Here is a 45,622-nt window from a genome sequence, read left to right on the forward strand (position 1 = left end):
GCACGTTCAGGCCGTGGGCGAAGGCAATCGCGGCGCCTTCCTTCAGGTTGTCATGCACGTATTTCTTGTAGGTCTCGGCCTGCAGTTCGTCGGGCATGGTGAACATGATCAGGTCGCACCAGGCGGCCGCTTCGGCGATGCCCATGACGGTCAGGCCCTCGGCTTCGGCCTTCTTGGCCGATGCGGAGCCCTCGCGCAGGGCGACGACGAGGTTCTTGGCGCCCGAGTCGCGCAGGTTCAGGGCGTGGGCGTGGCCTTGCGAGCCGTAGCCCAGGATGGCGACCTTCTTGTCCTTGATCAGGTTGATGTCGCAGTCACGATCGTAATAGACGCGCATTTCGCAGTCCTCCTCTTGGTGTATCCGTTGGGCACTGAATACGCCTGTGTCGCGCCGATTGCGATTGCGGGATTTGTGAGTATTTGCGAAAGAGAAGAAGAATTATTCTCTGAACCGGGCATTCGTGAAATGATCATGCTTGATGACGTGGACCGGCGGATCCTGCGCCATTACCAGGCCGAACCGACGCTGGCGATGCCCGAGCTGGCCGAGCGCGCCGGGGTGACCTCGGCCACCTGCTGGCGGCGGGTGGAGCGGATGCGCGGCGAGGGCGTGATCGAGGGCGTGGAGGCGGTGATCGACTGGCGCGCGCTGGGCTATGCGGTGGAGGTGTCGCTGCGGGTGACGCTGGACAAGTCGCAGCCGCGCGCCTTTGACGAGTTCCTGGCCGCCGCGCGGGAGGTGCCGGAGGTGCTGGAGATGCAGACCTTCATCGGGCGGACCGATGTGCGCCTCTCGGTGATCGCGCGCGACCTTGAACACTACCAGGGGCTCTACCGGGACCGCATCCTGACGCTGCCGCATATCGCCGACCTCGAGGCGCTGATGCACATTGCCAAGATCAAGTGGGACGAGGGGCTGCCGGTATGATCGAGCTGGACGAGACCGACCGCCACCTGCTGCGGGCGCTGGCGCGGGACGCGACGCAGAGCGCGGGGGCGCTGGGCCGGCAGGTGGGCCTGTCGCAGCCCGCCACGTGGCGACGGATCAGGCGGTTGGAGGAGGCCGGGGCGATCCGGGGGCGGCGGCTGCGGCTGAACGCCGAGGCGCTGGGTTATGGGGTGACCGTGTTCCTTGGCATCAAGCTGGGGCGCAAGGGGCAGGCGAGCCTTGCCGACTTCGAACGCGCGGTGAGCGCGATCCCGGAGGTGCAGACGGTGGAGCACGTGCTGGGCATGTACGACTTCCGCCTGCGGGTCGTCGCGCGCGACCTTGCCGACTTCGAGCGGCTGCTGCGGCGGCGGATCATGACCCTGCCGGGGGCGGGGGAGGTGGAGGCCAATGTGCTGCTGAGCGAGGAGCGGCGGCCGGGGCCCATCGGCTGACGTTTGCCATTGGTGGGGCAAAGGGAGTAAGGCTCGGGCAACCCAAGTTGAGGAGAGGCCCCATGCCCGCATTGCTCGGTACCGTCGACCCGGACGGTCTGGAAGAATTCTCGGTCGTTTTCACCGACCGTTCGCTGAACCACATGTCGCAGAAGTTCCAGCAGGTGATGCGCGACATATCGGCGATGCTGCGTGAGGTCTACAATGCCGAGGCGGTTGCGGTGGTGCCCGGCGGCGGTACCTACGCGATGGAGGCGGTGGCGCGGCAGTTCGCGCGGGACAAGCGGGCGCTGGTGGTGCGCAACGGCTGGTTCAGCTACCGCTGGAGCCAGATCATGGAAACCGGCGGGCTGACCTCGGAGGCCACGGTGATGAAGGCGCGCCGGACCGGCAACGCGGCGCAGTCGCCCTTTGCCCCGGCCCCGATCGAGGACGTGGTGGCGGCGATCCGCGACCAGAAGCCCGAGATCGTCTTTGCCCCGCATGTGGAGACGGCGGCGGGGGTGATCCTGCCCGATGACTACGTGACCGCGCTGGCTTCGGCGGCGCATGAGGTCGGGGCGCTGATGGTGCTGGACTGCATCGCCTCGGGCTGTGCCTGGGTCGACATGAAGGCGACCGGTGTCGACGTGCTGATCAGCGCGCCGCAGAAGGGTTGGAGCGCCTCGCCGAGCGCGGGGCTGGTGATGCTCTCGGAGCGGGGCGCGGCGCGGCTGGAGGAGACCCAGTCGGACAGTTTCGCCATCGACCTGAAGAAGTGGCGGCAGATCATGGTGGCCTACGAGAGCGGCGGCCACGCCTATCATGCGACGATGCCCACGGATGCGCTGCTGGCGTTCCGCGACACCATGGCCGAGACGCGGGAGTACGGTTTCGCGCGGCTGAAGGAGGCGCAGTGGCAGCTGGGCAACGGCGTGCGGGCGATGCTGAAGGACAAGGGCATCGTCTCGGTCGCCGCCGACGGGTTCGGCGCGCCGGGCGTGGTGGTGAGCTATACGACCGACCCCGAGATCCAGACCGGCCGGGCGTTTGCGGCCAAGGGTATGCAGATCGCGGCCGGGGTGCCGTTGCAGTGCGACGAACCCGAGGGTTTCATGACCTTCCGCCTTGGCCTGTTCGGGCTCGACAAGCTCTATGACGTGGAGGCGACTCTGGCGCGGCTCAAGCGGGTCGTCGACCAGGTGCTGTAAGGCGCCCTAGCTGACCCCGAGGCCCATCCGCATCAGCGTATGGCGCACCGGGGGCAGCGCGTAGAGCGCGTTGAGACCGGCGGCGCGGGCGTCGCGCAGGGGCTGCGCCTCGGCCATCGAGGCGCGGTTCAGCAGGTCGATGCCCTGCACCCGCAGGTGGATGTCGCGCTGGCGCGCGCGGGCGTAGGCGTCGAGCATCGGCTGGTCTCCGAGACCGTCGGGCCGGGCGGTGGCGAGATCGAGCAGGCAGCCGAGATCGGCCAGCGACATGTTGAGGCCCTGTGCGCCGATGGGCGGCACCACATGGGCGGCCTCGGCCATCAGCACGAGGCGTTCGCCGGTGACCGCCTCGGCCTCCTGCGCGATGATCGGCCAGAGGCTGCGGCGCGAGGCGAGCGTGAGGGGACCGAAGAGGGCGCAGGAGCGTTCGGCCAGCGCCGCCTCGAACGCGGGCACGGGCAGCGCGGCGAGCTGCCGGGCGCGGGGGCCGCGTTCCATCCAGACGATGGCGGAGGAGGGCTTGCCCTCGTAATCGGGCAGCGGGACCAGCGTGAAAGGACCGCCGCTGCGGTGGATCTCGGTCGAGACGTTGTTGTGCGGGACCGGGTGGGTGACGGCGAAGGCCAGTGCCTTCTGCCCGTAGCGCAGGGTGCGCACGCCGATGCCTGCGGCCTCGCGCATGGGGGAATTGCGCCCGTCGCAGGCGATGACGAGGCGGGCGCGCAGGCGGGTGCCGTCGCTGAGGCCCACGCGGGCCTCGCCGGTGCGGGTGAAGAGCGAGTTGGTGGCGGTTCCGGGGCGGAACTCGACGTTCGGCAGGGTTGCCAGATGCGCGAGCCCCTCGCGGCGCAGGAGCCAGTTGGGGAAGTTCCAGCCGAAGGGCTGTTCCGAGATCTCGGCGGCGCGGAATTCGCGCACGACGCGGGGTGTCGGCTCGGTGCCACCGGCGTCGACGATCCGCATGACCTCGAGCGCGGCGGCGTGGGGCGCGAGCCTGTCCCACAGGCCGCAGCTTTCCAGCAAGGTCCGCGCCGGTTGCAGCAGGGCGGTCGAGCGCAGGTCGGATCCTTCGGCGTCGCGTTCGGTGACCGGCGGGGCCGGGTCGAGGCAGACGACGGAGAAGCCCGCGGCGCCGAAGGCCGCGGCGGCGGTGAGGCCCGCGAGGCCGCCGCCGGAGATCACGATATCGCAGCTGTCAGTCATGCCGGGGGTCTCCGGTCCGGGGCGTCGGTTCGTGCGGACCATGCGGGAAATGCGCCGGGACATGCAAGCCCCGGCCGCGTCAGTCGCCCAGCGTCAGCAGGATCAGGATCACGAACATGACCGGGACCAGCGCCAGCGCGGTCAGGCCGAGCGCGACGAGGCCCCATGTCTTGACCGCGAGGATCAGCAGGGTGACGAGCACGAAGAGGGCATAGCCGATGTTGCCCATGAAGTCCCTCTCGAGGTCGCGGGCCAGCCATCCGAAGACGGGGATGTGGTGATAGGCGCGGCGCGGGTGGGGGATATCTGTCATCTCTGGTCCTTTCCGGGGGTGCAGAGGTGCAGATGGGGGCGCCGGGGACCCCGGGCAAAGCGACATTCTGTCCCGCGCTGGGCGCGGGCCCGGCCGGGTCAGAGCAGGCGGCCGAGGAAGCCCGCGAGGTCGTCGGTGTGGTGGTGGATGTGATCGGCGGGATGGGCCGTGGGTGCGACATGGACGGTCTGCATGCCCATCGCGTGGGGCGCCGCGAGATTGCGCGGGTCGTCCTCGAACATGGCGGCGCGTTTCGGGTCAAGCCCGTCGATGCCGAAGACGGTCTCGAACGCCTCGCGCTCGGGCTTGGGGCGGAACTCGGCGTGCTCGACGCCGTAGATCGCGTCGAAGAGACCGGAGAGACCGCGCGCCTGCAGCACATTCCGGGCGTAGGGGGCGCTGCCGTTGGTATAGACGATGCGGCGGCCGGGCAGGGCCTCGATATTGGCGCGCAGCGAGGCGTCTTCGGCCAGCACGCCGAAGTCGATGTCGTGGACGGTGGTCAGGTAGGGGGCCGGGTCCACGTCGTGTTCGCGCATCAGACCGGCCAGCGTGGTGCCGTAGGTCAGCCAGTAGTGGCGGCGCAGCTTGTCGGCCTTGTCGCGGTCGACGCCGAGAGACTCCATGACGTACTGGGTCATCCGCACCTCGATCTGATCGAACAGGCGGGCCTCTGGCGGGTAGAGGGTGTTGTCGAGGTCGAAAACCCAGGTTTCGACGTGGCGGAACGCTTCTTTGACCATGCCTCCGGCTCTACTCCAGCGGGGAGGCGACGGCAAGCTTGGGCGGAACTGCCAGTGGACACGGCGCGATTGCGGGTTAATGTGCGCGCATGAAAGAAAACCGGTCCTCGCAGACAGACGTCTACAGCATGATCCTCGACGCCATCGATTCCGGCGTCTACCGGCCGGGCGACCGGCTGGTCGAGAGCGACCTTGCAGAGCGGCTTGGCGTGTCGCGGACCCCGGTGCGCGAGGCGCTGCAACGGCTCGAGACGCAGTCGTTGCTGGCAAGGGACGGGCGGTCGCTGATCGTGGCCTCGCTGGATCACAACCAGATGGCCGAGCTTTACGAGGTGCGGCGCGAGCTGGAGGGGCTGGCGGCCCGGCTGGCCGCGCGCCATGCCAGCCAGGAGGAGATCACGGTGCTGACCGAGATGGTCGACGCCGATGACGCGCTGGTGAACGACCCGCGCGCGCTGGCCCGGGCCAACCGCCGGTTCCACGCGCAGATCCATCTGGCCTCGCACAACCGGTTCCTCGTGCAGCAGCTGGACCTCGTGCACCGGTCGATGGCGCTGATGGCGACGACGTCGCTGGCGGCGGAGGGGCGGGGCGAGATGGCGCAGGCCGAGCACAAGGCCATCGTGGCGGCCATTGCCCGCCGCGACGAGGCGGCGGCCGAGAAGGCGCTGCAGGATCATATCTCGATCGCCTTCAAGACGCGGCTCAAGCTGGATGCGGACCAGCGCGAACGGCTGGCCTGAGCCGCCCTAGACCTCGCCCAGTTTCTGATCGACGGCGGCGACGCCGTGTTCGGTCTTGTCCCAGAAATGCGGGGCAAGGACGAGTTCCAGCAGGGCCTTGTAGGCGGCGATGGTGGCCAGCGGGAAATAGAACAGCATCGAAGGCGTCCAGATCATCAGGAACCTGCGTTCGGCGCGGGTGACGGCCATCATGCCGATGGTCAGGCTGAGCAGTTCGAACAGCAGGAACATGGCGCTGGCGGCATAGAGACCCGAGGTGCCGAGCAGGTCGCGCGCGGGATGGGGCAGGCCCAGCAGCAGGAGCCAGAAGGACCAGAGCACGGGGGCGAGGAGGAACTGGCCGACGGTGCCGAGGAAGAAGGCCTGAAAGCTGAGGAACCGCCAGGCGCCGAGATCGCGAAGCAGCGCACGGGGCGCGCGCATGTGCACGAGGTAGGTGACGAGGAAGCCCTTGAGCCAGCGCGAGCGCTGCTTGATCCAGGGCCAGGGGCGGCAATTGGCCTCTTCGTAGGTGACGGTCGGGATCATCTCTGTCCGGTAGCCCATGCGGCAGAGGCGGATCCCGAGGTCGGCGTCCTCGGTCACGTTGTGGGCATCCCAGCCGCCCAGTTCCTCGAGCGTGTCGCGGCGGAAGAACAGTGTGGTTCCCCCCAGCGGCACCACCATGCCGAGGCGCGCCATGCCGGGCAGGATCACCCGGAACCATGCGGCGTACTCGATGGTGAAGCAGCGGGCGATCCAGTTGGTGCGGGGATTGTAGTAGTCGAGCACCCCCTGCAGGCAGGCCACGTCCTTGTCGCAGCGGGCGAAATGGTCTGCCACCCGTTCGAGCTGGTCGCTGGCGGGGGCATCCTCGGCATCCCAGACGCCGATGATGGTGCCCCGGCAGAAATCCAGCGCGTAGTTCATGGCGCGCGGCTTGGTCCGGGGCGGGCCGACATCGGGCACCTCGACCACGCGGATCCAGTGCGGCAGGCGGACCTCGGAGAGGGCGCGGCGGGTGATCTCGTCCTTCTCCTCCAGCACGAGGAGCACTTCGAGCAGGGATTTGGGGTAGGTGAGGCGCGAGAGGCGCTGCAGCAGGGCGGCGGCGATCTCCTTCTCGCGGTAGAGCGGGACGATGACCGAGATGCGCGGCTGCTGCGCAGCGCGGGGGCGCAAATGGGCGCGGGTCGGCGGGCGCAGCAGGTTGCCGAGCAGGGCGACGAGGCGGAGCCCGGTGAAGAGCATCAGCGTGGTGAGGGCCAACGCGCCCAGCACCACGATGCCGGTGCCGGGGACCAGCAGGAACAGGGTGAGCGCGGCGAGGATCAGCAGCACGGGGGCGAGGGGCAGGGCCCAGTGCCAGGACCGGCAGCTATAGCGGGCCGGAACCCGGCAGCCTGCGCCCCGGGCAAGGCGCGGACCGATGCAGGCGGTGATGGCCTGATTGAGCTCGGCGCCCGAAACCTGAACGGGTGCCACGGGGCCGAAGCTGTCCGCAAGGCGCGGGCGCAGATCCTCGAAGAGGTCCGGCCGTTCAGTCGCGATCAGGGTGGTGCCGCCCGCGTGGGTCCAGGGCAGGCACCTGTGGCGCAGCCAGAAGGCCGGGGTCAGCCGCGCGGCGAGGGCCGGGTCGGGGCGCAGGCCGGCAAAGTCGGCGCGGGGGATCGAGAACTGCGCCGCCAGCGCGGACTGGATCTGGTCGCCGCTGGCCCAGCCCTGCGCCACGAGGATCTCGCCCAGCGGGGCGGAGAGCCGCTGCTGGAGGTGCAGTGCCATGAGCAGTTGGGCGGGGGTGATCACACCGCCCTCGACCAGGCAGTGGCCGAGCGGGACGCGTCCGTTTGCATAGGATTGCGCCGGATCGGGGAGGTCCGGGCGCATGGTCAATGTCGTCATCCTGCCCCGCCACGCTGAGAAGCCTTGGCGGGGAGGATGTCAGAGACTGGTTAATCCAGTGTTAAGGCGCGATCACGCCTCGACGCGCGCGGCCATCGCCTCGGCGAAACGCTCGAACAGGTAGTAGCTGTCCTGCGGGCCGGGGCTGGCCTCGGGGTGGTACTGCACCGACCAGACCGGGCGATCGGTCATGCGTATGCCGCAGTTCGACCCGTCGAACAGCGACCGGTGGGTTTCGATCACGCCGCCGGGCAGGGTCTGGGCATCGACCGCGAAGCCGTGGTTCATCGAGGTGATCTCGACCTTGCCGGTCTCGAGGTCCTTGACCGGGTGGTTGGCGCCGTGGTGGCCGTGGTTCATCTTGACCGTCTTGGCGCCGAGCGCCAGCGCCAGCATCTGGTGACCGAGGCAGATGCCGAAGACCGGGATATCGGTCTTGTCCATCACGTCCTTGATCATCGGCACGGCGTAGACGCCGGTTGCCGCCGGGTCGCCGGGGCCGTTCGAGAGGAACAGGCCGTCGGGGTTGTGCGCCAGCACCTCCTCGGCAGTGGCCGAGGCCGGGAGAACGGTCACGTCGCAGCCGACCGAGGCGAGGCAGCGCAGGATGTTGCGCTTGGCGCCGTAGTCGACGGCGACGACCTTGAACTTGGCGTCGGTCTGATCGGTGTAGCCCTCGGGCCAGGCCCACCGCATTTCGCTCCAGCGGTAGGATTGGGCGCAGGTCACGTCCTTGGCGAGGTCCATGCCCTCCAGCCCGCGGAAGGCGCGGGCGGCGGCGACCAGCGCGGCCACGTCGAAGTTGCCCTCGGGGTCATGCGCGAGCGCCACGTGCGGCGCGCCCTGCTGGCGGATCGCGCGGGTCAGGCGGCGGGTGTCGATTCCGCCGATGGCGATACGGCCGCGCCGCGCCAGCCAGGTCTTGAGCTCTTCGGCGCTGCGCCAGTTCGAGGGCAGGGTCGGGTCCCACTTGACCACCATGCCGGCGGCGACCGGGTCGCCGGTCTCGTCGTCATCGGGGTTGACGCCGACGTTGCCGACGTGGGGGAAGGTGAAGGTGACGATCTGACCCGCGTAGGACGGATCGGTCATGATCTCCTGGTAGCCGGTCATCGCGGTGTTGAAGCAGAGTTCCGCCACGGTCTGGCCTGTGGCGCCGAAGCCCTGACCGTAGAACACGGTGCCATCGGCAAGCGCAAGGCAGGCGGTGGGCTTCATGGGGGCTGTATCGACCATGGCGCGAGTCTCCGATGTTGGCAAATTGTCGGATCAATAAGGTCGGGGTCGGGCAGGGTCAACCCGCCGTTTCTGGCGAAAATCGCGATTCCGGCCATTCTGACGTTGCGCAATGTCCTGTTGTATCGACAACGCGCATTGGATAAAGTGCAAGGCTTCACGATCCATGGGGATGGAACGAACAAATGGATTTGCGCTCTCGGGTCAATACGGCCCTGAAGCAGGCCATGCGCGACAAGGCGACCACGCGACTGTCGACGCTGCGGCTGATCAATGCGGCCATCAAGGACCAGGACATCGCGGCCCGCGCCGACGGTGGCGACGGTGGCGAAAACGGCGTCGATGATGGCCAGGTGCTGGCCATTCTCGGCAAGATGACCAAGCAGCGCCAGGAAAGCGCGCGCGCCTACGAAGAGGGCGGGCGGCTGGATCTGGCGGAACGCGAACTCGCCGAGATCGAGGTGATCCAGGAATTTCTGCCGCGCCAGCTGTGCGAGCAGGAAGTGGATGACGCGGTGAGCGGTGTGATCACCAGCACCGGCGCGGATTCGATCCGCGACATGGGCAAGGTCATGGCGGAACTGAAGTCGCGCTATACCGGCCAGATGGACTTTGCCAAGGTCGGTCCGCTGGTCAAGAACAAGCTCTGCTCGGGCTGAACCGGGCAGGGCGGTAACGCCCTCCCACCGGACGGCCCATGAAGACGGTGCCGCGCAGGCGCTTTGCCTACGCGGCGCGTTGCAGCCGGACCAGCAGGTCGCGGTGCAGCGCCTTGCGTTCCTCTTCGGAGAGGAACGCCCCGATCTCGACCTCGCGCCCGCCGCCCGTGAGGGTGACGTAGCAGGGCACCGGCCCGCCCGTCGGGTAGAGATGCGGCTGTGTCCAGTAGCGGTTGTACTCCCACTCGCGTTCCCGCCCGTCGGGATCGCGCCGCAACAGGTGCGCGCGGTCTCTGCTCAGGGTCAGCACCTCGAGCACCTGCTTGTCGCGCCGGTTCCGGTTCAGCGCGAACCAGATGCCGGCGACGGCCACCAGCAGGAAGGGCAGCAGCGCCCAGAGGATCACGGTGCCGAGCACCGCGAAGAGCGGGAAGAGAAACATCACCATCGTCGCCCCGATGAACAGGACAAAGCCGCGCGGCTGCAGCGACTGGTGCGGCCAGAGGCGGAGTTCTTCCGTTTCGCTGTCGGGGTCCGGGTCCGTCCACGCGTAGGGCATGGGGGGAATCTTACCTAAGCGGTCGGACAGGACAACAGGTCATGCGGGGCTGGTTCCGCAGACCCAGTCGAGGGCCTCTTCCAGCCGGTCATCGCCCCAGAACAGCTCGGATCCCGCCATGAAGGAGGGGGAGCCGAAAATGCCGAGCTTGCGCGCCACGTCAGTCTCTGCGGCGAGCAGGGCGATGCCCGCCTCGCCCGAGGCTTCCTGAAGCACCGGGGCAGGGTCCTGCCCGGCGGCGGCGATGCTGGCGGAGAGGTTCGGTTCGCTGCCCGCGGGTTCGCCCTCCTGGAACCAGCGCCGGTAGGTTTCCCGGCTGTAGGCTTCACACCAGCCGTCGCGGGCGGCGATGACCGCCACCTGGTTGGCCAGCGGCAGGTGCACCAGCGGGTAGGGAGCCGGGATGCGCGCGGGCAGCCCGAAGCGGGCCGCGCGCCGTTCGATGTCGCGCCACATGTAGGCTGTCTTGTTCGGCTTGTTGGCGAAGGGGATGTTGTTCTGTTCTAGCATGATCTCGCGGACGTTGTAGGGCCTCCAGCTGACCGCGACCCCGCGCGTGGCCGCGAGGTCCGAGATGCGCATGACCGTGAGATAGGAGTAGGTGCTGCCGATCGAGTACCAGAAATCGAGAGCTGGCATGTGCGTTCCCCCGTTGCGTGCCCGCCCGCGAGGATAGCGCGATTCCCGCCGGGCTCAAAACGCGGCTCCTGCAAAAGCAAAAGGCCCCGCGGGGGCGGGGCCTTTCGATCTTGTCTCACTACGCTCAGTGCGCGTGCTGCTTGTCCCAGTCCTCGCGCTTGGGGAGGATCTCGAAGGTATGCTCCGGCGGCGGGCTGGGCAGGGTCCATTCCAGCGTGTCGGCATACTCGTTCCAGGGGTTCGCCACGGTCACCTTCGCGCCTGCGCGCAGGGTGTAGAAGATCACCCCGAAGAAGAAGAGGAACGAGGCGAAGGAGATGAAGGCCCCGATCGACGACCAGTGGTTCCAGTAGGCGAAGGCCTCCGGGTAGTCGATGTAGCGGCGCGGCATGCCCTGACGGCCCAGGAAGTGCTGGGGGAAGAAGGTCAGGTTGGCACCGATGAACATGGTCCAGAAGTGCAGCTTGCCGGCCCATTCCGGGTACATGCGGCCAGACATCTTGGGCAGGTAGAAGTACACGCCCGCGAAGATGGCGAAGACCGCGCCAAGGCTCATCACGTAGTGGAAGTGCGCCACGACGTAGTAGGTGTCATGGTAGTAGCGGTCCACGGCGGCCTGGCTCAGCACGATGCCGGTGACGCCACCGACGGTGAAGAGGAACAGGAAGCCGAAGGCCCAGAGCATCGGCGTCTTGAACTCGATCGAGCCGCCCCACATCGTCGCGATCCAGCTGAAGACCTTCACGCCGGTCGGCACCGCGATGACCATGGTGGCCAGCATGAAGTAGGCCTGCTGGTTCAGGGTCATGCCCACGGTGTACATGTGGTGCGCCCAGACGACGAAGCCGAGCGCGCCGATGGCGATCAGGGCCCAGACCATCGGCAGGTAGCCGAAGACCGGCTTGCGCGAGAAGGTCGCGATCACGTGGGAGATGATGCCGAAGCCCGGCAGGATGATGATGTAGACCTCGGGGTGACCGAAGAACCAGAGGATGTGCTGGTACAGGATCGGGTCGCCGCCGCCTGCGGGGTCGAAGAAGGTGAAGCCGAAGTTACGGTCCATCAGCAGCATGGTGATCGCGCCGGCCAGAACGGGCAGGGACAGCAGGATCAGCCAGGCGGTGACAAAGACGGCCCATGCGAACAGCGGCACCTTGAACAGGGTCATGCCGGGGGCACGCATGTTCAGGAAGGTGGTGATGATGTTGATGGCGCCGAGGATCGACGAGGCACCGGAGAGGTGCACGGCGAAGATCGCGAGATCCATCGACATGCCGCCTTCCTTGACCGAGAGCGGCGGGTAGAGCACCCAGCCCACGCCCGAGCCCATCTGGTCGTTGCCGCCGGGCGAGAAGACCGAGCAGACCGCCATGGTGGTCCCGGCGACGTAGAGCCAGAACGACAGGTTGTTCATGCGCGGGAAGGCCATGTCCGGCGCACCGATCTGAAGCGGCATGAAGTAGTTGCCGAAACCGCCGAACAGCGCCGGGATCACCACGAAGAACATCATCAGGATGCCGTGGCCGGTGATCAGCACGTTCCAGAGATGCCCGTTCGGGGTACATTCCGCACTGGCGTTGGCAAAGAGGCGCGCCCCTTCGAGGCACATGTGCTGAACGCCCGGTTCCATCAGTTCGAGGCGCATGAACACGGTGAAGATCACCGAGATCAAGCCGATGATGGCCGCGACGACAAGGTACAGAATACCAATGTCCTTGTGGTTGGTGGACATGAACCAGCGGGTGAAGAATCCGCGGCTGTCCTCGTGGTCGTGTCCGTGAATGGCTGCGTCCGCCATTGGGCACCCTCCTGCTGAACTGGCTCGGGGGCAGGACTCCTCCGTCCCGCCCTTTGTATAGGGTTTTTTTAGAGTGCGCGGAGAAGTGCATCAATGGCGGAGTTTGATCTGGATCAAGATAAATTGACGCGCCCCCTTGATCCGCCGGAGGGGGCGGGATTGCGCCTTGACGGGGCGCGGGCGCCCCATAGAAAGGAGGCAGACGCCCAGCCCGCCGGAGGATTTTGCATGGCCGCCTACGATCCCGACAACATCTTCGCCAAGATCCTGCGCGGGGAGATTCCCTCGACCCGGGTCTACGAGGACGAGGCGACGCTGGTGTTCATGGACATCATGCCGCGCGCGCCCGGCCATTGCCTCGTGATCCCGAAGACACCCTGCCGGAACCTGCTGGACGCCAGCGCCGAGCAGCTGTCCGCGGTGATCGCGACGGTGCAGAAGATGAGCCACGCGGTGATGAAGGGCCTTGGTGCCGACGGTGTGACCATCCAGCAGTTCAACGAGGCGCCGGGCGGACAGGAGGTATTCCACCTGCATTTCCACGTGCTGCCGCGCCATGAGGGCGACAAGGTGGGCCCTCCGGGCGTGATGGGCGACATGGCCGAGATCGCCGCCATCGCGGAGAAGATCCGCGCCGCGGTGAGCTGACAGTCCGCGCGCGGGCCCTGACGGCAGCGCCGGTTTGAGTATTTGAACAAGGGAAGAGCATGGGGCGCCATTGCTCTTCTTTCCTTTTCAAATACTCACTTTATCGACGTCTGGCCCGTCGCCGCGCCGGGGTGAGGTCACTCGGGTTCGGCGAAGGCGTGAAGCACCGCGCAGACATGGTCGCCGTGGCCGTCGCCGTGATGGGATTCGCAGGCATTGGCGATGCGGTCCAGTTCGCGTTCGAGCAGCCGCAACCGCGCGATCCGGTCGCGCACCGCGTCGCGCTGGCGGTGGGCGATCTCGTGCGCGGCGTTCAGCGCCTCGCCGCTGGCGCCTTCGAGCGAGATCAGCGCGGCGACATCGGCCAGCGGCAGGCCAAGGTCGCGGGAGTGGCGGATGAACAGCAGCCGCTCCAGCGCGGCGCGGTCATAGCGGCGCTGATTGCCTTCGCTGCGCTCGGGTTCGGGCATCAGCCCCTTCGTCTCGTAGAAACGGATGGTGGGGATCTTGACCCCGGAGCGCTGCGAGAGTTCACCTATGGACAGCATCGCGCTTGGCCTTTCCTGTTGGCTTGGGTCCGAGTCTCGCAAGTCGGGGCGGGAACCGCAAGCAAAGGGGCGGGCCGGGGAACCTTCAGTACCCCGCGTACGTTGTTGATTTTAAAGACGTGAACGGGGGCTTCGTTCGCGAGAGAACGAAAAATGCCGCTCCGATTTCTCGAAGCGGCAGGTGTTTTAATCAATTCGGGACTGCGGATTGGGCAGTCCAGTCAAATGCATTGGTATCAATATGAGTCGCCACTCACGAAAGAAACGACAGGCAGAGGTTAGATTTTCGGCATTTTCTGGTCATGACCCATTTGGGCTAAATCGGATGGCGGAGGGCATCGGGGCGATGCCGGCGCAAGGCGGTGGCCGGCGTGAGTGACGGCCCCTACAACCCAGGCAAGACCGCCCCGGACGGCACTATCCGGGAGCGGGTGATCGCGGCGATCTACGAATCGGTGATTCGACCGGATCTCTACGACGAATTCATGGATGTATGGGGCAGCCACATCAGCCAGATCGTCGAGACGAAGGCGGATGAGGGCGGCGAGGGCGCTGTCGAGGTCGACCCCGATCTGCAGGCGCATTTCGCCCGCGCCTACGAGATTTTCGAGCAGATCGGCCGCAAGACACCCAGCGACCAGATCGGTGAGCGCATCGAGCGGGCTCCGGGGGTGGCGCTGCTGCTGGATGCCCGGGGCGAGCTGATCGCGGCGAGCCCGTCGGCGCGGGACCTGCTGGGCGGCGATCCGGCGCTCGATACCCTGCGGCGGGCGCTCGGGTCGCATTCGGCGGAGTTGCTGGGCCAGATGCTGCGGCAGGCGGATGCGGGCAACAGCACGGCGGCCCCGGTCATCCTGTGGACCGACTGGGCGCCGCGCCACCTGGTGGCGCGGATCGTCCACGCCCCGGTCCATCCGGGCAGCGGCCCGAGCCTGACCGTGGTGATCGAATCCCTCGAGTACCGGTGGAGCGACGAGGCCGAGGCCATGCTGGTCACCTCCTTCGGGCTGTCGCGGGCCGAGGTGGACCTTGTGCGTCAGCTGCTGGGCGGGCGCACGCTGCGCCAGATCGCCGAGGACAGCGGGCGCTCGGAACACACGGTGCGGAACCAGGCCAAGTCGGTTCTGGCCAAGACCGGCGCGCCGGGGCAGGTGGACCTGATCCGCATGGTGGTGTTCCTGATCCGCCCGCGCGGCGCCTCGGATGGCGCCTTTGCCGGGTTCGGGGCCTTTCCCGAGACGCTGATGAGGATGGAATCGACGGGCAAGACCGTGCAGGTCATGCAGTTCGGTCCGCGCGGCGGCCGGCCGGTGATCTTCCTGCACGGCATGATCGACGGGCTGGCGGCGGTGTTCTTCCTGCGCGAGGAATTGGCCGCGGCCAACATCCGGATGATCGTTCCGGTGCGGCCGGGGTTCGGCAAATCGGACCCGGTGGCGCGCGGGGAGGATGCGCTGGACGTGCTGGAGGCCCATGTCCGGGAGGTGATCGAGCGGCTGTCGCTGCGCCGCCCGGTGCTGATGTGCCATCTTGCGGGCAATATCTACGGGCAGGTGATGGTCCGGCGGCTGGGCAAGCTGCTGGCGGGGCTGCTGAGCATCTCGGGCAACCCGCCGGTGACCCGGGTGAGCCAGCTGGCCCGGATGCCGCGCCGCCAGAGGGTGGTGGCCTATACCGCCCGCTTCGCGCCCGCGCTGCTGCCGACCATCCTGCGCGCCGGGATCGCGCAGGTCGACGGGCAGGGGGTGGATCATTTCCGCAAGGCGCTGTTCGCACCCGGCACCCACGACGCCGGGGTGATCGAGCGGCTGGACCTCACGGAGCTGCTGCACGCCGGGTTCCGCTTTTCGGTCGAGCAGGGGATGATCGGCTTTGCCACCGACAGCCACCTGGTGGTCTATGACTGGAGCAGGCACCTTGGCCCGCTGGAGGTGCCGGTGATCATGCTGCATGGCGAGCGCGACCCGGTGGTGCCGCCCGACAGCCTGATCGACGCGATGGAGGGCATCCGGGGCAGCGAGGTCCGGCTGGTGCCCGAGGCGGGGCAGCTGCTGATGTACGAGCACCCGCGCATCGTGCTGGACGCGCTGGAGGAACTGCTGGCGCAGCGCTGAACGGCTAGACCGGCTCGGGGTCGAAGACGAGGTCGAAGCTGCGCATCAACGCGACGTCGAGGTCTTCCATCGTGACCGGCAGCCCGAGATCGACGAGGCTGGTGACGCCATAGTCGGAGATGCCGCAGGGCACGATGCCCCCGAAGTGCGACAGGTCGGGGTCCACGTTGATCGAGATGCCGTGGAAGCTGACCCATTTGCGCAGGCGGATGCCGATGGCGGCGATCTTGTCCTCGGCCTTGCCGCCGTCGGGGCGCAGGGGGCGGTCGTCGCGTTCGATCCAGACGCCGACCCGGCCCTCGCGGATATGGCCGGTGAGGTTGAACTCGGCCAGCGCCGCGATCACCCAGGTTTCAAGCTGCTGGACAAAGCGCCGGACGTCGCGGCCGCGGCGGCCGACGTCGAGCATGACATAGGCCACGCGCTGGCCCGGGCCGTGGTAGGTGTACTGCCCGCCGCGGCGCACCTCGTGGACGGGGAACCGGTCGGGATCGGTCAGGTCCTCGCGCCGGGCACTGGTCCCGGCAGTGTAGAGCGGGGGGTGCTCGAGCAGCCAGATGCATTCCTCGGCCTCGCCCGCGGCGATGGCGCTGGCGCGCGCTTCCATGAAGGCAAGCGCCTCGTCATAGGGGGTGAGCCCGTCGGATGTGATCCATTCCATGGGGCACAGATAGGCGCCCGCGGCGGATTCTGGAAGGGCTCAGGCGGCCTCGGACTGGCAACGCCGCAACAGGCCCGCGTAGGTGTCGGGGCCCTGCGCGCCGGTCACGAGGTAGCGCCCGGCAAAGACCATCGCGGGCACCCCGGAGACGCCCCTCTCGATCCAGAAGCGCTGTTTCGAGCGGGTGCGGCTTGCGTGGCTGCCGCTCTCCAGCACGTCGCGCGCGCGGGCCGGGTCCAGCCCCGCCTCGGCGGCGACCTCGACCAGCACCCCGGGGTCGGAGACGTCGCGCCCCTCGGTGAAATGCGCCGCAAAGAGGGCCTCCTTCAGCGCGGTCTGGTGTCCGTCCTCCTCGGCCCAGTCGAGCAGCTGATGGGCGCGGAAGGTGTTCCACATGCGCATCTCGGGGGTGAACCGGAAATCGAAGCCGAGGTCGGCCCCGAGCGCGGTGATCCGATCCCGCGAGGACTGGCTCTGTTCGGGCGTGGAGCCGTACTTCTGCGCGATATGCTCGCGCATGTCCTGCCCCTCGTCGGGCATGTCGGGATTGAGTTCGAAAGGGTGCCAGCGAATCTCGGCCTCGATCCCGCTCAGTTCCTGCGCCTGAAGCAGTTGCCGGTAACCGATGATGCACCAGGGGCAGACAACGTCCGAAACGATGTCGACCCGGACCGGGGGAGCGCTCTGTGCCATGACAATCTCCGTTTTGCTGATGTGGGAGACCCTAGCACGGCTGCCCGGCAGAGGGGAAATCACGCCGTCGCGGAAATTCCGCGACATATCCGTCGATTTGCCTCTTCACATCCTTTTTCGCCTCGTCTATAGCCCCCTCTACCAAGCCTAGACGTGCGGTCGTGGCGGAATTGGTAGACGCGCAGCGTTGAGGTCGCTGTGGGGTAACACCCGTGGAAGTTCGAGTCTTCTCGACCGCACCATACACTCTCCCGCTGCGGCGTGGCCTTTCCCGAAATATGTGACAGATCAGTGCGATGGCGTTCGCATGGATGGCCGCATGGCCCGCTGGCTCTGGTGTTCCAGATTCGGGCTTCACTCTCCTTCCATCGCTTGCTCGGTTCTCGCTCGGTTTCGGAGAGCGGGATCGGGGTATGGCGCAGGGACTGGGTGATGGGGGAAGGCCGGTCGCCAGCGGCTATGGTCCCGGTACCTCGGGGTGGGGACCCCCGAGAACAGCCGCCCCGTCGGCGCGGTTCATGTGGACGCGGATGCGCCAGAGGTGGTAGGCCGAGCGGTCCAGCCAGCGCAGGGCGTCGAGCTGATCGAGCGCTTCCTGGTCGGTGATGTCGCCCGACACGGCGGCGGCCACGATGGTGTCGCGCGGGCCCTTGCCCTGATCGTGCAGCAGGGTCTGGAGGCGGTCCAGCATGGCCTCGGTGGCGAGCGGGTCCGCCGGGCGTGCCTGCCGGGCGGCGGCGCGGGCGATCAGACCGCGCAGGCGGCGCAGCCTGTGGGTGGTGGCGAGCGTGGCGATGCGGGGGGACTGGTCGCAGCGGTGGAGCAGCCGGGCCGCGTGGTCGAGCGCGTGGAAGGCGCTCCTGATGGCCTCGGCCTGATCGGAACTGCCCGGGGGGACGTGGATGCCGTCGAGGTATGCACGCAGGCTCTCCAGCGCGGACCGGAGATCGTCGCTGTTATGCGGGTCCGCATCCGCGGGCAGAGCCATGCCCAGCCTGCGGCACATGTGATCGCAGGCGGCGGTGTTGAGGCGTGCGAGGCTGTCCAGCGCCACCTGCGTGGCGAAGCCGGGCTCTCTCTGCAGTGCCGGGTCCAGCCCGGAGGTCAGGGTGGAGCCGCGCTGGGGCACCAGCCGTTCGATCAGCCGGGCGAAGGGACGGGCCAGCGGGAGCACCAGCAGCACGCCGATGCCGTTGAAGAAGCTGTGGAAGGCGACGAGGGCGATCTGCCCGGTGCCGTCACCGATGCGGGGCAGGGTGACGGCGGCGAAGGGCCCGAGCAGGAGAAAGGCGATGGCGCCCGTCATCAGGTTGTAGATGACATGGGCGAGCCCGGTGCGCCGCGCCATTGTGCCGCCGCCGATGGTGGCCAGCGCCGCCGTGAAGGTCGTGCCGACATCCATCCCGATCACCAGTGCCGCGGCCTGCTGGAAGTTGATGGTTCCCGCCCCGAGGGCGGCGAGCGCCGTGGCGACCCCGGCGCTGGAGGATTGCGTCACCAGAGTGATGACGAGGCCGATGGCCACGAGCTTCAACCGGCCCACGATGGTGTCGGGGGGGAAGTTGGCGGGCGTCACGGTGCCCTCGAAGGCCGCCATGCCGTCCTTGAGAAAGTCGATGCCGATGAAGAGCAGGCCGAAGCCGGTGAGGGCCTGCCCTGCGGCGACGAGTTTGGGGCGCCCGGTCAGGTGGAGGACGGCGCCGATGAAGACGAGCGGCAGCACGGCCTCGCCGAGGTCGAGCTTGAAGCCGAGGGTGGCGACAAGCCAGCCGGTGAGCGTAGTTCCGATGTTGGCGCCGAAGATGATCCCCAGCGCCTGCGCGAAGGTGAGCATCCCGGAGGCGACGAAACCCACGGCCGCAACGGTGACGGCGCTGGAGGACTGCACCACGGCGGTGGTGAGGGCGCCGGTCACCGCGCCCGTGAGCGGGGTGCTGGTGAAGCGGACCAGCACGGAGCGCATCCGGCTGCCGGCGAGCCCCTTGAGGCCGCCGGTGAGCATCAGCATACCCACGAGGAACATGCCGACGCCGCCAAGCGCGGAAAGAACGTTCCAGATCATGGCATAAGCCATATCACCACGCGCCGGTTCCGGTAAGCTGCGGCGCGTGGCGGGGTATTGCGGGCACGGTGGCTTCGGATCACGTCAGGCGAGGGGTTGTCCCCGGTGCCCCGGGACTGATCCGTGACAGATTGCGCGAGGGGTCAGGTGTTGGGCCTGATCCGGGCGCCGGACTTGTTGGCGAAGGCCTCCAGCCGTTCCCGCGCGGCGGGCTGGGTGTTGACCACGCCCGCGACCACCGCCTCGGCGTAGGCTGCATCCAGCGCCGACATGTTGTTCAGGTGGCTGACCGCCGAGCAGATCGCGAAGTTGGTAAGCGGCAGGTTCGCCGCGGTTTTCTCGGCAAGCTCCAGCGCGAGGGCAAAGCTGTCGTCGCAGATATACTGCGCGAGGCCGAGGTCCACGGCCTGCTGGCCCTGATAGACGCGCCCGGTCAGGACCATGTCGATCATACGCGACTTGCCGATCAGGTCGCTCACGCGGATGGTCGCGCCGCCGCCGGTGAAGATGCCGCGCTGGCCCTCGGGCAGGGCGAAGTAGGTGGTCTGGTCCATCACCCGGATATGGGCGGCAGAGGCGAGTTCGAGCCCGCCACCGACCACGGCGCCCTTGAGCGCGGCGATGACCGGCACCCCGCCGTATTCCATCTTGTTGAAGGCTTCGTGCCAGCGCAGGCAGACATGCATGAAGTCTTCCGGGCTGCGGTCCGCCTTCCAGTGCTCGATCAGGTCGAGACCGGCGCAGAAGTGGTCGCCGGCGCCGGTCAGGACGACCGCGCGCACCCCGTTCCGGCGCGCGTTGCTGAAGTAGGTCACCAGCTCTTCGATGGTTGCGACATCGAGGGCGTTGCGCTTGTCGCCCCGGTTCAGCGTGACGATGTCGACGCCGCTGTCGCGGGTCTCGATGTGAAGGTTGCTGAAGGCCTGTCCGGTCGCGTCGTGCGGCATCTCTTGTCTCTTTCCTGCGAGAGGTGAATTTTCCCGGGGCGACAGGTACAGGGGCAAATCACCGCTCACAATGTCATTGCATGACAGAGTATTTCCCTAAACTGACAACCTCGATAGGGTGGCCGGATGATCTCCGTTTCCGATCAGACCGATCCGACGACCCTGTCCCGCGCGCTGATTGAGGACTGGCTGGAGGCGCTGCGCCACTGTTGCAGCGACCGGCAGGTGGCGTCGTTCCTGCGGCAGTCGGGGCTTGGCGCCAGTGGGCCGGGAAGCGAGAGCCGGGTGACCCTCGATCAGATCGTTTCCCTCTACCAGCTGGCTGCGGTGGAGAGCGGGGACGAGATGATGGGCCTGTGGAGCCGACCCATTCGCGCGCGCGCCCTTCAGCACCTGCTGACCACGGTGCAGGAGGCCGACAGCCTGCCCGCCGCGCTGTTCCGGTTCTCGACGTTCTGGAACCTGTTGCTGGACGACTATCGCCTGGATCAGGACCGGGACGCCGGGACGATGCGGCTGGACCTCGTGCCGCTGGGGGACGGGCCGGTGCAGCGGTTCGGGCATCTGCTGATGCTCAAACTCGCCCACGGGGTGCTGTCATGGCTGGTCGGCGAGGAGATCGCGATCCGCTCCGTCGACTTCGCCTTTGCGCGGCCCGACTTTGCCGAGGACTACGCCGTCATGTTTCCCGCGCCGGTGCGTTTCGACGCCGCGCGTTCGGGGATTGCCTTTGAACGGGTGGAGGCGAGCCCACTGGTGCGGAGCAAGGCGGAACTGGTCGGCTTCGTGACGCAGGCGCCGCGCGACTGGTTGTTCACGCGGCAGCGGGAACACAACCTGACCCTGCGGATCCGCCGGCATATTCACCGCGTCGACTGGGCGGCGGTGCATCTCGACCGGGTGGCGGATGCGTTCGGGATGACGCCAAGGACATTGATCCGCCGGTTGGCGGACGAGGGCACATCGTTTCGCGCGATCCGTGACAGCCTGCGCCGGGACGTGGCGATCCGCGACCTTTCGGAGACCGCGAAGAGCATCGAGCAGATTTCGCATGACCTCGGGTTTTCGTCGGCCGCGAACTTTCACCGGGCGTTCCGGCGCTGGACCGGCGAGACTCCGGGCATGCGGCGTCGGGCCAGTTCGGGGATGGGAATCGCGCAGGGTCTGCCGTCAGGTGGTTGAGCGGGGGCGTGGGTCTGGATGAGGGCACAGCCGCGCAATAGGCTCCGACGCGCGGGGCGCAGGTGGTAGAAGAGCGAGAGGGTGGAGACGAGGGGGGTATGACGATGGGCGGATCATGGATCGACCAGTTCAAGGGGCTGCGCCTGCTGCCGGGTGACGTCCGGGCCGAACTGGAGGCGGGCAGCAAGATCGTGTCGGTGCCGGAGGGCACGCAGGTCTTCGGGCCGGGCCAGTCGGCCGACAATCTTCTGCTGCTTCTCGAAGGGACCGTCCGGGTGCAGCAGCGCTCCGAGACCGGGCGCGAGGTGTTTCTCTACCGGGTTCATGCGGGCGAGAGCTGTGTTCTGACCACCGCCTGCATGCTCGCGTTCGAGAAGTACTCGGCGGACGGGATCGCGGAGACGGACGTGCGGGCGGTCGCCATTCCCCGGGAGACCTTTGACCGCCTCGTCGCGACATCCCCGGTGTTCCGGCAGTTCGTGTTCACCGCCTATTCGCGGCGGATCACCGACCTGTTCTCGCTCATCGACGATATCGTGTTCCAGCGGATGGACGTGCGGCTGGCGTCGCGTTTGCTCGAACTGGCGGACGACGGCGGCGTGGTCCATGCGACCCATGCCTTTCTGGCGACCGAACTGGGAACGGCGCGCGAGGTCATCTCTCGTACGCTTTCGGAGTTCCAGCGGCGCGGCTGGGTCGAGCAGCTTCGGGGCGAGGTGCATCTGATCGGGCGGGCCGGGCTTGAACGGCTGGTGAAGGCGGCCGGGGCACAGGTGTGAGCCTGCTTACTTCGGGTGCTGCGGCGTTTGGTGACCATGTCACCGAGACTTGGGCAGAAGTTATGCCAGATTGGAGCTATCGATTCTCGTTGGAGTGAGAGATGACCAACAACATGGGAAAAATCGACCGGGGCGCCCGCCTGGTCGTTGCTGCCATCCTGATCTTCCTGGCCTTTGGCACCGATGCGCTGGGCTCTGCGGTCATGGTCTGGCTGGCGCTGATCGTGTCGGGCCTGTTCGTGGTGACGTCACTGGTTGGCAATTGCCCGCTCTACGGGCTTCTTGGCATCAAGACCTGCCGGGATTGCTGAGGCGCGGTGCCGACGCGATGCCCATCGCCCGGCCCGGTCGGGGCGACCTGATCGGGGAGAGCCATAGAGCCCTGTTCCGGGGGCTCGGTGGGCTGACCGTCGCATGCCGATGCGGCCCTTGCGATCCGTGATGCGGGCGGCGCCTTCGGTGCCTTGCCCTTTGACTGGCATTGGAGTGCCGATGCCTGAACCGTTCCCCCCTCTGGACTACTGATATGATCGACCAAATTCGCCGCTACGTGCCCATTCTGGACTGGGGGCGCCGCTATGACCGCAAGGCGTTCTCGAACGACATGGTTGCCGCGGTCATCGTGACGATCATGCTGATCCCGCAGTCGCTGGCCTATGCGCTGCTGGCCGGGCTGCCGCCGGAGGCGGGCATCTATGCCTCGATCGTGCCGATCATCCTCTATGCGGTGTTCGGCACCAGCCGGGCCCTTGCGGTCGGGCCGGTCGCGGTGGTTTCTCTCCTCACGGCGTCGGCCATCGGGCAGGTCGCCGAACAGGGGACCGCCGGGTATGCGGTCGCCGCGCTGACCCTTGCGTTCCTCTCCGGCAGCTTCCTGATGCTGATGGGGGTTCTCCGGCTTGGCTTCCTCGCGAATTTTCTCAGTCACCCGGTGATCGCCGGGTTCATCACGGCCTCCGGTATCCTGATCGCCACCAGCCAGCTCAAGCACATCTTCGGCGTGAGCGCGCAGGGGCATACGTTCCCGGAAATGCTCATCTCGCTCGTGGGGCATCTGGGCGAGGCGAACTGGATCACGCTCGCCATCGGTGGCAGCGCGGTCGGCTTTCTCTTCTGGGTCCGCAAGTTTCTCAGGCCAACCCTGCGGCGGTTTGGCGTGCCGCCGACGCTGGCCGACATCCTGACCAAGGCCGGACCGGTGGTTGCCGTCATTGCGACGACCGTCGCGGTCTGGGGGCTCGGGCTGGCAGACAAGGGCGTGAAGATCGTCGGCGAGGTGCCGCAGAGCCTGCCGCCGCTGACCTTGCCGGGGCTCTCGCCGAAGCTTCTGAGCACGCTGCTGGTGCCTGCCATCCTGATCTCGATCATCGGCTTCGTCGAGTCCGTCTCGGTGGCGCAGACGCTGGCCGCGAAGAAGCGGCAGAGGATCGACCCCGATCAGGAGCTGATCGGCCTTGGCGCGGCGAACCTCGGCGCGGCCTTTACGGGGGGCTACCCCGTGACCGGGGGCTTTGCGCGGTCTGTCGTGAACTTTGACGCTGGTGCCGAGACGCCCGCGGCGGGGGCCTTTACGGCTGTCGGTCTGACGATTGCGGCGGTCGCGCTGACGCCGCTTGTCTACTTCCTGCCGAACGCGACCCTCGCGGCGACCATCATTGTCGCCGTTCTGAGCCTCATCGACTTCGATATCCTGAAGAGAACATGGGCTTACAGCCGGACGGATTTCATCGCCGTGGCAACGACGGTTCTGCTGACGCTGGGCCTTGGCGTGGAGGTCGGGGTGGCCTCGGGCGTTGCGGTGTCGGTCCTGCTCCACCTTTACAAGACATCGAAACCGCATGTTGCCGAGGTCGGGCTCGTTCCCGGAACGCAGCACTTTCGCAACATCTGCCGCCACAAGGTCGAGACTGATCCGACGCTGGTGACTTTGCGGGTCGACGAGAGCCTCTATTTCGTGAACGCGCGGTTCCTCGAAGACCTGATACAGAAGCGGGTGACAGAGGGCTGTGCGATCCGGAACGTCGTCCTCATGTTCTCGGCGGTGAACGAGGTGGACTATTCCGCCCTGGAAAGCCTCGAGGCGATCAATCACCGGCTGAAGGACATGGGGGTGGGGCTGCACCTGTCCGAGGTGAAAGGGCCGGTCATGGACAGGCTGCGCCGGTCCAAGCTGCTCGACGACCTGAACGGGGAGATCTTCCTCTCGCAGTACGATGCGTGGAGCCGGTTGAAGAGGTCGCCGGTTCTGAGCGTGGTTCACTAGGGGAGGACGGCCCCCGCCTGCGCTGGCGGGGGGCGATAGGCAGCCTCAGGTCAGGTAGCGGTTGAACCATTCGATTGTGCGCGACCATGCCAGTTCTGCGGCCTCGGGGTCGTAGCGCGGGGTCGAGTCGTTGTGGAAGCCGTGGTTCGCGCCCTCGTAGATATGGGCCTCGTAGGTCTTGCCGGCTGCGTCCAGCGCGGCCTCGTAGGCGGGCCAGCCCGCGTTCACCCGTTCGTCTAGGGCGCCGTAGTGCAGCAGCAGCGGCGCCTCGATCCTGGCGACGTCGGCGGGGTCGGGCTGGCGGCCGTAGAAGGGCACGGCGGCGCCGAGTTCGGGGTAGGCCACCGCTGCGGCGTTCGAGACACCGCCGCCGTAGCAGAAGCCGGTGATGCCGACCTTGCCGGTCACGTCGTCGTGGGCCATCAGGAATTCGATGGCGGCAAAGAAGTCGTTCATCAGCTTGGCGCCATCGACCTGCTGCTGCAGTTCGCGTCCGGCCTCATCGTTGCCGGGGTAGCCGCCCATCGGGGTCAGCCCGTCGGGGGCGAGGGCGATGAAACCGGCCTTGGCCACGCGGCGTGCGACGTCCTGGATGTAAGGGTTCAGGCCCCGGTTCTCGTGCACCACGACCACACCGGGGGCAGTCGTCTTGGCGGTGGGGCGAACCATGTAGGCGCGGATCTCGCCGTGGCCGTTGGGCGAGGGGTAGGTGATCCATTCCGCGCGGATCTCGGGGTCGTTGAAGCTGACCTGCTCGGCCAGCGCGTAGTCGGGGGACATCATGCCCAGCACCGTCGCCGCCGTCAGACCGCCGAGGGCGAGCTTGCCCGCGCGGTCGAGGAACTGGCGCTTGGTGATGATGCCGTGGGCGTAGAAATCGTAGAGTTCCAGCAGTTCGGGGCTGAAGTCGCTGGCCGTCATTCGGGTCTGATGGGTCATCGTCGTGCTCCGTGCCGAGGGTCATCGTGGTGCGCGCCGTTTCCGCGTCGGGGTGGGGCGCAAAGCCGGGGTTCGGACGGAGTAGACAGGGCAAGCCGGTGTCTCGCAAGCCTCGCATGGCGAGATGCGCCTGCCTTGGCGTAAACGTGATGATCTGCCCGACGGAACGCCCCGCCGGGGCCGTTGAAGGGAGAAACACGGGTTCGAGGGGATCGAGATGAAGACCGGGCTGGCGGCCACGCTCACGGCGGCGGCGATATGGGTGGCTTTCGCGCTGCCGGTGCTTGCGGATCGCGATCCTTCACCCGACGGAGACGCGGCGCTGCGGGTGGTGGCGGAGCGGCTCTCGCTGCGGGATATCGAGGTTCATCCGGGCGCGGAAGGTGCGGGTCTGACCGGGCGGCTGCCCGGCGGGGAATGGCTCGACCTCGTGTTCCATCGGGACGGATCGCTGGAAGGGCTGGAGGCTGGAGCGCATCGGCTGGCCCCGGTGTCGGAGGTGACCTCGGTCCTGCCGGGGCCCCTGCTGCGGGCCGAGCGGTTCCCGGCGGACGCCATGTTCGAGAGGATCGGACTGGGCGTGGACGGCTACGCGATAGCTGGCCGCGATCACAATGGCCGCCGGTTCGAAGTGGACTATGACCGCGATGGCCGGGTCAGGCGGTGGAGGTCCGAGTGAGCGTCCCTCTGCCGCAGAGATCAGGCGCGGCGGCGCAGGCCGACGAGCGCGGCCATCGCGAGGCCGAGCAGGTAGAAGGCCGAGGGCAGCGGCACGGCCGGGATCTCGGGCGTTTCCTGCGTCTCGGGCGGGGTATGGGTGTCGGGCACGTCGGTTCCGGTGGTGCCGCCGGTCGGCCAGTACTCCGGCTCGTCATGCCCGGCGACGCGGGTCGACGGGGTCGAGAAGCCGGTGCCGATGGGCGTGGGGTAGTAAGCGACCGGGAAGCTCGGGACCGAGGTGAAGTCGGGCGTTTCGCTCATGCTGGCGACCTGTTCGTCCGGGACGCAGGCGGCGATCAGGTAGCTGCCATCGGACTGGCGGTAGGGGCAGAGCTCCATCGCGGTGCTGCCGATGCAGCCGCTGACGCGGTTGGTTTCTGTCGGCAGGTTCGCGTCCGACGCCTTGCTGACGCGCACCGAGGTTGCACCGTCGCGGAAATCGCCATCGAAGATGCCGGGCACGTAGATCTGCTTGATGCCTCCGTTGTCGTCAAACGACACGAAGACCTTGTCGCTTTGCGCGTAAAAGCCCTGGTTGCTGCTGATGTTGGCGAGGTGCAGCTCTCCCGGAGGGTCGGTCATCCGGCAGGCCTGCAGCTGGGGCAGGGTGGCGAGCGGCGCGGTGCGGGCGTCGGCGTTGAAGCTGAGGCGGATCAGGTTCGACGGCGCGGCGGTTTCGCGGTCGGTGGCGAGCATCGCGGTGCAGTCGGTCAGCGCGGCGAAGTCGGGCGCGTCGATCCGGTCGGTCACGGCGTGGTCGGTATCGCGGGAGGTGGACTCGAGCACCGGGGTCTCGCCATCGGCGAAGGCGGCGGCCATCTCCTCGGCGAGGGCGCCGGTGAACCAGAGGCTGTCGGTGCTGGGTTCAAGCGCCGAGGTCACGTCGTGGCGGGCGCCGCCGAGCGTCAGGAAGATGCCCTTGGCCGGGGCCGGGCTGAACTTCATCTGGATGCGGAAGCCCCGGGTGCCTTCGCCATCGGCGACGGCCTGGATCGAGGTTGCGGGGCTGCGGACGATCTCGTCGAAGGGAACGGCGTCACCGGTCTGGGTGAGGTAGGCGGAGTCCTCGATGCGGATGCGCTGGCTGGCGACGCAGACCTTCTCGTCCCTGGTGGAGACGATGGCGACATCGCGCGCGACAAAGCGTTGCGAAATGGGGTTGCCCAGCTGATCGGGGACTGTCCAGGGAGAGCTGAGGTTGGACGCTCCGGCTGTTCCAACTCCCAGTGAGAGCGTCGCCATGAGGGTCGCCGCGCACAAATTCAAGGCACGCAAGAGTACACCTGACAAAACCGTTGCCATAACAAACCGCCTTACTGGCACTTCTTCAATCGTAAACACATGCGCCGGATACAACGGCGCTGATCGTTATTAAGGCATTCTGAAAATTTATTGAAGCGAAATTCAGAAGTCGCCGGCGCCTCCAGGGGCGCTGGCCGGTTCGGCGTGCGCGCTGGGTTTTTGTAACTCTTTTATTAACAACGGCTTGCGGGCTGTTTTGAGGGCGCCTGACCCGCGTCAATTTCGCGCGATCTCCGCCGAAACAGTCCCGCATACCCATCTGGTAACGGCAACAATGTGGGTCTGGATGTGCCGTTGTCCACCTTTTGGCGCGAAAGTCGTGGAATCAAGGGCTTGCGATGGGCCCGTGCAAGGGCGCACGCATGGTCGCCGCGGCGACCATGCGGGAGCGCCGAGGCGGGCAAGTCTCTATAAAGGCAGGGATATCAGTCGGCGGAGGGGGTGTTGCGGATGTCGCCGTAGGTGAGCACGGGCGCGGCGTCCATGTCCTCGGCGTCGAGCATTGCCGCCACCCGTTCGAGGGAGGACACGAGCTGGGATTGTTCCCAGTCCGCCATCTGCTCGAAGGCGCGCACAAAGCGCTGCTGCAGGGCGTCCGGTGCGTCGCGCAGCGCGGCGCGGCCCTGGGCGGTGATCAGCACGTTGGTCTGGCGGCGGTCGGTTTCCGAGCGCAGGCGCACCACCAGCCGGTCGGCCTCGAGCTTGTCGAGCAGGGCGGTGATGGTGGCCTGGGCCACGCCCATCTGGGTGGCCAGTGCCTTTGGCGTGGCGCCGTCATCGGGTTTTCCGGCGACGATCTGCAGCACCCGCAGCTTGGGCGGGGTCAGCCCCGACGCCTGCGCAAGCGAGCGCTGATAGCCTTCGGCCGCGCGCAGGATACGCCTGAGCGCGATGAGGCTTTCATCGGTGCGGTTCGAGCCTGTCCGTGTCATCGGCAATATGTTGCCTGAAAGCGCGAGATGCTTCAATTGCCTAACCATCCTTTCAAATGACTTCGTTTTTTGAACTATATCACATGGGGTTTCGTTCTGATTTGTTAAGGTTTTGTAACTGTATTTGCGCGATTTTGTGCTGTTTTATGCAAAAAGTGCTTCGGAAGTTGAAACTTTTATCGAGGCATACTAGTTAGGTTCGTGAAGTAAATCACGGGCTGGAGTCCATGCCGAAAGACCTGACACAAGACCGAACCGACGCGCTGACACTGCGCAAGCCGGATGCAACCGACGGAGAGTCGATCTGGGCGCTGATCAAGAGCTGCGCCCCGCTCGACGTGAACTCGATGTACTGCAACCTCGTGCAGGCGGATCACTTCGCCGATACCTGCGTGGTTGCCGAACTCGATGGCGAGATCGTCGGCTGGGTGTCCGGGCACCTGATCCCGGACAGCGATGCGCTGTTCGTGTGGCAGGTGGCGGTGGGCGAGAAGGCCCGCGGTCTGGGGCTTGGCCGGTCCATGCTGACCGAGCTGGTCTCGCGCGATGTCTGCGCGCAGGCGAAGGAACTCAAGACCACCATCACCGAGGACAACGACGCCTCCTGGGCGTTGTTCCGCAGCTTTGCGCGCTCGGTGGGCGGCGAACTGGACGACGAGCCGCATTTCGAGCGCGAGGCGCATTTTGGCGGGCGGCATGACACCGAGCACATGGTGACCATCGCCCTCGTGCCGCGCCGCCGGCTGGCCCGCGTCGCCTGATCCAACCCACATTCCAGAATAGCACTAGAGTGCGAAAGGAGTTTTCATGCCCAAGGACATGACAACCGTATTCGAGCGTCGCGAGAGCGCGGCGCGGTCCTACTGCCGGTCGATGCCGGTGGTGTTCACCAAGGCATCCGGGTCGGAACTCATCGACGAGTCCGGCACGACCTACATCGACTTCCTGGCCGGGTGTTCCTCGCTGAACTATGGCCATAATGACCCCGACATGAAGGCGGCTCTCGTCGATCATATCGCGGGGGACGGGATTGCCCATGGTCTGGACCTGCATACGCAGACCAAGGCCGACTTCCTCGAAGCCTTCGAGAGCCACATCCTCGCCCCGCGCGGGATGGATCACCGGCTGATGTTCACCGGCCCGACCGGCGCCAATGCCGTCGAGGCGGCAATGAAGATCGCGCGCAAGGTGACCGGGCGGACCAATATCATCGCCTTTACCAACGGCTTTCATGGCGTGACCATGGGGGCGCTGGCGGCGACCGGGAACGGCTATCACCGGGGCGGCGCCGCGATGGACACGCAGGGCGTGACCCGGATGCCGTTCGACGGGTATGCCGAGGGTGTCGACAGCGCGGCCCTGCTGGAGCAGATGCTGTCCGATGCCTCGGGTGGGATCGACGCCCCGGCGGCCATCCTGCTGGAGACGGTGCAGGGTGAGGGCGGCCTGAACGCCGCCAGCGCCGGCTGGGTTCGCCGCATTGCCGAGATCGCCAAGGCGCATGGCGCGTTGCTGATCATCGACGACATTCAGGCCGGTTGCGGCCGGACCGGCACCTTCTTCTCTTTCGAGGAGATGGGCGTGACGCCGGATATCGTGACGATGGCCAAGTCGCTCTCGGGCTTCGGTCTGCCGATGGCGCTGGTGCTGGTGCGCCCCGAGCATGACGTTTTCGGCCCGGCCGAGCACAACGGCACCTTCAGGGGCAATACCCATGCCTTTGTCACCGCGCGCGTCGCGATCGAAAAGTTCTGGTCGGACAAGGGGTTCGAGCTGGAACTGGCCGACAAGGCCGCGCTGCTGACCGACGGGCTCGACGGTATCGCCCGGATGGTGCCGGGTGCGCGGCTGAAGGGTCGTGGGCTGATGCAGGGTGTCGACGTCGGCACCGGTGCGCTGGCCTCCGAAATCTGCCGCCTTTGCTTTGACAAGGGCCTGATCATCGAGACCTCGGGCAACGAGGATCAGGTGGTCAAGGTGCTGGCCCCGCTGACCACCCCGGCCGAGACCCTGCGCAAGGGGCTGGAGATCGTCCACGAGGCGACCCGGGAGATCATGGGCACGAAAACGGATATGGCAGCGGAGTAAGCAAGATGATTGTACGCGATTTCAACAAGATCACCGAGAACGAGAAGCACCGCGTGGTGGCCGACGCCAAGTGGACGAGCGTGCGGATGTTGCTGGCCGAGGACGGGATGGGGTTCTCGTTCCACATCACCTTCCTCGACGCCGGGTCGGAGCACACGTTCCACTACAAGAACCACTTCGAGAGCGTCTACTGCATGAAGGGCAAGGGCCGGATCACCGACCTAGCCACCGGGGAGACCCACGAGATCTACCCCGGGGTGATGTACGCCCTTAACGAGCACGACAAGCACACGCTGGTGGCCGACGAGGAACTGGTCATGGCTTGCTGCTTCAACCCGCCGGTGACGGGCACCGAGGTGCACCGTGAAGATGGCTCTTACGCGCCGGCAACCGAGGACGCCTGACATGGCCCATACGGTAGAAAAGATCGGCGGCACGTCGATGAGCCGCCTGAACGAGCTGCGCGACAGCCTGATCATCGGGGATCGTCAGGGCGACGATCTCTACGGGCGCATCTTCGTGGTCTCGGCCTTTGGCGGGATCACCGACCTGCTGCTCGAGCACAAGAAGAGCGGCACGCCGGGTGTGTATGCCGCCTTTGCCCAGGAAGAGCGCGGGCACGGCTGGCAGGACCTGCTGGACAAGGCCGCCGACGCGATGGTGGAGGCCCATTCGAAGGTGCTGGACCACAAGGGCGACATCGACCAGGCCAACAGCTTTGTCGCCGACCGGATCATGGGCGCGCGCAACTGCCTGATCGACCTCCAGCGGCTGTGTTCCTACGGGCACTTCCAGCTGTCCGAGCACATGGCGCAGACACGCGAGCTGCTCTCGGGGCTGGGCGAGGCGCATTCGGCCTACGTGGCCACGCTGATGCTGTCGCGGTCCGGGGTGAACGCGCGGTTCATCGACCTGAGCGGCTGGCGCGACGAGGGCGACGTGACGCTCGACGAGCGCATTCAGTCGGCGATGGACGGTGTCGATCCGGAACGCGAGATGCCGATCGTGACCGGCTATGCGCAATGCGCCGAGGGGCTCATGCGCGAGTTCGACCGGGGCTATTCCGAGGTGACCTTTTCTCGGCTCGCGGCGCTGAGCGGCGCGCGGGAGGCGATCATCCACAAGGAGTTTCACCTGTCTTCTGCCGACCCGAGGCTGGTGGGCGAGGACGCGGTGCAGAAGCTCGGGCGCACCAACTACGACGTGGCCGACCAGCTGTCGAACATGGGGATGGAGGCGATCCACCCCAAGGCGGCAAAGGTGCTGCGCCAGTCGGGCGTGCCGCTGCGGGTGACCAATGCCTTCGAGCCTGGCGATCCGGGCACGCTGATCGACGACCAGCCCGCCAGCACGGCGGCGGTCGAGATCGTGACCGGCCTGCCGCTGTTCGCGCTGGAGCTGTTCGAACAGGACATGGTGGGGGTCAAGGGCTATGACGCGACCATCCTCGAGGTGCTTACGCGCCACCAGGTGCGGATCGTGTCGAAGGTGTCGAACGCCAATACCATCACGCATTACGTCGACAGCTCGCTGAAGGTGCTGCGCCGGGTCGAGCGGGATCTGACGGAGCGCTATCCCTCGGCCAAGATTTCCTATCGCTCGATCGCGATGGCCTCGGTCATTGGGCGCGATCTGAACGGGTTGTCGGTGCTGACGCGCGGCCTGCAGGCCATCGCGGCGGCGGGCATGGAGGCCATCGGCGCGAGCCAGGGGCCGCGCAACGTGGACGTTCAGTTCATCATGGATCGCGACGCGCTGGAGCCCGCCATCGCGGCGCTGCACGGCGCGCTTGTCGAACAGAAGAAGGTGGACCTGAAGCAGGTTGCCTGAGCTTCTCGGTCAGACGGAACACGAAGGGCGCATCGGGGCCCGGATAGCGGCTCCAGTGATGTCCAGATGATGAAGACCTGTCGGTATGGCCTGTTCCAATCCGGAATGGGCCATATCTGCCTTCGCGGGTCGCACCGACGAGTTCAGGTCAGCTCCAGCGGCTGAATGTCGGAAACGTCGACGGTTCGTTCCGCATGCCAGGCATCATAGGCGCCTTGCATGCGCACCCAGGAGATTGAGGAGCCGCCGAACAACCTCGCAAGGCGCACGGCAACGTCCGGGCTTACCGGTTTCTTCTCGCGGATGATGTCATAGAGATGCTGGCGCGATAGGCCCAGCATCCTTGCGATCTCGGCTTTCGGCCTGTCAATGGCAGGCAGAATGTCTTCCCTCAGCAGTGCTCCCGGATGAGACGGGCAGCGGTCCTTGAAGCGCGGCATTTGAGCCTCCTAATGGTATTGCTCGTAGTCTATGACAATTGCGTCGCCATCTTCGAATGCGAAGGTGATGCACCACGGTCCGTTCACGTGGATGGTGCAGCGCATGGGTTTGAACCCCTTGAGTCTGTGGAAGTCAAAACCGGGCAGGTTCATGTCTTCCGGCGCTTCGGCCGCATCAAGACGATCCAGTCGCCTCAGAATGCGGTCGTGCATCTGATGATCGATCTTTGACTCTCCGGTCTCCCACAGCTTCTTCAACTGCTTGTGGCGGAATGACTTGATCATCCACTCGGGCCTCTGTTCCCCTCGCGGTTCGATATGTAAGCAATCTGCTTACATAGTCAAGATTTTTCGGCGACCAATTGGGCGGCGCAGGTGGTCTAGTGCGACCCGAGGATGATCAGCCAGAGCCAGATGGTGAAGACCGAGGCCCCCGTCGCCACCAGCACCGAGGAGGCGGCGACGCGCTTGGCGCGGCCGTAGATGTTGGCGAAGATGTAGACGTTGAAGCCCGGCGCCATGGCGGCGTTGAGGACGGCGGAGCGGAACAGGTCCTGCTTGAGGCTGGTCATGGTGCCGAAGAGGTAGACCAGCGCCGGGTGCATCATGATCGACATGAAGCAGACGAAGAGTATCGTGCGCATGTCGCCTTCGGGCTTGTACTGCACCAGCACGCCGCCGAGCGCGAAGAGGGCGCAGGGCAGGGCGGCGCGGATGATCAGGTCGAGCGCGTCCTCGGCCACCACCGGGATCGGCAGGCCGGACACGTTGACGATGAAGCCGAGGATGATGCCGATGATCAGCACGTTCTTGAACATGGCCTTGAGCACCGAGCCCGCCATGACGAAGGGCGATTTGCCCCGGTTGCGCACGATCTCCATCGCGGTGACGCCCAGCCCGTAGCAGAAGGGCGAGTGGAAGGCGATGATGGCGTAGTTGCCGGTCAGGTTGTCGGGGCCGAAGGCGCGTTCGGTGATGGGCAGGCCCAGCAGCACCGAGTTGGAGAAGAGGCAGCCGAAGGCGATGACCACGCTGTCTTCCCAGTCCCTCTTGAACAGGGTGCGGGCGACCGCGAGGCCGGCGAAGAAGCAGATCGCGGCGCCGCCGTAGAACGAGCCGAGGAGGCGCGGGTCGAAGCTCTCGGCGAGGTCGATATGGGCGATGGCGCGGAACAGCAGGCAGGGGATGGCAAAGCCCTGCGTGAATTTCATGAGCCCGTCGATCTGGGCAAAGTTGAAATAGCCGCCGCGCGTGGTGGCATAGCCCGCCCCGATCACGAGGAAGACGGGGAGGATGACCTCAATAAGGCTTTCGAACATGTAGACGGAACTTGTGGAGGGGAGGAAGGCCCGGGGAGCAGGCCGAGGGAGATGTCCGGGCGCTCACAACGCGACCCGGATCACCATGCCGTCGTAGGCACAGGAGATGTGGTCGGGTGTTTCGGCGGACAGGGTGTCGTAGTCGAGGTCGATGTGCATGTTGGTCAGCACGGCGGTCTTGGGCTGGAGCTGCTCGATCCAGCCAAGCGTCTTTTCGAGGTGGGCATGGGTCGGGTGCGGATCGCGGCGCAGGGCGTCGACGATGAAGCAGTCGAGGTTCTCCAGCGCCGGCCAGGCCTCGTCGTAGATGTCGGCCACGTCCGGCAGGTAGGCGAGGTCGCCGATGCGGAAGCCGAGGCTGTCGATTGAGCCGTGGGCGACCCGGAAGGGCGTGAAGTCGATCGCGCCGCCCGCCCCGGTGATCTCGAAGGGGCCCGAGATGGTCTTCATGTCGAGGATCGGCGGGTAGGGCGAGCCCTCGGGCTGGACGAAGGCATAGCCGAAGCGCGAGAAGAGCGCGTTCTGGGTGTCGCCGTCGGCCCAGACGGGCAGGCGCGCGCGCATGTTGAAGACGATCATGCGCAGGTCGTCGATGCCGTGGACGTGGTCGGCGTGGGAATGGGTGTAGACCACCGCGTCGAGCTTGCCGATGCCGGCGTCAAGCAGCTGCGCGCGCATGTCGGGCGTGGTGTCGATGAGGACGGTGGTGGTGCCCTCGTCGGTCTCGCGCTCGACCAGCATGGAGCAGCGGCGGCGGGTGTTCTTGGGGTTCGCCGGATCGCAGGCGCCCCAGTGGCCGCCGAGGCGGGGCACGCCGCCGGAGGAGCCGCAGCCGAGGATGGTAAAGCGCATCTCTCCCATCAGGCGGCGGCCTCGTAGGCGACGACCTTGGAGAAGAGCCGTTCGAAGTTCTTCTGCGTCTGCGCGGCGAAGGCCGGGTAGTCCATGCCGAAGACCTCGGCGCCCTTTCGGGCGGTGAAGGCGGTATAGGCGGGTTCGTTGCGCTTGCCGCGATGGGGCGGCGGGGCGAGGTAGGGGCTGTCGGTCTCGACCAGGATGCGGTCGACCGGCGCGGCGGCGAAGATGTCGCGCAGCTCCTGGCTTTTGGGGAAGGCGGCGATGCCGGACATGGAGAGATAGAAGCCGAGGTCGATGGCGACCCTGGCCAGTTCCGGGCCCGACGAGAAGCAGTGCAGGACACAGGGGTAGGCGCCGTTGCGGTGGCCCTCGGAGAGGATCTCGATCATGTCCTCGTCGGCGGCACGGGCGTGGATGATCAGCGGCAGGTTTGTCTCGCGCGCGGCGTCGATGTGACGGCGCAGCGAGTCCTTCTGTGCCTCGGCGGTCTCGGCGGTGTAGTGATAGTCGAGCCCGGTCTCGCCGATGCCGACGAACTTGGGGTGTTTCGCCAGTTCCACCAGTTCCTCGGTCGAAACGGGCCGGTGTTCGCCCACACTCATCGGGTGGACCCCGGCGGCGTAGAACACGGCCTCGTAGGTTTCGGCCAGGGCCTGGACCTTGGGCAGGTTGTGGAACTTGGTGCAGATCGTCACCATGCGGGTGACCCCGGCCGCCGCCGCATTGGCGACGATCTCGTCGAGCTGGCCTTCGAAATCGGGGAAATCGAGATGGCAGTGGCTGTCGGTGATCTCGGGTAGGGCGGTCATCTGCCTCGGTGTCTTGCTGCTTTGGCAGGGCGCACGGGGCGGACTCAGCCGCTGGCGGTCTCCTGCATCTTGAAAACCGTATCTAGGACAAGCGCGGCGGGGTCAAGGTTGACCGCCGCGCCGTGGCGGGTGCGCTGGGTGATCCGGGTGGCCGCCTCGGCCCAGGCGCGTCCTTTCTGGGCAGACTGGGCCAGACGGAGCAGGGTTTCGGCCTCTCCCTGCGCCGCTTCGGGCATTGGCGGGGCGCCGGTTGCGCCGGTCACGGCGAGGCGCGACAGCGCGGTGTCGATGAGGGTGAGCAGGAGTTCGAACTTGTCGGTTGCCCCGCGCTGGGCGGCGGCCTCGGCCAGCGCGAGCGCGCGCTGGCGGTCCAGACGGGGCAGGGAGGCGAGGATGGCCACCAGCTCGGCATAGATGTCGAGCCCGCCGAGCGTGATCATCCGCAGGGCGGTGCCGACCGAGCCGGAGGAGAGCGCGGCAAGGTGGTCGGGGTTGGCGGGCAGTTCGGTGCCGCTCTGCTCCAGTGCGGCGGTCATGTCCCCGGGCGCGAGCGGCGAGAGGCGCAGCACGCGGCAGCGCGAGCGGATGGTGGGCAGCAGGCGCGTCGGCTGGTGCGAGATCAGCAGCAGGGTGGTGCGCGCCGGGGGTTCCTCGAGCATCTTCAGGAGGGCGTTTGCGGCCGAGGTGTTCATCTCGTCCGCGGCGTCCACGATCACCACGCGGCGTCCGCCATCGGCGGCGGACAGACCGAAGAACTTGTGCAGGCGGCGGATGTCGTCGACAACGATCTCGTTGCGCAGGCGCTTGGTGTCCTCGTTGACCGTGCGGGTCACGGCGGCGAGGCCCGGCTCGGCGCGGGCGGCCATGCGGCGGGAGACCGGGTGCTCGGGGTCGATGTCGAGCGTGGTCGGTGGTGGCGGGGCACCGAACAGGCCGTCCTCCTCTGCGGGCGGGGTCGCCAGCAGGAAGCGCGCGATGCGCCACGCGAGGGTAGCCTTGCCGACCCCGCGCGGGCCGGTCAGCAGCCAGCCGTGGTGCAGCCGCCCGGAGGTGTAGGCGTCGAGAAAGGCGGCCTCGGCCACGTCCTGACCGAACAGGCGCTGCGTGTCGCGGGGGTGGGGCGCGCCCGGCGCCTGGTCCGGGGCTTCGATCTCTTCGCTCATGCGAGCCTGTCTAGCACGATCCCTTCGACCTCTGCAGCCACGGAATCGAAGTCGCGGTTGCCGTCGATCACGCAGAAGCGGTCGGGAAATTCGCGGGCGAGGCCAAGGAAACCCTGCCGCATCTTGCGTTGCAGCTCGGGGCCGAAGTCCTCGAAGCGTTCCTCGTGGCCTTTGCGGGCGAGGGCGCGGGTGAGCCCGACCTCGGGGTCCATGTCGATCAGCAGGGTCAGGTCGGGTTCGCGCCCGATCATCAGGCTGTGCAGCTGGTCCACCATGCCGCGCAGGTCGCCGCGCGAGAGGCCCTGGTACATGCGGGTGCTGTCGGCGAAGCGGTCGCAAATCACCACGCGCCCGGCCGCGAGGGCGGGGGCGATGGTGCGTTCGAGGTGGTCGCGCCGGGCAGCGGTGAAGAGCAGGATCTCGGTCTCGGCGGACCAGCGGTCCGGGTCGCCTTCCAGCACCAGCGCGCGGATTTCCTCGGCGCCGGGCGAGCCGCCGGGTTCGCGGGTGGGAACGACATCGACACCGCGCGTGCGCAGTGTCTCGGCGAGGCGGCGCGCCTGCGAGGACTTGCCGGAGCCGTCGATGCCTTCGAAGGTGATGAAGAGGCCCTTGCCGGGTCCCTGTCCTGTCGTCACGACGCTTCCGCCGGTCCCTGGACGAACCGTTTCATCAGCAGTTCCGCGGCGGTGCGGACGCGGACCACGAAGCCGCCCTGCGGCACGGCCTTGGCCGCGACCAGCGGCAGGCGCACCTCGGGGAGGTCGGCGGGCGTGATCACGAGGTCGGCCAGTTTCTGACCGGCGAGGATCGGAGCCTGGATCGGGCCGTCGTAGACGACCTCGCCCTGCAAATCTCCCTGCGCGAGCGCGGGCAGCAGGATGGTCAGGTCTTCGGCCGGAACCAGGTCTACCGACTGCTCCCGCCCCATCCATACGTTGGCGCGGGCGACCGGTTCACCCGCGCGGGCGACGGTTTTCTCGGCAAATTGGCGAAACCCCCAGTTAACGATGGCCGCGGCCTCCTCGGTGCGGGCGCGTTCGCTTTCGAGACCCGAGAGCACGAAGAGGATGCGGCGGTCGCCCTGCTTGGCCGAGCCGACGAGGCCATAGCCGGCCTCGACCGTGTGGCCGGTCTTGAGGCCGTCGGCGCCGTTGTCCATGTGCAGGAGCGGGTTGCGGTTGTGCACGTTCGAGGGCGCGCGGCCGTCGAAGTCGAATTCCTTCTCGGCGAAGAGCGGGTAGAACTGGGGGAAATCCTCGATGATGTGCTTGCCCAGCATCGCGAGGTCTCTCACCGACATCATGTGCCCGGCCTGCGGCCAGCCGTTCGAGTTCATGAATGTCGACTGTTCGAGCCCGATCTGCTTGCCGCGCTCGGTCATGTAGCGGGCAAAGCCGGACTCGGTCCCGTCGGGGCTGAGCGCCTCGGCGATGACGGCGCAGGCGTCGTTGCCCGAAAGGACGATGATACCGCGCAGCAGGTCCTCGACCTTGACCTTGTCCTGGGTGTTCAGGAACATGGTCGAGCCGCCATAGCTCATCGCGTGGGTCGAGACCGGCAGTTCCTCGTCGAGCGTGAGGCGGCCGTCACGGATTGCCTCGAAGGCGATGTAGAGCGTCATCAGCTTGGACATCGACGCCGGGGGCAGGGGCTCTTCCGCGTTCTTGTCGAGCAGCACGGTGTGCGTCGTCAGATCCATCACGTAGGCCGCCCTGGCCTTGGTGTCGAAGGCTGCGGCGGGCAGGGCCGCCAGCATCAGGGCGATGGGAAGGGCGACGAGGCGGAGGGCTGGTCTCAACTGTGAGGCTCCTGTCAGTTGGTCACGGCGTAGGCGTCGGTAAAGCCGACCCCCTTGATCTGCTTGATCAGGGCGCTGCGTTCGGACGAGGTCTGGGCCGGTCCGACGACGACGCGCCAGAAGGTCTTGCCGTTGCTGGATTGTTCAAAGACCGTCGGCACCATTCCGGCGCGGCGCATCTGGTCGGCTGTGCTCTCGGCATTGTGCTGTACGCTGAAGATGCCGATCTGGATATAGGGCTTGTCGAGCTTGGAGGTAACCGCGGCGGGCTTTGCCGTGGGCTGGGCGATGGCGGTGGTGGCCACTGCGGGCGCGGCGATAGAGGCCTGGACCGGTTCGACCTCGCCTGCGGCGGGGGCAAGCGCGTTCAGCGGTTCGCCCACGGTCTTGTTCCGCTTGCCGAAGAGCTTGCCGCCGAACAGCGGCTTGCGCGCCTTCGGCTCGGTTGCCGCCTCGGCGACGGTGGCCTCGGCGGCCTCGGCAACGGGCGCCTCGGACGCGCTGGTCTCGAGCGCGGCTGCGGCAGCGGTGGCGATGTCGTCGTTCTGCTGGGCGGCTGCCGCGGGCGCGGGTTTGGGCGTTTCGACCGGCGCGGCGCTGGCGACCTCTGCCGGGGCCTCGGCTGAGAGTTCGGCCACCGGTTCGGCGGGTTCGGCCGGGGTCTCTTCACGGCGCAGCGCGGTCACGTTCAGCTTGATCGGGGCACCGGCCAGCATCCCGAGCGCCTCGGCGGCGTCGGAGGAGACCTGAAGGCGCGGTCCGGGGATTTCGCGTTCGCGCCGGAACAGGGCGCCGATCACGAACTTGCCGTTGCTCTCGTTGCGGATGATCACCCGCTCGGGGTCGGACACCTCGGGGTGGGCGACCCAGACGCCGCCGAGGGAGGGGCGGCCATCCCAGAGGCCCGCCTCGGTCGCCGAGAAGACCTCGGGCGCCTCGACATCCCGTTCCACCAGCTTGGTCGATTTCTGCGAGGCCCCCGCAAGGGTCTCGGCGTCCGGTTTGGACTGGAGGAAGGAAAACTGGTTGTCCTCGCTACATGCGGACAGGGCCGTTATTGCCATGATAGACACTGCCAAGCGTAGTTGACGCCGGCTCACTACTCTCGCTTCGCTCATCCTCGAAGTCCCTTGCCTGTGTTCGGGTGTTGTTCACCCTGTCTGCCGGTTGTTCCGGCCTGCTGCCTTGGGAAGATGTCCCGCCTTCGCGCCAGCATAGCGCGCAAAGCGGGCTATGGAAAGTGTGCAGACCGGGGCAGGCGAGAAAACCCCCGATACCGCTTGCCAGTTCCCGCCCCGGCGCGTACACCGCCTGCTGCGCGGGGAGGTGGCAGAGTGGTCGAATGCGGCGGTCTTGAAAACCGTTGAGCGTGAGAGCGTTCCCAGGGTTCGAATCCCTGTCTCCCCGCCAGCCGCCTAAGTCATTGATAGGAAATGAAAATATAGGTATTTTCGCATTATGTTTCCGCGCCTTGTGCGCACCGCTCGTGGGTGGAGACTCGTTCCAGAGAGAGATGTCGGCGGCTTGTCGGGCGGCGTCTCCCTGGGGCGCAACCGGGGTGACGGTTTTCGCCGGGATTTCCCTGCTAGCAGGGAATTTGGAGGGAATTATTCCAGAGATTGGTCGGTTTCGATGACGGTTCGTCGGAGAAAATTTATCGGGTTCAATGTGTTAGCTTCTATTTCCCTGAGGCCCGGAGTAGGGAACTTGCAGGGAAAATGCATGGTCTTGTGCAGCCCCTAGGGCTCAACCCTTGTCCAGCAATTCTGATAGCCCCTGTCAGACGCCGAGCCTCTTCTCCTGCGCATCCCAGTCGAGCGGAATGGGCTGGGCCATGAAGCGCTTGAGTGTGATCTCTGGAGGGAGGCGGCCGTCCCGAATGGCGCGCTGGATCTTCGGCGAGAGGAACGCGAGCTGGCCGCGCGTGCGGATGAAGGCACCGTGGTGACCGGCATCACGAGCGACGTTGGAAAGGGGCGCGCCTTGGCGAAGGGCGGCTGCCCAATCGTGCGCAGACGCGAGGGTTCTGATAAGGGTGTGATCCGGCGCGGGCTCCGGCGTGGCGAGCACCAGCTTCTGCTCGACGCCGCGGCGTCGCAGGCTGATCGGCAGGGCGATGGTCGTTACGTCTGGTGCGAGGTCATCGGCGGCAAGCTGCAGCCGTCTCGCTAAGGCGACACGATCCAGCGTCAGGCCTATCTCGCGCGGAGAGACAGTTCCGCTTAGCAGCAGACTTTGCAGTATGTTGGGGTCGCGATTGCTCAGCGCCTGCACCAAGCTGCGGGCTGTGATCCCGAATTCCTTCGCACGCCTGAGGTCAGGTGTCGACAGCAGTCGATGCTCGGCCAGGGCCGCTGCGATGTGGTCCGCAATGATGGAGGCCACGAGGGCTTCGAACTTGAGGCCGGGCAAGCGCCATCCGGTTGGATCGGGTCCGCCCGAGATGAGGCGGTTCGAGACATAGTAGGGATGTCGTTGACCCGCCTTCACCGTGTGCGTCGGGGTCAGGCGATCCCCGGTCTCGTCCCGGAGCTTCCCGGTCAGCGGGGAAGTGATAGCGCCAGTGGCCTGGCCGCGACGACGGCCTGGGGACGATTGCAGCTTCTCCTGCACCCGGTTCCAAAGCGCCTCATCCAAGACGGCCGAGTGCCGCCCGGGCCAGCACTTCTCCTTGTGCCGGATTTGACCGAGGTAGACGGGATTCAGGAGGATCTTGTGGATCTGCCCCCGGGAGAGCGAACCGCCACCCTGGCATCGCCCGGAACGGAACCGGTGCACTTTGGATCGCAAGCCGAGACTAGCTGCGGCCTCTTCAAGCCGGGCGAGCGAGCCATGCTGTTCATAGAGCTCGAAGAGCGTTCTAACGGTCAGGGCTTCACTTTCGTTCGCGACAAGTTCTCGAACCTTGGGATCGGGATGGGGATCATAACCAAGAGGCGGGATGCCGCCCATCCAGAGGCCCTGCTGCTTGGAGGCGGCGATCTTGTCGCGGATGCGTTCGGCGGTGACCTCGCGCTCGAACTGCGCGAAGGAGAGCAGCACGTTGAGGGTTAGTCGCCCCATGGACGAGGCCGTGTTGAAGGCCTGGGTCACGGAGACGAACGAGCAGCCAGTGGTCTCGAAGCGCTCGACCAACTTCGCGAAGTCGGCAAGAGACCGGGTGAGACGGTCGATCGTGTTGACAACAATCATGCCGATGCGGCCGGCACTGACTTCCGCCAGGAGGCGCTGCAAGGCAGGACGCTCGAGCGTGCCGCCAGACTTGCCACCGTCGTCGAAGCGGTCCCGGCATAGTACCAAGCCCTCGTGTTTCTGGCTGGCGACATAGGCCGTACAGGCCTCGTACTGGGCATCCAGGGAATTGAACTCCTGGTCGAGACCCTCCTCGGAGGATTTCCTGGTGTAGATGGCGCAGCGCACTTTCGCGGGGGCCATCAGGATGTCTCCGTCAGTCCGAAGAAGCTGGGCCCGGACCAGCGTGCGCCGGTGATGGCGCGGGCAACGGCGGACAACGAGGGGTAGGTCTCGTTGTTCCAGCGATAGCCCGCCTCGGTGATCTCGACGGCATGGGTCGTACCGTTCCATTCCCGCAGCAGGCGGCCACCGGGCTTCATGGCCGGGTTGGGGGCGTTTGCACCGCCCGCGGCGGCCTTCTGGAGCTCCTTTGCAAATCCGCGCGGCAGGCCGCCGCGCTGACGGGTCTGGACCTCGAAGGCGAGGAAGCGGCGCAGAAACGACTGGCTCAGACCGCCTGGCACCGGCGTGCGGAAGAGCTGGTCCCAGGCAGCCACGAGGGCCGCCCGGTCCATTGTCTCGATCTCGGCGACGGTGAGCGTCATGCCGTCTCCGGGGTGCCCGTGATCCGATGGTGTACGGCGGCACCGTCCGTCTTCGCGGGCACCCGGTCGATGGTGTAGCCGGCCTTGCGCATCACGCTCAGGGCGGCACGCACCGAGTGTGGTTTCCAGCCGGTGGCTTCCTGCAGGGCGACGAGGTCGGCGCCCGTCTTGCGAGACAGAAGGCGACGAACCAGGTCGGACTTGGTCTCGCGCGGGCCAGGGGCAGTAGATTTGGTCATTGGGGTTTTCTCGAGTTTGCCAGGGCCGGCGAACTGTCGGCCCCTACCGAGATGCGCCCGGGGGAGCCGGGCGTAGGACCAATGACGCTCTCTTCGGAGGTGAAGTCCAGTCAAGAGTGGAGCAGTTAAGAGGACCGGATAAGCGTTCATCAACTAAAGGAAAAGTCTCGTCAGCCTTCGATTCTCTCTTGTTCGGGATTCTCTTTCGTGGCAGCTTTTGAGCATCCGGTCGGGAGAGCCGAGTTCAGAGCTCTCCGTAACCACCGTCGGATGCACATGCAACTGTGGCGGTGGTTCGGCATCAATCTCAAAAAGTCGAGCCTTTTGGAGACCCCCACTTCATTGATTTGAAAGGGCCTTTCCATGGGGAAAGCATCGAATGACTATGTGCCGGCCCAGGTGCCGGCCGGCCAGAATGATCTCTTCCGAAACTTCGGTCTTATCTGGCTGGCAGTTCATCTGATTGAGGCTGCTCCGCGTCGGGTGCGGCGTGCTCTGAAGAGCCAGGAAGATGCGGTCCTGCGCGCCATCGTGCGCTATGGCTTCCGCATCCCCGTCCTCGTGCACAGCAAGCCTGACGGCAATGGCTACGAGGTGATCGACGGGCACATGCGCCTGGCGGCGGCCCGCCGGCTTGAAGCAGAGGAGATCCCCTGCATTTTGGTTGACGATCTCTCCGAGGTCGAGACCCGCCGGCTGGCGCTGTCGCTCAACAAACTGCAGGAGACGGGCGCCTGGGATGACGACGCCCTCCGTTTGGAGATCAACGAGATCCTCGAGATCGGGTGCGAAATTGAGATCCCCGGGTTCGACCTGCCTGAACTGGAAGCGATCCGCTTTGGCGTGGGCGAGGGGGAGGAGCCCGACCCGGCCGATGACATCTCGCGTCAACATCAACCGGGTGCGCCGGTGGTGACCCAGCTGGGAGATATCTGGCGTCTGGACGAGCACCTGGTTTGCTGTGGCTCCGCACGTGATGGGGCGTCGCTGACCGAACTGCTGGATGGCGAAGTCGCAGATGTCCTGTTCACCGACCCGCCTTACAATGTGAAGATCAATGGCCATGTCCGGAAGAACGGGTCTGGCTTTGCCGAGTTCGGCGAGGCGTCGGGCGAGATGTCGTGCGCGGACTTCGTCGCCTTCCTTGTCGAAACCCTGGGCAGTACTGTGGCGCAGCTCAAGCCCGGTGGCGTGCTCTATGCCTGCATGGACTGGCGGCACATCAATGAGCTGAAAGAGGCGCTGGAAGCGCTGAAGGTTGAGGTGCTCAACATCTGTGTCTGGGTGAAGACCAGGGCCGGCATGGGCAGCCTGTACCGCAGTCAGCATGAATTCGTCTTCGTGGCGCGCCGGCCTGGGGCGGGGCATCAGAACAATGTGCGGCTCGGCAAGCACGGTCGGAACCGGTCCAACGTCTGGTCCTATGCGGGGGCGACGGGCGGACGGGCCGATCCTGACGACAGCTTCGATGTGCATCCCACGGTGAAACCGATCCGTATGGTGATGGATGCGTTGCTGGATGTCTCCTCCCCCGGAGATTGGGTTGTGGACCCGTTCCTGGGCTCGGGCACGACGCTGCTGGCGGCGGAGCGGACGCGCCGGCGGTGCGCTGGTGTCGAAATCGAGCCGGCCTATGTCGATCTGGCGATCAGGCGCTGGCAGGACATGACGGGGGGACAGGCTATGTCGGTTGCAACAGGTGTGTCCTTTGACGAGATGGTGGCTCGCGCTGAGCGCGATGACGGCCCGATTGACCAGGCCGGGGAGGGCTTCTGATGTCCGACAAGTCAAAGAAACCCGACGATTACGGGGTCGGATACGCCAAACCGCCGAAGCACACTCAGTGGCAAAAGGGGCAGTCGGGGAATCCTGCCGGGAAGAAAACCAAGTCGCGGTCCGTCACTGACGCTATTCGTCAGGTCCTCCAGGAAGAGATTCTTGTCAATCACAACGGGTCCACCGTCACGATGACCAACCTCGAAGCCCTGATTCGCAGTTTGCTCTCAAAGGCCCTAAAAGGCGACGTGCCGTGTATGCGGTTGCTATTCCATCTTGTTGGCATGCAATCCGTTAGCGATCACGATGCGGCCACATTCGAACTGACGGACGCGGACCTTGCAGTTCTGGAAAGCCATGCAGAGTGGAAGGAACTGGTCGACAAAGCCAAGGCCGAGTTCGCCGCGGCATCATCCGCAGATATTGATCAGGGTGGAGGTGCCGCCAATGTCTGATCTGAATCCAGTTGCTGTTGTGCTGGCGCTCTATCGCGCCGAGCTGTTCGAGTATGTGGTGCGGGTATTTGCAGAGCTTCGCCCTGGCGTGAAATTGCACTATGGGCACCACCTCCGCGCTATCTGTTACAAGCTCGAACAGGTGGCGCGAGGCGAGATTACCCGGCTATTGATCCTGATGCCGCCGCGCCACCTGAAGTCCCATTGCGCAAGCGTGGCGTTCCCCTCCTGGGTCCTTGGGCGAGACCCATCCAAGAGGATCATCTGCATGAGCTACGGGAAAGACCTGGCAGAGGGGTTCAGTCGGGACACGCGGCGCCTGATGCAAGCTGATTGGTCCCGCGCGGCATTCCCCGGTCTGCAACTCGATCCCAGGCGATCTGCGGCTGAGGAGCTGAGAACAACGCAGAACGGCTATCGCATCGCGACCTCAGTTGGAGGTGCCCTGACAGGGAAGGGGGGGCGGACATCCTGATCTTGGACGACCCGAGCAAGGCAGAGGATGCCGCCTCCGCGGTCAAGCGGGAAGCAGTCTACGACTGGTTTGCGGGGACGGCTTTGACGCGTCTCGACGATCCCAACATCGGGGCTGTCATCGTCATTGCACAACGCCTGCACGAGGACGATCTGCCGGGGCGGTTGATTGCGACGGGCGGCTGGGAGGTGCTGGAGCTGCCGGCTATAGAGACGCAGGATCGTTTGATCCCGCTTGCGAAGGATGTGAAATGGGGGCGCAAGGCTGGTGACCTGCCCCCCGCGAAATCCCTCATCGTAGTGTAGAGTCTGCGCCAACACTGAAGGAGCAGACGAATGCGAAAGAGCCGTTTCACCGAGGCGCAGATAATCGGGATGATTAAGGAGCAGGAGG

Annotated in this window: 49 protein-coding genes and 2 tRNA genes (1 of these 51 only partly in view); 22 read left to right on the forward strand and 29 right to left on the reverse strand. The window is 66.3% G+C overall.

Annotation, left to right across the window (positions count from 1 at the left end; translation table 11 throughout):
* Window positions 1-337 carry the beginning of a ketol-acid reductoisomerase gene (gene ilvC / locus DDT93_RS20940; protein ID WP_109467841.1) on the reverse strand. Its footprint begins 686 nt before the window's first position, so the window shows 337 of its 1,023 coding nt (coding positions 1-337); the start codon lies at window positions 335-337; its stop codon lies beyond the left edge, outside the window.
* Between the two features lie 135 nt (window positions 338-472).
* On the opposite strand from ilvC, the gene DDT93_RS20945 reads away from it, so the two are divergent.
* The 3 genes from DDT93_RS20945 (at window position 473) to DDT93_RS20955 (ending at window position 2,573) form a co-directional block, all read left to right on the forward strand.
* Window positions 473-928 (forward strand): Lrp/AsnC family transcriptional regulator, encoded by a 456-nt coding sequence (locus DDT93_RS20945; RefSeq protein ID WP_109467896.1) that lies wholly within the window; start codon window positions 473-475, stop codon window positions 926-928.
* Window positions 925-1,383, forward strand: coding sequence for an Lrp/AsnC family transcriptional regulator (locus DDT93_RS20950; protein WP_109467842.1), 459 nt, complete (start codon window positions 925-927; stop codon window positions 1,381-1,383). Before DDT93_RS20945 ends, DDT93_RS20950 begins: the two co-directional genes overlap by 4 nt.
* Before the next feature lie 62 nt (window positions 1,384-1,445).
* Complete coding sequence (locus DDT93_RS20955; RefSeq protein ID WP_109467843.1) at window positions 1,446-2,573, forward strand: aminotransferase class V-fold PLP-dependent enzyme; 1,128 nt, start codon at window positions 1,446-1,448, stop codon at window positions 2,571-2,573.
* Window positions 2,574-2,579: 6 nt separating this feature from the next.
* Here DDT93_RS20955 and DDT93_RS20960 read toward each other — a convergent pair whose 3' ends face one another.
* The 3 genes from DDT93_RS20960 to DDT93_RS20970 all read right to left on the reverse strand — a co-directional run bounded on the left by DDT93_RS20960 (window position 2,580) and on the right by DDT93_RS20970 (window position 4,832).
* Entirely contained in the window at window positions 2,580-3,776 is a 1,197-nt protein-coding gene (locus DDT93_RS20960) for a UbiH/UbiF family hydroxylase (RefSeq protein ID WP_109467844.1), read from the reverse strand.
* Window positions 3,777-3,855: 79 nt separating this feature from the next.
* Complete coding sequence (locus tag DDT93_RS20965) at window positions 3,856-4,089, reverse strand: hypothetical protein (RefSeq protein ID WP_109467845.1); 234 nt, start codon at window positions 4,087-4,089, stop codon at window positions 3,856-3,858.
* Window positions 4,090-4,187: 98 nt separating this feature from the next.
* The gene (locus DDT93_RS20970; protein ID WP_109467846.1) at window positions 4,188-4,832 is read right to left on the reverse strand and encodes a pyrimidine 5'-nucleotidase; all 645 of its coding nucleotides are present in this window, start codon (window positions 4,830-4,832) and stop codon (window positions 4,188-4,190) included.
* Window positions 4,833-4,921: 89 nt separating this feature from the next.
* Between DDT93_RS20970 and DDT93_RS20975 the strand changes: the two genes are divergently transcribed.
* Window positions 4,922-5,575 carry a GntR family transcriptional regulator gene (locus DDT93_RS20975; RefSeq protein WP_109467847.1) on the forward strand — a complete coding sequence of 218 codons (654 nt, stop codon included), beginning with the start codon at window positions 4,922-4,924 and terminating at the stop codon, window positions 5,573-5,575.
* Window positions 5,576-5,581: 6 nt separating this feature from the next.
* Here DDT93_RS20975 and DDT93_RS20980 read toward each other — a convergent pair whose 3' ends face one another.
* On the reverse strand, window positions 5,582-7,456 hold the full coding sequence (locus DDT93_RS20980) for a glycosyltransferase family 2 protein (RefSeq protein ID WP_109467848.1): 1,875 nt from the start codon (window positions 7,454-7,456) through the stop codon (window positions 5,582-5,584).
* Window positions 7,457-7,528: 72 nt separating this feature from the next.
* Complete coding sequence (gene carA / locus DDT93_RS20985) at window positions 7,529-8,692, reverse strand: glutamine-hydrolyzing carbamoyl-phosphate synthase small subunit (protein WP_109467849.1); 1,164 nt, start codon at window positions 8,690-8,692, stop codon at window positions 7,529-7,531.
* 185 nt (window positions 8,693-8,877) lie between these two features.
* Between carA and DDT93_RS20990 the strand changes: the two genes are divergently transcribed.
* Entirely contained in the window at window positions 8,878-9,351 is a 474-nt protein-coding gene (locus tag DDT93_RS20990) for a GatB/YqeY domain-containing protein (RefSeq protein WP_109467850.1), read from the forward strand.
* Window positions 9,352-9,418: 67 nt separating this feature from the next.
* Here DDT93_RS20990 and DDT93_RS20995 read toward each other — a convergent pair whose 3' ends face one another.
* From DDT93_RS20995 to ctaD, 3 genes are all read right to left on the reverse strand, one after another.
* Entirely contained in the window at window positions 9,419-9,910 is a 492-nt protein-coding gene (locus DDT93_RS20995) for a DUF2244 domain-containing protein (protein WP_109467851.1), read from the reverse strand.
* A gap of 39 nt (window positions 9,911-9,949) precedes the next feature.
* Window positions 9,950-10,549: a 2-hydroxychromene-2-carboxylate isomerase gene (locus DDT93_RS21000; RefSeq protein WP_109467852.1), complete on the reverse strand. Its 600-nt coding sequence runs from the start codon at window positions 10,547-10,549 to the stop codon at window positions 9,950-9,952.
* Between the two features lie 124 nt (window positions 10,550-10,673).
* Window positions 10,674-12,347: a cytochrome c oxidase subunit I gene (gene ctaD, locus DDT93_RS21005; protein WP_109467853.1), complete on the reverse strand. Its 1,674-nt coding sequence runs from the start codon at window positions 12,345-12,347 to the stop codon at window positions 10,674-10,676.
* A gap of 228 nt (window positions 12,348-12,575) precedes the next feature.
* On the opposite strand from ctaD, the gene DDT93_RS21010 reads away from it, so the two are divergent.
* Window positions 12,576-12,995: an HIT family protein gene (locus DDT93_RS21010; protein ID WP_109467854.1), complete on the forward strand. Its 420-nt coding sequence runs from the start codon at window positions 12,576-12,578 to the stop codon at window positions 12,993-12,995.
* Between the two features lie 137 nt (window positions 12,996-13,132).
* Here DDT93_RS21010 and DDT93_RS21015 read toward each other — a convergent pair whose 3' ends face one another.
* The gene (locus DDT93_RS21015; RefSeq protein ID WP_109467855.1) at window positions 13,133-13,543 is read right to left on the reverse strand and encodes a MerR family transcriptional regulator; all 411 of its coding nucleotides are present in this window, start codon (window positions 13,541-13,543) and stop codon (window positions 13,133-13,135) included.
* A 371-nt stretch (window positions 13,544-13,914) separates the two neighbouring features.
* Here DDT93_RS21015 and DDT93_RS21020 point away from each other — a divergent pair, with 371 nt between their 5' ends.
* Window positions 13,915-15,657 carry an alpha/beta fold hydrolase gene (locus DDT93_RS21020; RefSeq protein ID WP_157960241.1) on the forward strand — a complete coding sequence of 581 codons (1,743 nt, stop codon included), beginning with the start codon at window positions 13,915-13,917 and terminating at the stop codon, window positions 15,655-15,657.
* Between the two features lie 4 nt (window positions 15,658-15,661).
* Here DDT93_RS21020 and lipB read toward each other — a convergent pair whose 3' ends face one another.
* Window positions 15,662-16,318 carry a lipoyl(octanoyl) transferase LipB gene (lipB, locus tag DDT93_RS21025; RefSeq protein WP_109467857.1) on the reverse strand — a complete coding sequence of 219 codons (657 nt, stop codon included), beginning with the start codon at window positions 16,316-16,318 and terminating at the stop codon, window positions 15,662-15,664.
* 39 nt (window positions 16,319-16,357) lie between these two features.
* The gene (locus tag DDT93_RS21030) at window positions 16,358-17,011 is read right to left on the reverse strand and encodes a DsbA family oxidoreductase (RefSeq protein ID WP_109467858.1); all 654 of its coding nucleotides are present in this window, start codon (window positions 17,009-17,011) and stop codon (window positions 16,358-16,360) included.
* A gap of 155 nt (window positions 17,012-17,166) precedes the next feature.
* On the opposite strand from DDT93_RS21030, the gene DDT93_RS21035 reads away from it, so the two are divergent.
* Window positions 17,167-17,253, forward strand: a tRNA-Leu gene (locus DDT93_RS21035).
* A 215-nt stretch (window positions 17,254-17,468) separates the two neighbouring features.
* Here the strand turns inward: DDT93_RS21035 and DDT93_RS21040 are convergent.
* Window positions 17,469-19,073 (reverse strand): Na/Pi cotransporter family protein, encoded by a 1,605-nt coding sequence (locus tag DDT93_RS21040; protein WP_109467897.1) that lies wholly within the window; start codon window positions 19,071-19,073, stop codon window positions 17,469-17,471.
* A gap of 143 nt (window positions 19,074-19,216) precedes the next feature.
* Window positions 19,217-20,020 (reverse strand): methylthioacryloyl-CoA hydratase, encoded by an 804-nt coding sequence (gene dmdD / locus DDT93_RS21045; protein WP_109467859.1) that lies wholly within the window; start codon window positions 20,018-20,020, stop codon window positions 19,217-19,219.
* Window positions 20,021-20,146: 126 nt separating this feature from the next.
* Here dmdD and DDT93_RS21050 point away from each other — a divergent pair, with 126 nt between their 5' ends.
* The 4 genes from DDT93_RS21050 to DDT93_RS21065 all read left to right on the forward strand — a co-directional run bounded on the left by DDT93_RS21050 (window position 20,147) and on the right by DDT93_RS21065 (window position 24,244).
* Window positions 20,147-21,202, forward strand: coding sequence for an AraC family transcriptional regulator (locus DDT93_RS21050; RefSeq protein ID WP_109467860.1), 1,056 nt, complete (start codon window positions 20,147-20,149; stop codon window positions 21,200-21,202).
* A 104-nt stretch (window positions 21,203-21,306) separates the two neighbouring features.
* Complete coding sequence (locus tag DDT93_RS21055) at window positions 21,307-21,981, forward strand: Crp/Fnr family transcriptional regulator (protein WP_109467898.1); 675 nt, start codon at window positions 21,307-21,309, stop codon at window positions 21,979-21,981.
* A gap of 101 nt (window positions 21,982-22,082) precedes the next feature.
* Entirely contained in the window at window positions 22,083-22,292 is a 210-nt protein-coding gene (locus DDT93_RS21060) for a YgaP family membrane protein (RefSeq protein WP_109467861.1), read from the forward strand.
* Between the two features lie 215 nt (window positions 22,293-22,507).
* Complete coding sequence (locus DDT93_RS21065) at window positions 22,508-24,244, forward strand: SulP family inorganic anion transporter (RefSeq protein WP_232825524.1); 1,737 nt, start codon at window positions 22,508-22,510, stop codon at window positions 24,242-24,244.
* Between the two features lie 45 nt (window positions 24,245-24,289).
* Here DDT93_RS21065 and yghX read toward each other — a convergent pair whose 3' ends face one another.
* Window positions 24,290-25,183, reverse strand: coding sequence for a YghX family hydrolase (yghX, locus tag DDT93_RS21070; protein ID WP_109467862.1), 894 nt, complete (start codon window positions 25,181-25,183; stop codon window positions 24,290-24,292).
* A 217-nt stretch (window positions 25,184-25,400) separates the two neighbouring features.
* On the opposite strand from yghX, the gene DDT93_RS21075 reads away from it, so the two are divergent.
* The gene (locus DDT93_RS21075; protein ID WP_109467863.1) at window positions 25,401-25,862 is read left to right on the forward strand and encodes a hypothetical protein; all 462 of its coding nucleotides are present in this window, start codon (window positions 25,401-25,403) and stop codon (window positions 25,860-25,862) included.
* A gap of 20 nt (window positions 25,863-25,882) precedes the next feature.
* On the opposite strand, the gene DDT93_RS21080 is transcribed toward DDT93_RS21075, so the two are convergent.
* Together DDT93_RS21080 and DDT93_RS21085 are read right to left on the reverse strand one after the other, a co-directional pair.
* Window positions 25,883-27,145: a VPLPA-CTERM sorting domain-containing protein gene (locus tag DDT93_RS21080; protein WP_109467864.1), complete on the reverse strand. Its 1,263-nt coding sequence runs from the start codon at window positions 27,143-27,145 to the stop codon at window positions 25,883-25,885.
* A 485-nt stretch (window positions 27,146-27,630) separates the two neighbouring features.
* Entirely contained in the window at window positions 27,631-28,137 is a 507-nt protein-coding gene (locus tag DDT93_RS21085; protein WP_109467900.1) for a MarR family winged helix-turn-helix transcriptional regulator, read from the reverse strand.
* Between the two features lie 227 nt (window positions 28,138-28,364).
* On the opposite strand from DDT93_RS21085, the gene ectA reads away from it, so the two are divergent.
* The 4 genes from ectA to DDT93_RS21105 are packed head-to-tail and all read left to right on the forward strand — an operon-like array spanning window position 28,365 to window position 32,055.
* Window positions 28,365-28,898: a diaminobutyrate acetyltransferase gene (ectA, locus tag DDT93_RS21090; RefSeq protein ID WP_109467865.1), complete on the forward strand. Its 534-nt coding sequence runs from the start codon at window positions 28,365-28,367 to the stop codon at window positions 28,896-28,898.
* Between the two features lie 46 nt (window positions 28,899-28,944).
* Entirely contained in the window at window positions 28,945-30,225 is a 1,281-nt protein-coding gene (gene ectB, locus DDT93_RS21095; RefSeq protein WP_109467866.1) for a diaminobutyrate--2-oxoglutarate transaminase, read from the forward strand.
* Between the two features lie 5 nt (window positions 30,226-30,230).
* Window positions 30,231-30,629, forward strand: a complete 399-nt coding sequence (locus tag DDT93_RS21100) for an ectoine synthase (protein ID WP_109467867.1) — start codon at window positions 30,231-30,233, stop codon at window positions 30,627-30,629.
* Window position 30,630: 1 nt separating this feature from the next.
* Window positions 30,631-32,055, forward strand: coding sequence for an aspartate kinase (locus DDT93_RS21105; protein ID WP_109467868.1), 1,425 nt, complete (start codon window positions 30,631-30,633; stop codon window positions 32,053-32,055).
* Window positions 32,056-32,198: 143 nt separating this feature from the next.
* Here the strand turns inward: DDT93_RS21105 and DDT93_RS21110 are convergent, their stop codons facing one another.
* From DDT93_RS21110 to DDT93_RS26975, 9 genes are all read right to left on the reverse strand, one after another.
* Window positions 32,199-32,495 carry a HigA family addiction module antitoxin gene (locus DDT93_RS21110; RefSeq protein ID WP_109467869.1) on the reverse strand — a complete coding sequence of 99 codons (297 nt, stop codon included), beginning with the start codon at window positions 32,493-32,495 and terminating at the stop codon, window positions 32,199-32,201.
* A 9-nt stretch (window positions 32,496-32,504) separates the two neighbouring features.
* A complete protein-coding gene (locus tag DDT93_RS21115) occupies window positions 32,505-32,780 on the reverse strand; it encodes a type II toxin-antitoxin system RelE/ParE family toxin (RefSeq protein WP_109467870.1) in 276 nt (91 codons plus the stop codon).
* Between the two features lie 95 nt (window positions 32,781-32,875).
* On the reverse strand, window positions 32,876-33,814 hold the full coding sequence (locus DDT93_RS21120; protein WP_109467871.1) for an AEC family transporter: 939 nt from the start codon (window positions 33,812-33,814) through the stop codon (window positions 32,876-32,878).
* Window positions 33,815-33,877: 63 nt separating this feature from the next.
* Window positions 33,878-34,675, reverse strand: coding sequence for an MBL fold metallo-hydrolase (locus DDT93_RS21125; RefSeq protein ID WP_109467872.1), 798 nt, complete (start codon window positions 34,673-34,675; stop codon window positions 33,878-33,880).
* Window positions 34,675-35,481 (reverse strand): TatD family hydrolase, encoded by an 807-nt coding sequence (locus DDT93_RS21130; RefSeq protein ID WP_109467873.1) that lies wholly within the window; start codon window positions 35,479-35,481, stop codon window positions 34,675-34,677. The genes DDT93_RS21125 and DDT93_RS21130 overlap by 1 nt, the downstream gene beginning before the upstream one ends.
* Window positions 35,482-35,525: 44 nt before the next feature.
* The gene (locus tag DDT93_RS21135) at window positions 35,526-36,644 is read right to left on the reverse strand and encodes a DNA polymerase III subunit delta' (RefSeq protein WP_109467874.1); all 1,119 of its coding nucleotides are present in this window, start codon (window positions 36,642-36,644) and stop codon (window positions 35,526-35,528) included.
* Window positions 36,641-37,282, reverse strand: coding sequence for a dTMP kinase (gene tmk / locus DDT93_RS21140; protein ID WP_109467875.1), 642 nt, complete (start codon window positions 37,280-37,282; stop codon window positions 36,641-36,643). The genes DDT93_RS21135 and tmk overlap by 4 nt, the downstream gene beginning before the upstream one ends.
* Window positions 37,279-38,403: a D-alanyl-D-alanine carboxypeptidase family protein gene (locus DDT93_RS21145; RefSeq protein ID WP_109467901.1), complete on the reverse strand. Its 1,125-nt coding sequence runs from the start codon at window positions 38,401-38,403 to the stop codon at window positions 37,279-37,281. Before DDT93_RS21145 ends, tmk begins: the two co-directional genes overlap by 4 nt.
* A 56-nt stretch (window positions 38,404-38,459) precedes the next feature.
* A complete protein-coding gene (locus tag DDT93_RS26975) occupies window positions 38,460-39,509 on the reverse strand; it encodes an SPOR domain-containing protein (RefSeq protein ID WP_232825525.1) in 1,050 nt (349 codons plus the stop codon).
* A 256-nt stretch (window positions 39,510-39,765) separates the two neighbouring features.
* Between DDT93_RS26975 and DDT93_RS21160 the strand changes: the two genes are divergently transcribed.
* Window positions 39,766-39,855, forward strand: a tRNA-Ser gene (locus DDT93_RS21160).
* A gap of 369 nt (window positions 39,856-40,224) precedes the next feature.
* Here DDT93_RS21160 and DDT93_RS21165 read toward each other — a convergent pair.
* From DDT93_RS21165 to DDT93_RS21175, 3 genes are read right to left on the reverse strand one after another with little or no spacing between them, the layout of a single operon-like run.
* Window positions 40,225-41,880, reverse strand: coding sequence for a recombinase family protein (locus DDT93_RS21165; RefSeq protein WP_109467876.1), 1,656 nt, complete (start codon window positions 41,878-41,880; stop codon window positions 40,225-40,227).
* Entirely contained in the window at window positions 41,880-42,284 is a 405-nt protein-coding gene (locus DDT93_RS21170) for a DUF2924 domain-containing protein (protein WP_109467877.1), read from the reverse strand. Before DDT93_RS21170 ends, DDT93_RS21165 begins: the two co-directional genes overlap by 1 nt.
* Entirely contained in the window at window positions 42,281-42,523 is a 243-nt protein-coding gene (locus tag DDT93_RS21175; protein ID WP_109467878.1) for a DUF3489 domain-containing protein, read from the reverse strand. The genes DDT93_RS21170 and DDT93_RS21175 overlap by 4 nt, the downstream gene beginning before the upstream one ends.
* Before the next feature lie 363 nt (window positions 42,524-42,886).
* On the opposite strand from DDT93_RS21175, the gene DDT93_RS21180 reads away from it, so the two are divergent.
* From DDT93_RS21180 to DDT93_RS21195, 4 genes are read left to right on the forward strand one after another with little or no spacing between them, the layout of a single operon-like run.
* A complete protein-coding gene (locus tag DDT93_RS21180; protein ID WP_109467879.1) occupies window positions 42,887-44,299 on the forward strand; it encodes a DNA modification methylase in 1,413 nt (470 codons plus the stop codon).
* On the forward strand, window positions 44,299-44,754 hold the full coding sequence (locus DDT93_RS21185) for a DUF5681 domain-containing protein (protein WP_109467880.1): 456 nt from the start codon (window positions 44,299-44,301) through the stop codon (window positions 44,752-44,754). The genes DDT93_RS21180 and DDT93_RS21185 overlap by 1 nt, the downstream gene beginning before the upstream one ends.
* Window positions 44,747-45,229: a hypothetical protein gene (locus tag DDT93_RS21190; protein WP_109467881.1), complete on the forward strand. Its 483-nt coding sequence runs from the start codon at window positions 44,747-44,749 to the stop codon at window positions 45,227-45,229. Before DDT93_RS21185 ends, DDT93_RS21190 begins: the two co-directional genes overlap by 8 nt.
* A gap of 2 nt (window positions 45,230-45,231) precedes the next feature.
* On the forward strand, window positions 45,232-45,534 hold the full coding sequence (locus DDT93_RS21195; RefSeq protein WP_109467882.1) for a hypothetical protein: 303 nt from the start codon (window positions 45,232-45,234) through the stop codon (window positions 45,532-45,534).
* Window positions 45,535-45,622: the final 88 nt, after the last annotated feature.

The sequence above is a fragment of the Albibacillus kandeliae genome, assembly GCF_003116585.1.
GTDB lineage: Bacteria > Pseudomonadota > Alphaproteobacteria > Rhodobacterales > Rhodobacteraceae > Albibacillus > Albibacillus kandeliae.

Coding starts and splice junctions, on each gene's coding strand:
- DDT93_RS20945 (WP_109467896.1), top strand. CDS start 473: ATGCTTGATGACGTGGACCGGCGGATCCTGCGCCATTACCAGGCCGAA.
- DDT93_RS20950 (WP_109467842.1), top strand. CDS start 925: ATGATCGAGCTGGACGAGACCGACCGCCACCTGCTGCGGGCGCTGGCG.
- DDT93_RS20955 (WP_109467843.1), top strand. CDS start 1,446: ATGCCCGCATTGCTCGGTACCGTCGACCCGGACGGTCTGGAAGAATTC.
- DDT93_RS20960 (WP_109467844.1), bottom strand. CDS start 3,776: ATGACTGACAGCTGCGATATCGTGATCTCCGGCGGCGGCCTCGCGGGC.
- DDT93_RS20965 (WP_109467845.1), bottom strand. CDS start 4,089: ATGACAGATATCCCCCACCCGCGCCGCGCCTATCACCACATCCCCGTC.
- DDT93_RS20970 (WP_109467846.1), bottom strand. CDS start 4,832: ATGGTCAAAGAAGCGTTCCGCCACGTCGAAACCTGGGTTTTCGACCTC.
- DDT93_RS20975 (WP_109467847.1), top strand. CDS start 4,922: ATGAAAGAAAACCGGTCCTCGCAGACAGACGTCTACAGCATGATCCTC.
- DDT93_RS20980 (WP_109467848.1), bottom strand. CDS start 7,456: ATGACGACATTGACCATGCGCCCGGACCTCCCCGATCCGGCGCAATCC.
- carA (WP_109467849.1), bottom strand. CDS start 8,692: ATGGTCGATACAGCCCCCATGAAGCCCACCGCCTGCCTTGCGCTTGCC.
- DDT93_RS20990 (WP_109467850.1), top strand. CDS start 8,878: ATGGATTTGCGCTCTCGGGTCAATACGGCCCTGAAGCAGGCCATGCGC.
- DDT93_RS20995 (WP_109467851.1), bottom strand. CDS start 9,910: ATGCCCTACGCGTGGACGGACCCGGACCCCGACAGCGAAACGGAAGAA.
- DDT93_RS21000 (WP_109467852.1), bottom strand. CDS start 10,549: ATGCCAGCTCTCGATTTCTGGTACTCGATCGGCAGCACCTACTCCTAT.
- ctaD (WP_109467853.1), bottom strand. CDS start 12,347: ATGGCGGACGCAGCCATTCACGGACACGACCACGAGGACAGCCGCGGA.
- DDT93_RS21010 (WP_109467854.1), top strand. CDS start 12,576: ATGGCCGCCTACGATCCCGACAACATCTTCGCCAAGATCCTGCGCGGG.
- DDT93_RS21015 (WP_109467855.1), bottom strand. CDS start 13,543: ATGCTGTCCATAGGTGAACTCTCGCAGCGCTCCGGGGTCAAGATCCCC.
- lipB (WP_109467857.1), bottom strand. CDS start 16,318: ATGGAATGGATCACATCCGACGGGCTCACCCCCTATGACGAGGCGCTT.
- DDT93_RS21030 (WP_109467858.1), bottom strand. CDS start 17,011: ATGGCACAGAGCGCTCCCCCGGTCCGGGTCGACATCGTTTCGGACGTT.
- DDT93_RS21040 (WP_109467897.1), bottom strand. CDS start 19,073: ATGATCTGGAACGTTCTTTCCGCGCTTGGCGGCGTCGGCATGTTCCTC.
- dmdD (WP_109467859.1), bottom strand. CDS start 20,020: ATGCCGCACGACGCGACCGGACAGGCCTTCAGCAACCTTCACATCGAG.
- DDT93_RS21050 (WP_109467860.1), top strand. CDS start 20,147: ATGATCTCCGTTTCCGATCAGACCGATCCGACGACCCTGTCCCGCGCG.
- DDT93_RS21055 (WP_109467898.1), top strand. CDS start 21,307: ATGGGCGGATCATGGATCGACCAGTTCAAGGGGCTGCGCCTGCTGCCG.
- DDT93_RS21060 (WP_109467861.1), top strand. CDS start 22,083: ATGACCAACAACATGGGAAAAATCGACCGGGGCGCCCGCCTGGTCGTT.
- DDT93_RS21065 (WP_232825524.1), top strand. CDS start 22,508: ATGATCGACCAAATTCGCCGCTACGTGCCCATTCTGGACTGGGGGCGC.
- yghX (WP_109467862.1), bottom strand. CDS start 25,183: ATGACCCATCAGACCCGAATGACGGCCAGCGACTTCAGCCCCGAACTG.
- DDT93_RS21075 (WP_109467863.1), top strand. CDS start 25,401: ATGAAGACCGGGCTGGCGGCCACGCTCACGGCGGCGGCGATATGGGTG.
- DDT93_RS21080 (WP_109467864.1), bottom strand. CDS start 27,145: ATGGCGACGCTCTCACTGGGAGTTGGAACAGCCGGAGCGTCCAACCTC.
- DDT93_RS21085 (WP_109467900.1), bottom strand. CDS start 28,137: ATGACACGGACAGGCTCGAACCGCACCGATGAAAGCCTCATCGCGCTC.
- ectA (WP_109467865.1), top strand. CDS start 28,365: ATGCCGAAAGACCTGACACAAGACCGAACCGACGCGCTGACACTGCGC.
- ectB (WP_109467866.1), top strand. CDS start 28,945: ATGCCCAAGGACATGACAACCGTATTCGAGCGTCGCGAGAGCGCGGCG.
- DDT93_RS21100 (WP_109467867.1), top strand. CDS start 30,231: ATGATTGTACGCGATTTCAACAAGATCACCGAGAACGAGAAGCACCGC.
- DDT93_RS21105 (WP_109467868.1), top strand. CDS start 30,631: ATGGCCCATACGGTAGAAAAGATCGGCGGCACGTCGATGAGCCGCCTG.
- DDT93_RS21110 (WP_109467869.1), bottom strand. CDS start 32,495: ATGCCGCGCTTCAAGGACCGCTGCCCGTCTCATCCGGGAGCACTGCTG.
- DDT93_RS21115 (WP_109467870.1), bottom strand. CDS start 32,780: ATGATCAAGTCATTCCGCCACAAGCAGTTGAAGAAGCTGTGGGAGACC.
- DDT93_RS21120 (WP_109467871.1), bottom strand. CDS start 33,814: ATGTTCGAAAGCCTTATTGAGGTCATCCTCCCCGTCTTCCTCGTGATC.
- DDT93_RS21125 (WP_109467872.1), bottom strand. CDS start 34,675: ATGGGAGAGATGCGCTTTACCATCCTCGGCTGCGGCTCCTCCGGCGGC.
- DDT93_RS21130 (WP_109467873.1), bottom strand. CDS start 35,481: ATGACCGCCCTACCCGAGATCACCGACAGCCACTGCCATCTCGATTTC.
- DDT93_RS21135 (WP_109467874.1), bottom strand. CDS start 36,644: ATGAGCGAAGAGATCGAAGCCCCGGACCAGGCGCCGGGCGCGCCCCAC.
- DDT93_RS21145 (WP_109467901.1), bottom strand. CDS start 38,403: ATGCTGGCGGCCCTGCCCGCCGCAGCCTTCGACACCAAGGCCAGGGCG.
- DDT93_RS26975 (WP_232825525.1), bottom strand. CDS start 39,509: ATGGCAATAACGGCCCTGTCCGCATGTAGCGAGGACAACCAGTTTTCC.
- DDT93_RS21165 (WP_109467876.1), bottom strand. CDS start 41,880: ATGGCCCCCGCGAAAGTGCGCTGCGCCATCTACACCAGGAAATCCTCC.
- DDT93_RS21170 (WP_109467877.1), bottom strand. CDS start 42,284: ATGACGCTCACCGTCGCCGAGATCGAGACAATGGACCGGGCGGCCCTC.
- DDT93_RS21175 (WP_109467878.1), bottom strand. CDS start 42,523: ATGACCAAATCTACTGCCCCTGGCCCGCGCGAGACCAAGTCCGACCTG.
- DDT93_RS21180 (WP_109467879.1), top strand. CDS start 42,887: ATGGGGAAAGCATCGAATGACTATGTGCCGGCCCAGGTGCCGGCCGGC.
- DDT93_RS21185 (WP_109467880.1), top strand. CDS start 44,299: ATGTCCGACAAGTCAAAGAAACCCGACGATTACGGGGTCGGATACGCC.
- DDT93_RS21190 (WP_109467881.1), top strand. CDS start 44,747: ATGTCTGATCTGAATCCAGTTGCTGTTGTGCTGGCGCTCTATCGCGCC.